Below are 56,745 nucleotides of genomic sequence, written 5' to 3' on the forward strand. Positions count from 1 at the left end.
GAATTCCATGAACTGCGTCGCGCGGACGATCGAGTAGGGGATCGGTCCGGCCGCGAGGATGTCCTCCTGGAGCGCCTTGGCCCGGTAGTAGTCCAGCTCAGGCACCTGGTCCACGCCGACGATCGAGGGGGCTGGAGCGCGCGGCGGCCGGGGATGCGGAGTACCTGGCAGTCTGCACCCCGGCCGGTCTTCCGGTGGCGATCGGCGGCGTCGACTACCGGGTCGTGGTCGATGCGGGAACGCTGTGGCAACTCGGGGTGCTTCCGGCCCTGCAGTCGTGTGGTCTGGGCACCGTGCTCATCCGGGCCGCGGAGGACCGCATCAGGTCACGCGGCCTTGGTCGGGCCGAGCTTGCAGTGGAGGAGAACAACCCGCGGGCCCGAGCCCTGTATGAGCGCCTCGGGTACGTGGCCTATGGCCGTCGGTCGGATGCCTGGGATGTGGAGGCGCCGGACGGCTCGCTCCGCCGGTACGACACCAGGTGCACGCTGATGCGCAAGAACGTGTCGTGAGGGGGCAGCGCCGTGGCGTTGGAAGTGTGGGCATCGGTCTTTTCCCTCGCGGGTGTCGCGCTCGGCGGCGGTCTGACGGCCCTCTCCCAGCGCGCCACCCAGCGGTCCGCTGAACGGGCGGAGGAACGACGGCAGGCAGTGGCCACCTCTGAGGTGCGCCGAGCCGAACAGTTGCAGGCGATCAAGGATTTCATCGCGTGTGCCCAGGACGCCGAACGGGCGGCCTACAGCCGTCCTGAGTCGTGGGGCGATGACGCGCTGGCTGGAGCGGGTCGGCTGCGGCCACAATGACCCGGCTCTGGGTCGCTGAACGGCATCTTGTGCTGCTCTGCGACACCGTTCTGCACGGCCCTGTTCATGCGTATGGCCGCGCGCTCAACCAGGCGGTATGGCGGGAGATCGGCGACACCGAGGTCAACGAGCACCTTGAGGAGCACAAGACCGCATTCATGACCGCAGCCCGCAGAGCCCTCAGCTCCCATTGAAGCCAAGCGACCTGTGTGAGATCTCGCGGTTCAGCAGTTGCGAATCGGTTCACCTGGTACGAGCCGCCGTATCCACCGGCGCCTTCCGGGCACCTGCGGCGCAGCAGCGGAATCACGGCCTCGGCCATCGCCATGCACCGCGGGTCTGTCGCGTACGAAGGCATAGGGGCAGCGTAGAGGCGCGGCCGGTCGCGCCCGTCTGAAGGGCTTGGAGCGCTGCGTCCTGGTCCTCCCACAGGGACTGGGCGGTCTGCATGGTGGTGTCCGGGTTCCTGCCGAGCAGGTAGCCCCCTTCGGTAGGCCGTGTCTTGGATGTCGACGCCGTGCGGCTGGTCGGATATCTCTTCGTTCGGGCGTGGTCGATGAGTAGTGTCGCGGTGTGATGAATACCGAGCTGCGTGGCGATTTGCGGCCGCCGAGCCTCAACGCCGATGAGAAGACGACGCTCCTGTCCTTCCTCAACTACCTGAGGGATGCAGTCGCGGCCAAGGCGTCGGGGGTATCCGACAAGGCAGTCCGCACCGCCGGGGTGCCGTCAGGGACCAGCATCCTTAGCCTGATCAAGCATCTGACCGCGGTTGAGCTCAACTGGTTTGCTTGGTCCTACGCTGGCGCTGACCTCGCGCGCTGGGACGACGAGTCTCAACCTGCTGACGACGAGACGGCCGAGAGCTTGCTCGCTGCCTACTACCAGGCGATCGGACGGAGCAACGAGATCATCGACACCTGCAAGGACTTGGATCGACCAGGCGCTCGTTCGCTCCGCGAGACACCTCCGCCATCAATGCGATGGGTCTTGGTGCACATGATTGAGGAGACCGCCCGGCACGCTGGCCATGCTGACATTCTCCGTGAGCAGATCGACGGATCCGTCGGCCGATGAGCCGACGCGACAGGCAGGCCGGACCACACGGCAAGGTCACAGCCATTCGTTGATCGCAGCTATCAGGACGGTGGCCTCGAACCGGACCGCGAGCTTGTCGAACCAGGTGGCCACCGCCCGGTTCCGCTTCAACCGGTTGATGCTGCACTCGACCGCGTGGCGGGCCTTGTAGTCCTGCCGGTCGAAGACCGGCGGCCGGCCACCGGAGCGGCCACGGCGCTTGCGGTTGCGGACCTGGTCGGCCGGCTCGGCAATGGTGCACCGGGGATCCCCGCGTCCCTGGTCACCAAGTAGCGCAACGGCGTCTACCTGGCTCGCACCGGCCGCCGTTTCTCCTGGTGGGCGGGGCCTGCCTCGACACCACCGGACCTCACCGCCCGCCTGGCGGCGGCCGGTCTGCCGGCGTCCGAACGTGAGACGGCCATGTGGGCCGAGCTGGACGACACCCTGCCACTGCCCGCCGCCCAAGGACTGGACATCCAGACGGTGGCCACGCCCGAACAGCTCGCCGATTACGCCGCGGTTCTCGCCGCGAACTGGGCCCCGCCCGCTGACACCGTCCGCCGCTTCTTCGCCCAGGCCGTCCCGCAGGCGCTGGCCGCGCACTGCCCGGCCCGTTACCTGGTCGGCTACGTGGAGGGCCGTCCGGTCTGTTCGGCCGAAGTGTTTCCTCACGCGGGGGTTGCCGGGATCTACAACATCTGCACCCTGGCCGCCCACCGCCGACGCGGCTACGGCGGCACCATCACGCTCGCCGCACTCCGCACCGCCCGCGAGCATGACCACCGCATCGCGGTCTTGCAGGCGTCCGCCGACGGCGAGCCCGTCTACCGCCGCCTGGGTTTCCGCTCCTGCGGCCAGTTCACCGAACACGCCATCAACCCCTGAACCGCCCGAACTTCACAAGCCCTCTGCCCAGGCTTACAACGGCGCTGGTCACAGCCACTCGTTGATGGCCGCGAGGAGGACGGTCGCCTCGTAGCGGACCGCGAGCTTGTCGTAGCGAGTTGCGACGGCTCGGTGGCGCTTGAGGCGATTGATGCCGCATTCGACCGCGTGCCGGGCCTTGTAGGGCATCGAACCTGGGCGGTCGGCCGCCGCGAGAGCCGCGTTTCCTGCGGTTGCGGGTCTGGTCGGCCTTGTCCGGGATGGTGCAGCGGATGCCGCGGCGGCGCAGGTAGGCGCGGTTCTTGCGGGAGGCGTACGCCTTGTCGGCGCGGACCCGGTCGGGCCGGGTCCGCAGCCGTCCGGAACCCCGGCGGGCCACGCGGACCTTCTTCAGGACGGGCTCGAACTGTGGGGAGTCGCCGCGCTGCCCGGCCGTGATCACGATGGACATGAGCTTTGCCCCTGCTCAACGGCCAGGCGTCTTCCTCGATCCCGTCGGGCAGACGGTCCAGCAGCGGTGGGCGGACGCGCCCCTGGCGGTGGCCTTCGAGGACCTGCCGCCCGTCTCCGCGTTCCCGGCAGTGCCGGGGCGGCGGTGGGGGCCGGGCCTGTGGTGGTCGGCCACGACCGGACGACACATATCTGCCGGCTCCAACGCGATGCGCATCCAGCTGATGGCCCCGGACCGCGACCCGGACGTGACCGGGCTGGCCGGACGGCCCGTACGGCTGCTGTGGCGCAACCACCGCGGACAGGTCCGCTCCTGGGTGCCGCAGCTCTTCACCCGCTACACCGACGGCAACGCCCTGCTGGCCGACTGCCCCAGCCACCCCGACGCCGGCGGCGAACGCGCCCTCAACGCCGCCCAGGCAGTAGCCGCGGCGTGCACGCACATCGGCTGGACCTACCGGCGCCTCCCCCCGCTCGACGACGTCCTGGCCGCCCACCTGAAATGGCTGCCCGGCTACCGCCACCCCCGCAACGCCGACCGCCCCGGCCTGACGCACGCAATCCTCGAGGCATTCGCGCGGCCGCGACCGCTGAGCGAGGGCGCCGAAGCAGTAGGCGACCCAATCGAGGTCCTCCCGGCCGTCTTCCACGCCCTGTGGCACAGACAGGTGACGACAGACCTGGATACGCCGCTGCACGAACGCGTCCTCGTCGGCCCGCGGAGCTGGAGCGGCTCCGGCAAGACGGGAGGTGCCGGGTGACCGCGCGGCGCAATGCCCGGCCGGCCGTGAAGGTCGGGGCGCACGTCCGCTTCCGCGGCGTGAAGTGGCACGTGGTCGCCCTGTCCGGGCAGGACATCCACCTCGTCGGCCCGGACGGCGGCGGTGAGGCCGTGCTCGCCGGGCACCTCTTCGCCGACCCCGGCTTCACCGTCATCGGGGCCGACGTGCCCCAGGCAGCCCCGCAGTGGGGCTGTTCGAGACCGCCCCCGCCGCGGCGCGCGAGAAGGCACTGGCCTGGCAGCGGCACGTAAGGGAAGTCGCATGCGGACTGCCCGGCGGGCCCGGCAGCGAAGGAGTTGTACGGCCGCAGTACGACGCCGAGCGCTTCACTCTGGCTGAGCGGGAGCAGGCCAAGGCCCAGGAGCTGACCGCGCTCGGCTTCGGCCGCGTCTCGCGCACCACGGTGCAGCGCATGCGCCTGGCCTACCGCAAACAGGGCCTGTGGGGGCTTCTCGACCACCGCACCACCCGCGCCTCCACCCCCACCGGGCGGGCCGACGAACGGGTCGTCGCCGCCGTCCGCGAGGCGCTGCGCCGCCGGCGCGGCCGCTCCAAGGGCACCATCAACGGCCTGTTCCCGTTGATCAACCAGATCCTTCAGGACCGGCACGGCCCCGGGGCCGTGCCCGCGCCGTCCCAGGCCACGCTGTACCGGCTCGTCACCACGCTGGCCCGCCCCGGCGAACTGCCCAGTGGCCCCGTCCGGCAGACGCCCGCGAGCTTCGACGGGCGGGCCTTCACCCCCACCACGGCGTTGCGGCCCGGCGAGCAGGTCCAGGTCGACACGACCCGCCTGGATGTCCTCGCGCTCTTCGACGACGGCGCCCTCGCCCGCCCCGAACTCACCATCGCCGTCGACGTCGCCACCCGCGCCATCCTCGCCGCCGTCCTGTGCCCGCACGCCACCAAAGCCGTCGACGCGGCCCTGCTCCTGGCGGAGATGGCTGTCCCGCACCCCGCCCGCCCCACCTGGCCCGACATCTGGCGCATGGACCACGCCCCCGCGCTCCCCCATCAGCGGCTGACCACACTTGACGAGCGCCTGGCCGGTGCGGCGGCCCGGCCGGTCGTCCTGCCCGAGACGATCGTCGTCGACCGGGGCAAGGTCTTCGTCTCCCGGGCGTTCACCGCCGCCTGCGAGACCCTCGGCATCAGCGTCCAGCCCGCCCCGCCCTTTGCTCCCACCGCCAAGGGCATCGTGGAGCGTGCCTTCGGCACCATCAACGCGTTGTTCTGCCAGCACCTGCCCGGCTACACCGGATCCGACGTCACCCGCCGCGGCCCCGACGCCGAAACAAGAGGCCTGCTACAGCGTCACCTAGCTGCAGGACCTCCTGGACGAATGGCTCGTGCACTACCACCACCGCCCCCACGAAGGCCTGCGCCATCCGATGATGCCCCGCAAAGCGCTCACGCCGAACCAGATGTGGGCCGCGCTGGTTGCCGTCGCCGGATACGTCCCCGTCCCCCTCACCCGAAGCGACTACCTGGAGCTGCTGCCCGTGCGCTGGCAGGCCATCACCGCCTCCGGCATCCGCATCCACCACCGCACCTACGACCACGACCTGCTCGCCCCCTACCGCGGCCAGCCCTCCCCCCACGCGGCGGGAAGTGGAAGATCCACTACAACCCCCACGACGTCCGCCAGATCTGGGTGCGTCTGCCCGACGGCGAACTGCCCGAGATCCCGTGGATCCACCGCGACCACGTCCACCAGCCGTTCAACGACCGCACCTGGCAGCACATCAGGCCCTCGCCCTGCACGGCCACAGCGGCGACGCCGAGCAGTACGAAGCCGACCTCGCCGACGCCCTCGACCAGCTCATGCGCCGCGTCCACAGCGGCCACGCCACCAAGGCCGAGCAGGCACTGGTGGCCCGCACCGCAGCAGTCCCCCTCCCCGCAGCCCGCCGCCCAGAACACGACACCGGCCAGAGCGCCGACGACCCAGCGCAGTGGGACGAGGACGACAGCATCGACGACCTCGACGACCTCCCCGACGACGGCACCAGCCCCGCCGCGGCCACCGGATTCGGGCTCTACGACGCATATGAGGAAGCCGACAAGTGGTGAGCCCACGCCCGCAGAGCGCGAGCAGCGCAGCAGCCACCGTCGGCGGCGCGGCCGAGCCGTCCTGGCCCCTGACCACCTGGCAGGGCTGGCACCGCTTCGCCACCACCGACCCCGTCACCCCGCCCCAGCCCGACGACCCGCCCCGCAGCACAGAAGAACGCCTCGCCTACCACCCACACCCCGCCCCGCACAAACAGCCCTGACCAGCGCAAACACACACCGGACCTTTTCGCCCTACCGCTACCCACAACAAGCCCCACCCCCTCAACACACCCCCCACAACCCCAGCTCACACCCTTGATCCCCCTCTCGAAGCCACTCCGCCCAGCCTCTCAGCGAACCAGCAACACACCAGGCCAGCCACCACCGCGCACACCAACAAGCCCCCCTCCGAGCGTCACCAAGTCTTGGGATCCGGTGCAGCCGGAGACCAATCCGGCCAAGGTGGCCCGCCGCGAGCGGTGCTTATCCCTCCGGGCGTCGGCCATGTGGAGAAGTGGCAGCTGGCCCTGGACATGGTGGACGAGACTCGGTCCTGGGGCATCGACGTCCCGTTCGCCGTCCCGGATGCCGGGTACGGGGACGCAGCCGCCTCCCGGATCGGCCTGGAAGAACGTGGGCCCATCAGACTGGTCTGTCAGCGAATCGCCGCACAGCACACAAGGGCCTTCAGGACCGTCGCGACGCCGAGCCCCGCAGCGCCGCGACAACGGCCGCCGCCAGGCCGAGTACCAGGATGCCGACCGCAGCGGACCGCAGCGCGTCACTCGCTCCGAAGCCCGCGACCAGCGGGCCGCCCAAGGCGGTGCCGAGCGGCACGGACAGCACTCGGACCGCGGAACTTGCCGCGAGGACTTGTGGAAGCAGCGCGCTGAGCGTCGAGCGCTGGAACAACGCGGTGGACAGTGACGAATACGGCGGCCAGAGCAGCCCGGCGGCCGCGAATGAGGCCAGCGCGACGGGCTTGGGGACCTCCAGGCCGATCGGCAACATGACGGCGCCGAAGGCGATGACGATGCCGATCGTGGTCGGCCAAAGCCGCCAGCGGCTGAGATATCCGGTCAGCATCCCTCCGAGCACCGCACCGATGCCAAAGGCGGTGTAGAAGGCAGCGAGCAGACCGGCCGACCCCCCCAGCTCCTCCGACACATGTAGGGGCAACGCCACATACACCGGTCCGAAGAGGAAGAAGAAACCGAAGCTCAGGACCAGTAGGCCGAGAAGCGTGGGGTTGCGCCGGATCACCGTGAAACCGGTGGAGCGCGATGCGGTGCTGGAGTCCTGCGCCTGCGCGAGCTCTGGCACCGTTTTCGCACGGATCGCGAAAAGAAAGGTGGCGGCGAGCACCGCGAAGGTCGCCGCGTCGGCGGCTACGACGGTCGCCGCACCGCCCCATGCGATGAGCGGGGCAGCGAGGATCGGCCCGACCACGGTGCAGAACGAGCCAATGGTCGAGAGCACGGCATTGCCCGCCAGATGGTCGCCTTCCGGTAGCACCCGGGCGAGCAGCGTGTAGACCCCGGCCTGCCCCCAGGAATGCAGTACGGAGGAAACCGCCAGCAGGGCGATGTAGAGTCCGATGCCGAGCAGGCCTAGCGCATAGGCGATCGGAATGGTCCCCAGCGCGCAGGCGCGCAGCGCCGCGTCCCAGCCCGCGAGCCGAGTGGGAGCGCGATGGCCCAGAAGACGACCGAGTACGAGCGCTCCCACTGCTCCAGGCAGTGTGTAGGCCGCCGCCGCCACCGCCACCCATATCCCGCGGTCGGCGGTCGGCGCCAGCTCGATCGCGAACCAGCTCACCGCGACCACGGCCATTCCATCGCCCAGCGAGGACAGTGCGAATCCGGGCAGGAGGCGCCGCATGGTTCTATGACTGACCACCGGCCAGTAGGGGGAGGACCGCATCATGCCGTTCAGGGTGAAGGCCATTCAGTTTCTCCGGTCATCGATGACTGTCCGGCCCACTGTTCCTACGAAAGGCCGTGGGCTCGGGCGGTTTTCGCTCTCGGCATAGATCGGGTTCCGTCGCGAGCCGGAGAGAAGGGGGAGCAACCGTGAGGCCCCGACTGCATCGGGTAGCCGTGACGTTGTTCAGTGGCCCCGGCATATTGGCTTCCAGCGGACCCGGTTGACGGGTCGCGCGGGCGCATTGAGGGGTAGTGACGGGGCGAAGTGGCCCCACCTCAGCTCTTGCGGTGAGACGGTTCCTGTGGTCTCCGGCAGGGGCGGTGCTGTGGATGTCTTTGTCCAAGCAGGAGCTGTTCGACCGGATCCGGCGGGACAGCTGCCAGCGGCAGTTGTCGATCCGGGCTCTGTCGCGGAAGTACGGCGTTCACCGCCGGCTGGTCCGCGAGGCGCTGTCCTCGCCGGTGCCCACCCCGCGCCGTCGGCCGGTGCGGACGTCACCTCGGATGGAGCCGTACAAGAAGACGGTCGACGCCTGGCTGCGGGCTGGTCTGGATGCTCCGCGCAAGCAGCGGCACACCGTGCGGCGGATCGTCACGCGGATCGAGGAGGATTTCGGCGAAGCGATCCCCTACCCGACGGTCCGGGACTTCGTCGCGGCCCGGCGGAGGAGATCGCAGCCCAGGCGGGGGCCTCCCGTTGAGTCGTTCGGGAGGAGATCGCCTCGGACAGCGATCCCTTCCACCGCTGCGTCCTCGCCCACTACATGGCCGATCTCCAGCAGAATCCGCAGGACGAACTGGCATGGGATCTGCGTGCCCTGGAAGCCGCAGGGTCGGTGACCGACGACCGAGCCAAGCAGCACCACTCGTCCTTGGCAATCGCGGGTTCTATCCGTCTCTGCATCCTCAATCTCGCGGCGGATTACCACAGGCTCGGAGACACCGCGCAGGCCCGCGCCCACCTAGCCCAGGCCCAGCAGCACCTCGACATGCTCAAGGACGACAACTACGGCCAGGGCATCCGATCGGCAATACAACCGCTCGCCATCGAGCTCGCAGAGGAAGATCCCACGACGCTGAAGAGCGACGAAACGCAGTAATTCATCACGCCACAGTGCCTCACGTGGTCCCAGCGCAAACCAATCCCCGGGGGCCTTCCCCCGTGATGGTGGACACGCTTCCTTGATCACGCGGCGAGCGTGAGCTTAGCCGCTTGGTGTCGGTGTTCGTATTCGTTGGGGCTGAGGTGGCCGTTGGCGGAGTGCCGGCGGCGGGTGTTGTAGCGGGCCAGCCAGGCAGATACCGCCTTTCTGCAGGTGCCGGCGTCGCCGTAGTCGCGGGCGCCCTGAAGGGTCTCGCGTTTCAGGGACGCGTGGAAACTCTCGCAGGCTGCGTTGTCCGCGCTGGTGCCGACCGCACCCATCGACCGGGTCACGCCGAACTGGTCGCAGAGGTCGGCGAAGGACCGGGAGCCGTATTGGGCTCCGTGGTCGGAGTGGAACACAGCGCCGTCCAGGCCGCCGCGGGTCGAGGCCGCCATCTGCAGTGCGTCGGCGACCAGGCTGGTGCGCATGTGGTCGGCGATGGACCAGCCGACGACCTTGCGGCTGAAGCAGTCCAGCACGGTCGCGAGATAGAGGAACTCCCCGCCTGTGAGCGGGAGATACGTGATGTCGCCCATGTATTTCCGACCCGCCTCGATGGCGGTGAAGTCCCGCTGGAACAGGTCCGAAATCTGTGAGGCTGTCGGGTCCGGGACGGTGGTGCGGACGCGTCTGCGCAGGCGGATGCCGGTGATGGAGAACGTCCGCATGCCGCGGGCGACCCGCTTTTCGTTGATCCGCAGGCCCTTCGCGCGGAGCTCGGCGGTCACCCGTGGGGAGCCGTAGGCGCCGCCGGCCTCGCCGTGGACCTCTCGGATCCGCTCGGCCAGAAGCCGGTCCTCGCTCTGCCGTGACGCCCTCGCGTTCCTGCCGGAGAGCCACTTGTAGTAACTGGACCGGTTCAGGTCCAAGACCTCGCAAAGCCGCTTCACGCCGTAGGCGTCCCGGTGGTCGGCGACGAACTGGAAGTGACTCACCAGTTGGTCTCCCCGGCGAAATACTTGGCCGCCTTGCGGAGTAAGTCCCGCTCGGTCGCCAGCTTCCGCTCACTCGCCTCGAGCTCGGCCACCCGGGCCTCCAGCTGCCGGATCCGCTCGTCGGGATCGGCGGAGGATGCCGTCTGCCCGGCCCTGGCCGCCGGCGCCCCGCCCGCAGACGGGGCAGCGGCGGCCGCGCCGCGGCGTTCGCGGTCCTGCAGCACCCACTCACGCAGGGTGGCCCGGTTGATGCCCAGGTCAGCGGCGATGCTCTTGTACGTCGCCCACGGCCAGCATCGGGCCCCGCACAGCGAATCGCACGGATGTGAGGATCGTCAGGCCTGCTCGCCTGGCAGGTAGGTGAATTCGAATTCAACACCGTTGACGTCGAAGGCGTAAAAGCTCTCCACGCCATCACTGTCGACGACGATGTCGGTGGCCGGTTCGTCCCGCACGAAGGTGTACGCCGCCGACTCGCGGACGGAATGCCATCTGGCATGCCAGGAACGCAGCTCCTCGGACGTACGCACCTCGATGCAGACGTGCTGGAACTGGTTGTTGTCCGTCGGCGGCGGATACCCGTGCTCGGCCCCGCGGGTGAAGATGTGAAAACGCAACCCGCCCGCGGTGAGTTCCGCCAGACCGGAGAGCCCTGGCAGCCGCTCCATGCTGAGATCCGAGAAAGTGTTCAGAGTCCAAGCGACCTCGGCCCCGAAGAACGCCTGGTACCAGGCGATGCTGGCTTCGAGATCGCCGGTCTGCACGGCGACGTGGTGGAACGCAAGTCCCGCAGCGTTGGCCTGAACTCCCGTCAGTTGCGTCGGAAGCAGGCCCACGGGTGCGTCGGTCATGGTGAATCCCTTCTGTGATCGGATCAGCGGCACATGGCATAAGGCTGACGGCCGCGGGGACTCGCCGCGGCCCGGAGCAGGCCCCTCTCGTGGTCCAAACCGACGGCGCAGACCTTGCCCAGGGAGAACTCCGCGGCCAGTTCCACGTCGTGCCCCCGGCCACGCAGCTCTTCGATGACGTCCGGGTCGCAGTTACGCTCCACAACCAGTGCCTTCGGGCGCGACTCGTGTGGGGTGAACGAGGCGGCGAAGTGGTCCGTGTGGAAAGCGAGCGACTCGGTTGCGGACTGCAGGTCCAGGCCGAAGTCAGCGACGGCGAGGAAAAACTCGAGGGTCCACTGGTCCTGACGGTCGCCACCGGGCGTACCGAAGGCCAGGGACGGCTTGCCGTCCTTCAGGGCCAGGCTCGGGCTGAGCGTCGTACGCGGGCGGCGGCCCGGGCCGAAGGAGTTGGGGTGCCCCTCCGCGAGGGTCATGGTTTGCGCCCGTGTCCCCAGCGAGAGACCCAGGCCGGGGACGACCGGGGAGCTCTTGAGCCAGCCGCCGCTAGGTACCGCCACCACCATGTTGCCGAACCGGTCGGCGACGACGATGGTGCACGTGTCGTTGCGAGCCGCAGTGGCCTTCACAACTGTGGGCAGGCCGTTGTGGATCTGGGCCAGCCAGTGGCTGGCCGTCGGCGGAAGCTCCTCGGGATCCTGCTTCGGCAGATGGGGTCGGCGCCCGCTCGGGGAGCCCGGCCGCAGCGTGTCGGAGGCCTTCGCGTCCACCAGGCTCCGGCGCTCCGCCGAGTACTCGAGGCCAAGCAGGACGTCCAGCGGGATATCGCTGTGGTCAGGATCGCCGTACCACGCCTCCCGGTCGGCGAAGGCGAGCTTGGCGCACTCGGCCACGGTGTGGATGTAGTCCGCGCTGCCCAGCCTCATACCGCGAAGGTCGAAGCCGTCCAGGAGCGCGAGCTGCTGAAGGAAGACAGGGCTCTGTGACCACGGCCCCGGCTTGTGCACGGTGTAGTCCCCGTACTGGAGCTGTACGGAGCTCTCCACGCCCGCCCGCCAGTCCGCCATGTCCTGACCATTCAGCAACCCCTTGTGACGGCGTCCGGTGGAATCCAGGACTTCCGTCGCGGAGACGAAGGAGTCGATGGCCTCGGCGACGAACCCCTGGTAGAACGCCTTCTCGGCGGCAGCAAGTTGGGCTTCGCGCCCACCGGACGCGGCGGCGGCCTCACGCAGGAGCCGCTTGTACGTGTCGGCCAGAGCCGGATTGCGGAAGCGTGAACCTGCGGCCGGCGGCCGGCCATTCGGGAGATAGACGCGTCCGGACTCCATCCACTCCGTCGTGAACAGCGGCGCCAGCACCTCAATGGCATCAGCGGTGCCGGCCAGTAGGGGGAACCCGTCCTCCGCGTAGCCGATCGCGTAGTCGAGGATGTCGGACAGCGGCAGGGTGCCGTGCTCTGACAGCATCCGCATCCAGGCACCGAACGCCCCCGGGACCACGGCCGGCAGCAGGCCCGATCCCGGTATCTGCCGCAGCCCGAGCGACTCGATGTGGTTTATGGTGGCGGCCTGGGGTGTTGGCCCCTGGCCGCACACCACCTGCACGCTGTCCGTCGCCGCCGAGTAGGAGACGATCGGCACGTCGCCCCCCAGCCCGTTGAAATGCGGTTCCACGACCTGCAGAACAAAACCGGCAGCCGCTGCGGCGTCGAAGGCGTTTCCACCCTTTTCCAACACCGACATGGCAGCCGCCGAAGGCAGCCAGTGAGTCGAGGAGACGGCGCCAAAAGTACCGACCATCTCCGGCCTTCCTGGGTTCAATTCAATGCACCTTCCTGGTATGGGCCGCCGCCACGAGACTCTTGGGGCGCATATCTGTCCAATTCTCTTCAATGTAGTCGAGGCAGGCCTGTCGGCTGTCCTTGTGATGGGCGATCTTCCAACCTGGCGGAACCTCGGCAAAGGCAGGCCACAAGGAGTGCTGACCCTCGTCGTTCGTCAGCACCACGTACACGCCTTCTGCATCTTCAAAGGGGTTGCTCATCGCTGTCCTCCATGCTCGCTTCCCGTCTCGCCGGCGGGACACGACGGTAACCTGGCCACTGTCGCCAACGAGCCGATATTTGGGGTGAATTACGTGACCAGTGCCACGCCGATCCATTTCGAGCGGAACCTCTTGGAATCTCGGATGTCCGACGCGGAACGCGCTTCACGGGTCGCCGCGCCCGTATTCGGGACGGTCTTCACCGAGCACATGGCAACGGTCAGGTTCACTGAGCGGAAAGGCTGGCACAGCGCGCGCATCGATCCATTCGGCCCGATCCCGATGTCGCCCGCGGCGTCTGTACTGCATTACGGGCAGGAAATTTTCGAGGGTCTCAAGGTGTATCGGGTGCCCGACGGCGGTATGCAGCTCTTCAGGCCCGAGGCCAATGCCCGCCGGTTCCGTGCTTCGGCCCGGCGTCTGGCCATGCCCGAGGTGCCTGAGGAAATCTTCCTCACTGCCCTGGGCGAGCTGGCCGGAGCAGACAGGAAGTGGCTTCCGAGTGCGCCGGGAACCAGTCTCTATCTGCGGCCGTTCCTCATAGCCAGCGAGGAGTTCATCGGTGTGCGCCCCGCAATGGAGTATCTCTTCGGTGTGATCGCCTGCCCGGTCGGGGCCGCGTTCGCCGGTGGCGCCGCCGCCCTCACGGTGCTGATCTCCGACGATTACACACGTGCGGCGCCCGGTGGCACCGGCACGGCCAAGTGCGGTGGGAACTACGCCGCTTCGATGCCGGCCCAGACCCGCGCGGCGGCAGCCGGATGCGACCAGGTCGTCTTTCTCGACGCCGCCCAGCACCGGTACGTGGAGGAATTGGGCGGCATGAATATCTTCTTCGTGTTCGATGACGGAACGCTCGTCACACCTCCGCTCACCGGCACCATTCTCCCCGGCGTCACGCGGGATTCGGTCATGACCCTGGCAGCGGCCGACAGCCACCGGGTGGTCGAGCGACCGTACTCGGTGGAGGAGTGGCGTGCCGACGCCGCCTCCGGCCGACTGCGTGAGGTCTTCGCCTGCGGCACTGCGGCGGTGATCACTGCGATCGGCACGGTTCGCTCCGCCCAGGGAGAGTTCCGTGTCGCGGACGGTATGGCCGGCCCCGTCACAGAGCGATTGCACTCCACCCTGACAGATATCCAGTACGGGCTCCTCGCCGACGCGTTCAGCTGGACCCGGCGGCTCCCCTGACCGGTCACGCAGGTCACTGCCGGGGCTTCCGCACGAGATCGCGCGGAAGCCCCGCCCGCACGGGTACGACTCACTCCACTGCGACCGACTTGTCACCGGTGAAAAGAATGCCCAGACAGTAACTTCCCGGCTCGGCCTTCTTCGTGACGAAGTGATGCACCGTTCCTGTGGGGATGAGCATCGTCGCGGGTGAGGTGAGCTCATAGTGCTCCCCGTCGGCGACGACCTCGATCACGGCCCCACCGGGTTCGGGCGACAGCAGCAGGTAGATCTCCGGGACCTCGTGGGTGTGCGGAGCCGCCACCGGCTTGCCGACCTTGTCACTGATCTCGCCGCCGGCGATCTCGATGTCCTGACCGCCCAGCATCGACTTGGTCAGGAAGAACGGCGTCTCCCCGAAGTGGCCGGGGATCTGCTGGAAGACGGGAAGCCCCTGCTCCACAAGAGGGGTACTGGTGGACGCCGCGGCGCTCTGATCTGTAGTCATGTCGTCCCTCCGGACTCACGCCGGGGTGAGTCGGTAGATAAAACTGAACGCCGGAAGGTCAATCAGCTGTCGGTCTGCGATGTGCCACCCGCTCTCGTCGAGAACTGACTCCCACTCGTCCAGCGTGGGCAGATAATGGTCCATTACGGTGTGCACCGTTTCGAAGCCGAGAGTGAACATGGGGTGCTCGGGTCCGTCGACACCAGTCGAGCGGCAGGTGTCACCGAGGACCAGGTTCCTCAGGTTAGGGAAGGTCTCGCGCAGTCGACGCAGGGTCTTCACACAGCTCTCGCGCGGCCAGAAGTCGTGCCCCATGAGAAAGCACGTCACCATGTCGACGTCCTCGTATTCGGCACGCGGCGTCAGGTTCAGCACGTCGTCCTGCACCAAGGTGATGCGGTCCTCGAGACCGGCTTCGCCGACCGCTTCCTTGGCCACCGAGATCGCGCCCTCGGCCACATCGATGCCGATGGCGCGCAAACCGGGCCGGCGCTCGGCCAGCATCACAATGCGGTCCGCGCTTCCGCATCCCAGATCCGCGACGGTTCCGAAGTCGATGTGGTCGATCAGTTCCCGGAACGGCGGATCGAAGAAAGTGCGGGCGATGTTCCGGCAGGCCACGCTGATCGACCGGGCATCCCGCCGCACATACTCACCCAGACGGTCGTCGTTCCTGACCATGGTCGGCAGCGTGGTGAACAACTCACCGCAGCCACGGGTCAACCAGTAGAAGAACCCCTTGGTGCTGAAAGCACTCTCGAAGCCGATATCGGTGGTCGCTTCCAACCTGGCTGCGTCGAGGGTGACGATCCGCCTGCTGGAGAGGGCGACCAGGATGGCACGCACCACAGCGGGGGCCGCTTCCCGGCTCTTGGCAAATGTGGATATCTCCACCCGCCCGGTCGACGCCAATGCATCGAGCAGGCCGATCTCCCAGGCCGCGCTGATTGCGGCCGAAGCGATGGCACCGTTGAACGTGTCCGCGCAATACCGTGCCTCGAGAGACAACGTTGCGTCAGATGCGACTTGCGACGTGGTCATGGAAACCTATCCGTTCGAATGTCGGAGCTCAGGGGGTGGAGAACTCGTACTCGGGCTCGGCCCCCGGCATGACGGTGAGTTCTGCCAGATCGCGCAGCGTCTGGGCGAACGAGTTCTTGAGGGCCAGGACATCGCTGCTCAGCAGCTCGGCCGGCTCAGCCTCGGTTTGGGGTGCGCACGTGGGATACAGGCCGTTTGCGGATACGTCGAGGTGGATCGCGTGAATTCTACGGATGAATTGCCGCATCACGACGTCGTAGGTGACAGGTATCCTGGTCGTGAGGAATATGCCGTCGTAGAGCCACAACAGTGTCTCTCGATGCAGACGGCGGACGCCTTCGTGGCGTATGCCCGGAGTCAGCAGAAGTGATACGCCCGAGGGGACGACTCGGGCCGCGATTCCTTCGTGAACGCGTTCGTTCAGTTCGCATTCGAGCGCGAGGGCCGTGGCCTCCGCCTCGCCGCCCAGGGAGGCCTTTCCTCTGATGAGAGGACGCACATCGGCGTAGTCACGGGCCCAGGACCCGCTAAGATTCGGGTGCTGGCGCGCCATGGGGTCCCTGATGATGCGCTCGTACATCTCCCGGGGAGGGGAACTGGTGTAGAGCAGCATCAGCGAGTAGCCGCGGACCAGACGCCGTGCGCTGCGGGCGAGTTCGTCCGGGTCCGCGTCCGGACACCTCGCCTCGTCCACCGTGGCGGCCAGGAGCTGCCACAGAATGAAAGTCGCCTGGTGTCCGGTAATCCAGCGGAACCAGAACAGTCGGTCCACCTCGCTGTCGTCGACGGGCACGAGGTCGGAGACGGCACCCTCGTGTGGGGTAGCCAGCCAATCGTCCGGCATCAACTGCTCGGGCGATACGGCACGGTGGATATCTCGCCTGCAATTTCGGGGAAGCCATGTGGTGGGAAGTGCCAATGGTTCCAGTCCGTAAATATGGCCGCCGAACTCCCAGCTCCCTGACGTCGGAAGCGCGGATGACAAAGCTTTGTTGTCAGACAGGTTCATCAATGCTTTCCGGTGTGTAGGTGACGTCGGACTAGGGGGAGACTATTCAGAACTGATTCTGCAGGTCTGGGCCGGGCCCATGGTCGGCAAGATCCTTGTCCCGTCCCGCTGCCTGCCGCGCCTCCAGGGAACATCCTGGAGGAGCTGGCCACACTCGGTCGGGGCCAGTGACCACGAACTCCCCATGGCTGACGGAGTTCTGAATAAACATCCGGACCTCGGGGTGCCGGTGCGACCTGCCGGATTCCGACCGTCAATTTACGTCACCCGGCTCCGCGGGAGTCAGCACGCGCCGACAAAATTCCAACGAGTGTCGACGGCCGTCTCGCCGGCGAGACGACCGGCCCCACACATGTGAACGGTCGGCTACGTTCTTCGCCGTACCCGTTCACCTCAGGATGCCCGCCCTGGTGACAAGGAAAGAGACAGAGACATTGCAAGAGCGCACGCTTGTAGCCGCCGGAACTCACTTCGAGAAGATATTTGGATACTCTCGTGCGGTTCGCGTCGGTCCCTTGGTGGCCGTCGCTGGCTGCACAGCCGCAGCCCCCGAAGGGCCCATCGGGGGCGCGGACATTGCCACCCAGACCGTCGAGTGCTTGCGCCGTGTCCAGGGAGCGCTTGAAGACGTCGGCGCCTCGCTGCGGGATGTGCTGCGTACGCGCTTCTACGTCACGGACATCAGCGCTCTCGAGGCAATCGGTCAAGTCCACCTCGACTTCTTCGCGGACATCCGCCCCGCCAGCACCATCGTCGAGGTGTCGGCGCTTGCTCATCCCTCACTTCTGGTGGAAGTCGAAGCCGACGCAGTCGTCGGCAACTGAAGTCTGGAGTTCAGATGCGTACAGGCGTTTTGATCCTGCCGGAAAAGCGATGGCCGAATGCCGTGCACCAATGGCGCACGGTCGACGAGCTTGGCTTCGACTCGGCATGGACCTACGACCATCTGTCCTGGCGCGGTCTGCAGGACGGGGCATGGTTCTCCACGTTCCCCGTGCTGACCGCTGCCGCATGTTCCACACGTCGGGTGACTCTTGGTACCCTCGTGACCTCCCCCAATTTTCGGCACCCGGTGACGGCGGCGAAGGATGCCATCGCGGTCGACGACATCTCCGGCGGACGATTTGTACTCGGTATCGGCGCGGGTTCCGTCGGATCCGGCGATTCGAACGTCACCACCAAGCAGTCTTTCTCACGGCGCGAGCGGACCGACCGCTTCGAGGAATTCGTGGAACTGACGGACAAACTCCTCCGGGAACCGGTGACGACGCACCACGGTGCTCACTTCTCCGCGCACGAAGCGCGCATGATCCCCGGCTGCGTCCAGCGCCCCCGGCTGCCCTTGGCCATCGCCGCCACCGGTCCGAAGGGCCTGACCCTGGCGGCTCGCCATGGCCAGGCATGGGTCACCGTCGGCCCCACCGACTGGGCCAGGGGCTTCACTCCGGAGGAATGCCTGGAATCGGTAACCGCCCAGGTCACCGCGCTTCGTGAGGCCTGCGCCCGGGTTGGCCGTGATGACGCCGACCTCGACCGCATATTCGTTGTGACGGACATGGCTGGGGACTTTCTGAAGTCACCCAAATCCTTCCTCCACCTGGCGGAGCTCTATGCCCTCGCCGGCATCACCCACCTCGTCGTGCACTGGCCTCGCGGGGAGGGCATATACGCCGCCGACCCCGAGATCCTTCATCGCATTGCCGATGAGGCCCTTCCTGCCGCCCGCGAGCTATGAGGATTGAGTATGGGCAATTCCTGCCGTCTCGCCAGCGAGGCGGTGGCTTGATACTCATGCCAATCTTTCGGACAAGAGAAGCGAGCAGACTGTTAATATCCCAGTGATTCCCGGGCTTGTGGAATTCAGGCCGGCCCCGACGTAAGGTTCATATAAGCGCGCCCTTGTCATTTCCCTGCCGGTGTGCCCGGCTGATGGAGCGTAGAGGATGTACGAATCAATCTATGATTCTGGCAGAAGCCTGCTGGACCAGTTCGAGGCGCGGGTCGCTTCGGGGCCGGACGCGGTGGCCCTGGAATGCGGCGGGAAACGGCTCTCCTACAGAGAGCTGGAGGCGCGGGCGAATCAGCTCGCCCATCATCTGGGGTCATTGGGCGTAGGGCCCGAGGATGTGGTTGGTGTCTGTCTCGGCCGTGGCTTCGATGCGGTCGTCGGCCTGCTGGGGGTGCTGAAGACGGGGGGTGCGTATCTGCCGCTGGATCCGGGGCTTCCGGGCAAGCGGCTGGCGCACATGACCGAGGACGTGAACGCCCGAGTGATCATCACCACCTCGGCGTATGCATCCCGGCTGCTGACCGGTGGGCGTCACATCCTGCTGTACGACCAGGAGTCAGCCGCGATCGCCGAGCGCCCGGCAACCCATCCCGAGAGCGTCCGAGACAACCGCGCCCTGATGTACGTGATCTATACGTCCGGGTCAACCGGCATGCCCAAGGGGATCTCCCTGACGTGGCAAACGCTGCGAAACATCGTCCGCTTTGATCTGCACCGGGACCACTATTTGGGCGATGACCCGGTCACCTGTCTCCAGTTCGCGTCTGTCGGCTTCGACGTGTCGTTTCTGGAAATCTTCGCGACGCTGATCCGCGGCGGCCGGCTTGTGCTGGTGGAGGACGCGGCGTGGCAGGACCCCGAACGGCTGCTGGATCTGCTGGCCAGTGAGCAGGTCGAGCGAATGTATCTCTCCCCCGCAATGCTCGGCCAGTTGGTGACGTCCTGGGCAGAACGGCCAGTGGACCTCCCCCTTTCGCACATATTCGTCTCCGGGGATGTCCTCGCCCTCACTCCGCAGATACGGTCATTCCTGTCGGGCTTGGACGGGGTGGTGGTCGAGAACCAGTACGGTCCCTCGGAGACACACCACGCGACATCGGCGTTCCTGACCGGTGATCCACGGACATGGCCCGACTCACCATCCATCGGACGGGCGATACCAGGCGTGCGGACCTACCTCCTCGACGACCGCCTCAACCTCGTACCCCCCGGAGTGCGGGGCGAGTTGTACATCGCCGGCGAAGGCCTGGCCCGGGGATATGTCAACAAGCCAGGCCTCACAGCGGAACGCTTCGTCGCCAACCCGTTCGGGTCCGGAGAACGGATGTACCGCACCGGCGACATGGCACGTTGGACCGCCGACGGCATGCTGGAATTCCTCGGACGCACCGACGACCAAGTCAAAATCCGGGGATTCCGCATCGAACCCAGCGAAATCGAGAACGCCCTCACCGCCCACACCTCAGTATCCCGGGCAGCCGTAGTCGTACGCGAAGACCGGCCGAGCGAACGGCGACTCACGGCGTATATCGTTCCCACCGTGCCGGACGGCCAAATCGACGCGGCCGCCTTGCGTGACTTTCTCCGCCCGCGGCTGCCCGCCTATATGCTCCCGGCCGCGTTCATGACGATGGCGTCGCTGCCGCTGACCCGTAACGGCAAGATCGACCGGCGGCTCCTCCCCACCCCGACTGGATCGCGCCAGCTGTCCGGCGCGTATGCGCCGCCGTCCAACAGGATCGAGCAGGCGATCGCCGAGATCTGGGAGGCCATGCTCAAGCTCGACAGTGCGGGCATCGACGACGACTTCTTCGAGCTCGGCGGACACTCCCTCCTCGCGACGCAGGTCGTATCGCGCATGCGCACCACTCTCGACTCCGCCGTCTCCGTACGCGATCTCTTTGAGCACCCGACCATCAGAAGGCTTGCGGCGAAGATCAAGATTGCGCAGATGCCACCCGACGAGGCCATGATCCTGCCCAGGTGGAACGAGGGAAAAGCCGAGCTGTCCTTCGCCCAGCGCCGACTGTGGTTCTTCGACCAGCTGGTGCCCGGTTCCCCGGCCTACAACGTCAGCATCATGTGGCATGTCCGCGGACAGGTCGACCCGGACGTGCTGACACGAGCGCTGCGCGCAGTCTGCGATCGGCACGAGGTGCTGCGTACGGCGTTCGCGAGCTCGGAGGGACACCCGTATCAGGTGGTCAGCCCGTGGGCCGCGGTCGTGCTGGAAACAAACGATATGTCGGGCCTGGAACGAAGGGAGGCCGAGGACGAGGTCACACGCCGAGTGCAGCAGTTGGGCCTACGGGAGTTCGACCTCACGGCCGGTCCGCTCATGCGCGCACAGCTCTTCCGGATCGCAGACGACCAATACCGCTTTGCACTCCACCTCCACCACATCGTCGTAGACAGCTGGTCAATGCGCGTCATATGGAAGGAGCTCTCAGCCCTCTACGACGCGTACGCCGCCGACCAACCCACTCGGCTGCCTCCACTGGCTATCCAGTATGCGGACTACGCAGTCTGGCAGCACTCCTGGCTGGACAGCGACCGCGCCGCCGGCCAACTGCACTTCTGGACCGACCTGCTCAAGGGGGCCCCCGAGTCGCTGGACCTGCCGACGGACCACCCCAGGCCCAAGGCGCTGAGCGGGCAGGGCCATACCATTGACTTCGTCATCCCGGCAGAGACCGCCGAAGCAGTGCGCCGCGTCGGGCAGGCGCACAGCGCGACGCCGTTCATGACCTTTCTCACCGCCTTTCACACCCTCCTCGCGCGATACACCGGCGTCAGCGACATCGTCACCGGTTCCCCGGTATCCGGGCGTGTCCGACCCGAGACCGAGGACCTCATCGGGTTCTTCGTCAACACCATGGCGCTGCGGTCGACGTGGACTGGAGACCCGAAATTCTCCGAGCTCTTGGACCGGATGCGCGGCATCACACTGGACGCGCAACGGAACCAGGACATCCCCTTCGAGCGGGTGGTGGAGGAACTGGCGCCGGAGCGGGACATTAGTCGCAACCCAGTCTTTCAGATCGTATTCGCGTACAGCGGCGACGACGACTACGCATCCCCGTCGGGCTGGGAAGTCGAATACATCAACACGGACTTCGGGCATGCCCTCTTCGACCTGGAGCTACAGCTCGAGGAGAGCGGCGACGACCTGGTTGGCACGGTCTGCTACAGCACTGATCTCTTCGAATCGGCGACCATGCACCGTTTGATCGACCACTTTGTCACCTTGTGTGCCGGAATCGCGGCGGATCCACAGCAGACCGTTTCCCGGCTGCCGCTGCTCGAGTGCCCGGAGCGCGACCGGATCCTGCTCGACTGGAACGACAATGGGGTGGAGAGCCAGCTCGAAACGCATCTGCTGGACCAGTTCGAGGCGCGGGTCGCTTCGGGGCCGGACGCGGTGGCCCTGGAATGCGGCGGGAAACGGCTCTCCTACAGAGAGCTGGAGGCGCGGGCGAATCAGCTCGCCCATCATCTGGGGTCATTGGGCGTAGGGCCCGAGGATGTGGTTGGTGTCTGTCTCGGCCGTGGCTTCGATGCGGTCGTCGGCCTGCTGGGGGTGCTGAAGACGGGGGGTGCGTATCTGCCGCTGGATCCGGGGCTTCCGGGCAAGCGGCTGGCGCACATGACCGAGGACGTGAACGCCCGAGTGATCATCACCACCTCGGCGTATGCATCCCGGCTGCTGACCGGTGGGCGTCACATCCTGCTGTACGACCAGGAGTCAGCCGCGATCGCCGAGCGCCCGGCAACCCATCCCGAGAGCGTCCGAGACAACCGCGCCCTGATGTACGTGATCTATACGTCCGGGTCAACCGGCATGCCCAAGGGCATCGGCGTGAGCTGGCGCACCATGCACAACGTCGTGCGCTTCGATCTGCACCGCCAGCGCACATGGGAAGTGGCACCACAGTCCTGTCTGCAGCTCGCCTCGCAGGGCTTCGACGTGTCGCTTCAAGAAATCTTCGTCACTCTCCTGAATGGCGGTCGGCTTGTCTTGGTCGAGGAGGACGCACGGCACGACACCGACCGGTTGCTGGAATTGCTGGCAGGGAAGCATGCCGAGCGTATGTATCTCTCCCCCACGCAGCTCGACCAGTTGGCGATCTCATGGAGCGACCAGCGGACAGAGATGGCCTTGTCGCATGTCAGCGTCGGCGGTGAGCCTCTGCGTCTCGGGACGGAGACCGTCGAGCTGCTGTCGGGCTTGGACGGGGTGGTGGTCGAGAACCAGTACGGTCCCTCGGAGACACACCACGCGACATCGGCGTTCCTGACCGGTGATCCACGGACATGGCCCGTCTCACCATCCATCGGACGGGCGATACCAGGCGTGCGGACCTACCTCCTCGACGACCGCCTCAACCTCGTACCCCCCGGAGTGCGGGGCGAGTTGTACATCGCCGGCGAAGGCGTGGCCCGGGGATATGTCAACAAGCCAGGCCTCACAGCGGAACGCTTCGTCGCCAACCCGTTCGGGTCCGGAGAACGGATGTACCGCACCGGCGACATGGCACGCTGGACCGCCGACGGCATGCTGGAATTCCTCGGACGCACCGACGACCAAGTCAAAATCCGGGGATTCCGCATCGAACCCAGCGAAATCGAGAACGCCCTCACCGCCCACACCTCAGTATCCCGGGCAGCCGTAGTCGTACGCGAAGACCGGCCGAGGGAACGGCGGCTGGTCGCCTACGTCGTCCCCGCGACCCAGGACGGCATTGACCTGGCCGTACTGCGCGGCCACCTGAGCCGGCTTCTGCCCGACTACATGGTCCCCACCACTTGTGTCCTGATCGACAAGCTGCCGATCAACGCAAACGGCAAGGTGGATGTGCGCGCGTTGCCACGCCCACGTCCGGACGAGACGGGACAACAGCTTCCGCGGACGCTGCGTGAGAGCCTGCTGTGCGAGATGTTCGCCGAGGTGCTCGACGTCTCTGAAGTGGGCGTCCACCACAGCTTCTTCGACCTGGGCGGGCACTCGCTCCTCGCTCCGAGGCTGATCAGCCGGATCCGGTCCGCGCTCGGCGTGGAGCTGCCGATCCGGCGGCTGTTCGACGCCCCCACGGTCGCGGGCCTTGCCGCCGCGCTGGCTGAGCACGGAAAGGGGCAGAGCGCCACGAGCGGCTTGGGAACGCTGTTTCCGCTGCGCACTGCCGGAACCGGCGAACCGCTCTTCTGCATCCACCCCGCAGCTGGCATCAGCTGGTGCTACGCCGGGTTGCCGCGGTTGATCGGTCGGGGCACCCCCGTATACGGGCTGCAGGACCCCGGACTCTTCGATGCCGCTCAACTGCCCGCCTGTATCGAGGACATGGCGGCGCATTACATTGGTCGGATCCGCGAGGTGCAGCCGCACGGGCCTTACTACCTGCTCGGCTGGTCTTTCGGCGGGCTTGTTGCCCATGAGGCCGCGGTGCAGTTGCAGCGGCAGGGTGAGGACATCGGGCTGCTGTGCGTCCTCGACGGCTATCCGGCGGAAGGAACGCCGAACAGCGGACGATTCGCGCTGAACTCCTCCGGGAACCCGGACGACCGGACTGGTGAACTGCGGCGATACGCCGGGGTTTCGGTGGAACTCGACAAGGAGGAGACCGCTGCCGTCCACCGATCCATGGTCAACAACGTCCGCCTCATGGAGAAGTTCGAGCCGAAGCTGTTCCAGGGCAACCTTACCTTCGTCACCGCGACACAGGGGCGCGACGAGGATGCACCTGTGTGGGAGAGCTGGCTGCCCTTTGTGACCGGCACGGTTACGGACCACCCGGTGGATTGCGCGCACCTCGGCATGATGCGCCCGGAGCCCCTAGCCGCCATCGCATCGATCCTCCTGAAAGACGCCCGACTCCGCGACAGGAAGTAGGAGACACCATGATTCCTCTGTCGTACGCCCAACGAAGGCTGTGGTTTCTCTACCAGCTGGAGGGCCCCCGGCCCAGCTACAACGCTCCACTGGTGCTCCGGCTCGCTGGAACCCTGGACTGTGCGGCGCTGGCCTCGGCCATCTCGGACGTCGTCGCGCGACATGAGAGTCTGCGGACGGTTTTTCCCGACACGGATGGGGAACCCTGTCAGCACATTCTCGGCATTGACGAGGCGCGGCCCGAGCTGCGTTTTCGCGACGTTGTGTCAGCGGACGTCGAGGCGGTGCTCGAGCAGGAAGTGCTGTACGCCTTCGACCTGGCCCATGAGGCCCCCATAAGGGCAACGCTCTTGCGACACGGGCCGCAGGAACACGTCCTGCTGCTGCTGATGCACCACATCGCCACTGACGGCTGGTCCAACATCCCACTCGCCAGGGACCTGTCCCAGGCGTATACGGCCCGTCTCGATGGGGCCGCTCCGGAGTGGGAAGCTCTGCCTGTGCAGTACGCCGACTACGCGCTCTGGCAACGGGAAGCCCTGGGCGACGAGGCCAACCCGGAAAGCGAGATGTCCGCTCATCTCGCATACTGGTGCGAGGAGTTGGAAGGCGCCCCCGAGTTGTTGACACTGCCCACCGACCGCCCGAGGCCGACGGTGCCGTCTGGCGACGGGCACCGCATCCCGTTCGGCTGGGACGAGGAGACACAGGCCGGCCTCGCCGCCCTTGCGCAGAACACGGGCACAACGGTCTTCATGGCGATACAGGCCGCGGTCGCCGCCTTGCTGACGAGGCTGGGATCGGGAACCGACATTCCCCTGGGTGCGGCGTTCGCCGGACGCACGGAGGAAGCCCTCCATCACCTCATCGGCTTCTTCACCAACACGGTGGTGCTGCGTACCGACACGTCAGGGAACCCGACTTTCCGGGAACTGGTGCTCAGAGTTCGAGAGACAAATCTGGCAGCGCACGCCCACCAGGAAATGCCGTTCGAACGGCTGGTCGAGGTCCTCAAGCCAGCTCGTTCCCTGAGTTATCACCCGCTGTTCCAGGTTCTGCTGACCTACCAGAACGATGCGGACCTAGAACTGACGTTTCCACGCATCGACGCCTCTGTACTCGAAATTGATCCCGGAGTTGCCCAGTTCGATCTGGCCCTCGACTTTTCGGGACAGCCGACGGCTGACGGAGGGACATCGCGGATGGAAGCGGGGCTGCACTACTCCAGCGACCTCTTCGACCGGAGGTCGGCCGAGGCCATGACGGATCGGCTGGTCCAGCTCCTTCGCTCCGCAGTCACCGACCCCGACCAGTCCATAGGGTCTATCGAGGTGCTCTCCCAGGAGGAACGGAACCGAATTCTATTCGAGTGGAATACCAACCAGCCGCAGCTGGACACACTGTGGAGCGGCCGGTGACAGCCGCCATCCGACCCCAGTGGCATAATTCCTCTTCCGCATCTGGTGAAGGCTCAGACATGGCCAGTCGCTGTTGGAATTTGACAGCCGGACAGCTCGGGTTCTGGTATGCCCAGAAACTTGATCCGGAGAGCCCGATCTACAACACCGGTATTTATCTGGAGATTCTCGGCGCCGTGGACGCTGATCTGTTCGAACGGGCACTGCGTCAGGCCATCGGCGAAGCGGAGGCATGTCATCTCCGCTTCGTTGAGTCGGACGACACTGTGATACAGCACGTTGCCGTCTCCAACGACTGGTCGCTTAATGTGCTAGATGTCAGCTCCGAAGCGGATCCAAGGGAATCCGCCGAATCCTGGATGTGGCAGGACATGCGGAGCCCGGTCGCGCCGCAGGAAGGCAGGCTCTTCACCCAGGCGTTGTTCAAGGTGGCCGCCGACCGCTATTTCTGGTACCAGCGGGCTCATCACGTCGCCGTGGACGGATACAGCAGCTTCATCATCGCCAAGCGGGTCGCCGAGATCTACACAGCGCTGCTGTGTGGAGAGCCCGGAGGGGAAGGTGCCCTGGGCCCGGTCGAGTCGCTGTTCGCCGCGGACTCCGCCTACCGGGACTCACCCGAGCGACGTGAGGACCGAAAGTTTTGGCTCGCAGCCCTCGCCGACCGAGCGGTCGGCGTGAGTCCAAGTGGACTGCGCCCCAGGAAAACACCACATACGTTCATTCGGCACACAGAAAACTGCGGGGATCTGGACGTCACGCAACTGCACGCGGCCGCCCGGCGTCTTCGGACGGACTTCTCCGAACTCGTGATCGCTGCCGTCGGCGTCTACGTCTACCGCGCTACCGGGGCGGAAGAGATCGCTTTGGGCCTCCGCGTCGACGGGCGGTCCGGAAGCCTGGAACGAGGTACACCGGGCATGCTGGCGAATATTCTCCCCGTTCGCCTATCCATCCGCCCCGAGATGTCGCTCGGAACATTGGCGGAGCAGGTGTCCCGTACCGTGCGCGCGGCGCTGCGCCACGGGCAGTATCGGTATGAGGACATGCGTCTGGATCAGAAACTGGCCGGCGGCGATCCGCTGTTCGGCCCGCTGATAGATCTGACGCCATTCGAGCGCGGTATACGCTTCGGCGGACTGGACACCATCGCCCATAATCTGGCAAACGGACCCTTCAACGATGTGTCGATTTCCGTGTACGACAGGTCTGCCGCCGACCGTCTGCAGATCGATTTCGATGCTAACCCTGATGTATACGACACGGAGTCCGCGGGGAAGCAGGCGAATCGCTTCCGGCGTGTGCTGGAGAGCATTGCCCGTGCGGAGCCGGACCAGCTCGTCGGGCATACGGACATCCTCAGCGAGGACGAGCGGCGGCAGTTGCTGGTCACATGGAACGACACCAGCCGCGAACTGCCGGAACCACTTTTGCCGGAACTCTTCGAAGCCCAGGCGGCCCGCACACCGGACGCCACCGCGGTCATCTTTGAAGATACCGAGATGACGTATTCCGAGCTGAACGCACGGGCGAACCAGCTGGCGCGGTACCTGATCGAGCGGGGGGTCGGCCCTGAGCAGTTCGTAGCCCTGGCCGTACCCCGATCGGCGGAGATGGTCACGGCTCTGGTCGCGGTCCTCAAATCAGGCGCCGCCTACCTTCCCATCGACCCTGCGTACCCAGCCGACCGCATCAGCTACATGCTCCACGACGCACGGCCGATAATGATTCTGACCGCCAGCCGCGTTTCCGCTGTGCTGGCCGACCCGGCTCCGAAGATCGCTCTGGATGAGCCGTCTGTCATCCACGCTCTGGCCGCATACCCCACCGCAGATCTGAACGACAGCGACCGTACCCAACGGTTGCTGCCCTCGCATTCGGCCTATGTCATCTACACATCCGGCTCCACGGGGCGCCCCAAAGGCGTCGTCATCCCGCACGAGGGGCTGCCGGACATGGCTGAGTCGACGAACGTTTGGTACAACGTCAAAAGAGACAGCCGCATGCTGCAGTTCTCGTCACTTAGCTTTGACAGCCATGTATCCGACCTGGCCTGTGCTCTGCTCTACGGGGCAACCGTCGTCGTCGCACCTCGAGAACGAGTCCTTCCGGGAGCACCGCTGGCCGAGCTGATCGCAGAGAAGAGGATCACCCACGTCGACCTACCACCTGCCTGCCTTGCCGTGATGCCGGAAGGCTCTCTGCCCGAGGGCGGCACCCTGGTCGTCGGAGGCGAGGCATGCTCTCCCCACCTCGTGGAGCGCTGGTCCCCAGGCCGACAGATGATCAACTGTTACGGGCCGACCGAAGCCACCGTGTGCGCAACCATGAGTGATCCGCTCTCCGGCTCCGGCGTTCCCCCGATCGGACGCCCGATCTTCAACAAGCGGGTCTACGTGCTGGACGGCAGCCTGCGCCTGGTACCGCCAGGAGCGATCGGCGAACTCTACATCTCGGGTACCGGATTGGCTCGCGGCTACCTAGGTCGGCCGAGTCTGACGGCGGAGCGGTTCGTCGCCGATCCCTTCGGCCGGGGGGGAGCGCGGATGTACCGGACAGGCGACCTGGTCCGCTGGCAGGCCGATGGTCAACTCGAGTACCTGGGCCGCACGGACGACCAGGTGAAAATTCGTGGATTCCGCATCGAACTGGGCGAGATCGAAGCGGTCCTGACCCGACACGCGGACATCGCGCAAGCCGCGGTGGTGGTGCGGGAGGACCGGCCGGGCGACAAGCGCCTGGCTGCCTACCTCGTCGCCGCAGCGGGCGCGGCACCGCAAGCAACCGATGTGCGTGCCCACCTGTCCGCAACCCTGCCCGATTACATGGTTCCGTCGGCGCTTGTGGTGATGGACGAGCTGCCGCTGATGCCTAACGGGAAGCTCGACCGGCGTGCTTTGCCAGCCCCGGACCTCACCGCCACGGCCGGGCGCGGGCCGCGCACCACGCAGGAGGAGATCCTGTGCGGCCTCTTCGCCGAGGTCCTGGGCGTCGAGCGGGTCGGGATCGACGACAGCTTCTTCGACCTGGGGGGGCATTCCCTCTTGGCGACACGTCTGGTCAGCCGGATCCGATCCTCTCTGGGTTCGGAGCTGGGAATGCGCGCCCTGTTCGAGGCGCCCAGTGTCGCAACTCTCGTGGGACGGCTGGGCAACGCCGGAAACAGGACTCGCCCGCCGCTTCGGCCCATGCCCCGGGCGAAAGAGACTCGGTGACCGAGTCGAGCGGCATCCGCACAGAAACGTCACATTCTTATTGCCGTCCCGGAAGGTATCTACACACCAAATTCAGCACGCGCCTTCGGCACAAGGCGGGTCGCGCGGAGCCTGTCAATGTGATCAAGGCAGGTAGATCGTTCTAACCTGTGCCGAAATCGTTTGATCGTCGGGTCTGGGATCGTCGGGTCTGTTGATTCCAAGCGTCCTCAGTGCGTTTCGGCGGCTCGGGGCCCGCGGAAATCTGGACCCACACCTCGGCATCCATAACATCGCCGCCCGCGCCTACTTCCCAACCTTCAGCATCAACTGTCCCGTACTGCACCGTCTTCGAAACCCCGTCATTCCACTAACTCGCCCTAGTGGCAGAGACTCTGGTCATCTCCGATGTCACGGGGTTGCCGATGAACGACGTGCGGGCCATGCTTGCCGCCCTAGACTCCGGGCCGGTACGCCTACTTGATCCCATTCGGAAATCCAGAGGGGAATCACCCATGCAGAAATCGCGCACCCCCGCACGGCGGACCGCCGGCGCGCTGACGGAGGCGCAAGACGTGCGCCAAGACCCTGGCGTCCAACCTCGCCCCTCCGGGCGGTGAGCTGGGGTGCGCCCTGCCCGGTCAGGGTATTGCTGAAGCAGTCCGCCTGGGGCAGAAGACTCGTCTTCGTGCGCGGGAACGGGGCACGGATCATCTCGGCCGACCTCGGCAACCCTGGTCGCCGGCATCCGCCGGTCACGCCGCCCGATCCCGTCGCAGCCACCGATCGCGTGCTGCCCCCGGAGGTTGTACGGACCATGGTATGGCTGCGGCTGCGTGCCCTGGCGTGGGACCTTCCGCAGCCCGCGGCCGAAACCTGGCACGCCTTCGCCCGGCAGTGGAACGGGGGCTACACCCCTGTCGTGCCCCTGCTGGTTGGCCGGAACGCCACGCCCCTGGTCCACGCCGCCTGGAGCTGTGCTGGCCACGGGCTGGCTTGGCGGCGGATGCCGGGCGGCTGGCAGCGGATGCCGGCCGCCCAGGCACTGCGCCGGCTGCGACTCGATCCAGTGCCCTGGGACAACGGGTTCGTCCGCGAGTTCGTGCGTGGTGACGAGGCGGCACTCGCCTTCGCCCTTCATCTCCATCTGAGCCTGCGGTCCCTGACTGATGTGGTGGCGGCCTGCGCCGTGCGGCTGCGGCCGCTACTGACGCGAGCCCCGGGCCCGGGGTCCCGGGAGATGTCCGCCGAGGACCGGCTGCGGGAGCCGTACGTGCTGTGGGCCGCGCACCGGGAGTTGTGTGCGCTGAGGGACGAGGTGGCCAGGCAGGGCGACCTGGTGGCGGGCGAGGCAGAGCGCCGTACGGGACGCCCCCTGGGCACTGAGGGCGCCGCCGGGCCGGCGCGGGTGGCCCTGTGGGCGTCTGAGCAGCAGGTGCGCGGGGCGCGAATGCTGGCGTTCTTCGCCCAGGAGCAACTGCGACTCGCCCTGCGTGCGGAGGATCGCGACGACGGCGCCGCCCGCGGGCGACCGGGCAGGGACCGGAGGGCGGACGAGGCGGTGGTCGCCGAGCTGGCCGTCCGACTGACCGCCCTCCAGCCGACGTGGCGGGGGTCTGTGGGAGAGTGCGCCGCCGCCCCCCAGCGCGCCATGGAGGCGCTCGACGACGCCTGGCGGATCGCAAGGGGCGTGTGCGCGGTGCTCACCGGGGAGGCGGACGGCGGGCGGGAGCGGGAACGGGGCCTGTTCGTGGAACCTGGCGAGCCGGAGGGCTGACGCCCGGCCCCGGCTCTGGTTAAACAGGGAAACCCCCCCGGGGAAAGGGACTACCACCCGCGCGCCGGAGCGACTTCGTCGGTCCGCGCGCGGCGGTCACACTACCTCGACATGCCAGTTGCGCATGTTCAGTTCGGCAACGAGCACGGGTGCGCCCGTGGCGGAGACGGTGAGGGACATCCGCGCTGTGCCCCGGTGGGCGGAGCGTTCGATGGCGACGTCATCGACAGCGACGCCGGCCGCCGCGAGGTCACCGAAGAGCTGGGCGTACTGCTTGGGTTCGTCATCCACCACCACCTCCACGGTAGCGAGGGCGGCGGCGGGCACGCCGTACTTGCCGGGTACGGTGACCTGCCCCTCGGCGCCCTTGCGCAGCAGTGCGAGCAGCGGGGCCGTCGTGGGGGCGTCCCGTGCGCGGAGTACGGCGGCGGCGCCGATGGCGTCCTCGGCAAACGCCTCCAGCACGTCCGCCACCGCCGGGGCGTTGGTGGACAGCAGGTCCGTCCAGAGTTCGGGGCTGGCCGCGGCGCCTCTGGTGACGTCCCGGAGTTCCTGGCCAGCCAGCCGGAGGACGGAGGCGCCGGTGTCGCGCAGCCGCCCGGCCAGCAGGCTGGCGAGGAAGTGGGGGGCATGGGAGACGAGGGCCATGGCGCGGTCGTGCCGCTGCGCGTCTAGGAAGACGGGGGTCGCGCCGCACAGCGCCACCATGGCGAGCACGGTGTTGAGGGCCGTTGTGGCGGTGTGCTCGGTGGGCACCAGCACCCAGGGACGGCCCTCGAAGAGGTCGGCCTTGGCGGCGAGCGGCCCTTGGCGGCCGTCGCCCGCCAAGGGGTGGCCACCCACGACCGAGGTCGGTTCGCAGCCGAGCGCCTCGCACTCGCGTTCCACAAGCGCTTTCACCCCGGCGACATCGGTGTAGCACTGGGCAGCGTCCTCCCGCTGGAGGGCCACCAGTGCGGTGGCCACCGTGGCGGGCGGCACCGCCAGGACCGCGAGGTCGACGGGTCCCGGCGGCGCGGCCGTGGTGCCCGCGCCTACCCGTTCGGCTGTCCGTGCCGCGCCGTGGTCGGTGTCCCGCAGATACGTGGCGACCCCGCGGGCGCGCAGGGCCATCGCGATCGACGTTCCGATGGCGCCGGTGCCCACTATGAGCGCGGAGCGCATGGACTCTCCCCGTCGTACTGGGTCACGGCTAGCCCCGCGGGACCAGGTCGTAGAAGCACATGCGAGGGCCGGCGGTGGCCCGGGTCAGTACGCGGCGGCAGGTGAGCTTGGACCGCTCGAAGACGTCGGCCCAGTCCGACCTGTCGACGGGGAACCCCTGGTCGGTGAGGACGTGCATGAGGAAGAAGTCGGAGTCGTTCTCCCGGTCGTCGTAGTACGGCTCGGGCTCGCCGATCAGCAGCATCTTCTTGCCAGTGAGGACTTCGGCGTAGGCGTCGAGGATTTCCACGACGGCCTGGTCGCCGTCCCGGAAGTGCTCGTGCAGGACGCCGATGCCGCTGATGACCTCGACACCGCCGCACACGTCCGGCCAGTCGGTGGGGGCGAACGCGTCGCCGACCACGAACTGGAGTCGGTCCTCCAGCCCGTGCCGGCGCGCTTGTTCCCGGGCGACCTCGACCGCAGCGGGCGCAATGTCCAGACCGACGCCGGTGACGTCGGGGTCGTTGAGGCAGACATCGATCAGCAGCTGGCCCGCCCCGCATCCGAGGTCCAGGATGCGCTTGGCCCCGCGACCGGCCATGGCCTCCTGGATGATGGGGGTGTAGTACTTCGCGAAGACGGTGCCGCAGTGCCGGCTGAGTGGGCCGTTGCTGCGCTGCACATCGGTGCCGTACACCGCCTTGCTGGTGATCAGGTCGCCCATCCGTTGGGTGACCGGGCCGTAGGCCTCCACGTAGAAGCCGAGCCGGGCGAGGGAGATCTCCGAGGTGAGCAGCTCGCCCTTGTAGGTGAGGGTGTACGCGCCCTGCCACTCCTCCAGCAGTCCACGCGCTACCAGATAGCGCAGTACATTGGCTGCTATGCGCTCGTTCATGCCGTCCAACAGGCCGGTTGCGGCGCTGTTGCGGCCGTCGCGCAGCCGTTCGAGGAGTCCAGTGTCGGCCAGGGCGTGGATGGCATGGCACAGATGCATGGCGCTGATGAGGTCGGGCATGGTGGACATCTGGAACTGCTGCCAGGTGTGGATCAGTTCCTCGTCCCGCAGCTGCGCCACCTCTGCCCGCGCAGACTGCGAGTAGCCTGTGAGGATTTCCATGAAGTACGTCTCTCCATCGTCAGGCGGCGCTGTCGAGCACCGCTGCGATCCAGTCGGTCAGACTCTTGTTGCTCTGCTGCGCGGCTCTTTCCCACCGCCTGATGCGGTTCTCCGCCAACCGGAGGCTGAGCTGTATCTCGCCCGTCGAGCTGGTGATCTCGTCGGGGGCGGTGCTCGCCTTGATCTGCCTGCGCAGCTCGTTGCGCGACCATGCGAACCGCACCGCGAAGTCCAGCCAGTGGTGCTGCTGGTCCTCGGGCAGGCCGGCGACCTCCATGTGGTGCTGGAAGGTCAGCTTCTCTCGTCGGCGGGCGGGGGCGAACTTGCGTGCCACCCACGCGTAGTTGCGCAGTGTCTGATAGTCGAGCAGTGTCTCGTTCATAGCCCGCTTGTACCGGTCGTGATACTGCTGCTGACCGAATACGAGCCAGTCTCCGATCCACCACGCGGAGGAGTCGGATATCGAGAGAATACGTTCTCCGATACGGCGCCACTCATCCAAGGGCAGATCGTCCGGAAGTCGCAGACGAGTTCGCTCCATCGATATCGAGGAATCGACGGTGAGGGTTTCGGAGGGGATCCCCGCAGGAATCTGCGGGCCACGGCGGCGCGATTCCTTGGAGGGAATTTTCAGGAGATCGTTGGCCATGAATTCAACTCCCTTGGACTCTCTGGCAGAAGCATAGCCCGATCCTCGGCCGCCGCGCGGGCGAGGACGACCGACAGCTTATTAAGCGAGGTTTGGGGGCACCGGTTCACGGCCCCCAGCCCGAGTCCGTGACATCGAATTCCGCGGGCTCGCTAATCGTGGTGACCGACGCCGTCGCGTACGACGGCGATATGGGCACAAGATTTGCCGAGATGGCCCCGACCGTCGCGAGCAGCGCTTTTCCGAAAAGTTTCAAGATGAAGCTCTTTCGTTCGGGTTCGATTCCTTTCTCCGACGCCCATGCTGCCCTCCGTCGGTATCCGCTCGCGAGAGCCGTACCGCTGCACGAAGGTAAGGTGCAACATTGTGAACGACTATCAACTATGCCCGAATCCGAACACATGCGATATGTCCCTTGGTTCGCCGATATGCTCGACGGCACTGCGTCACTACGAAAGAGTGCTGCAGGAGGGTGAGATTCCGGCCGAGTCCGTCCCCCCCTGCCTGACGACGCTCGGCCTCGTACGCACCGGTCATGACGATCCCGCCACCGTGGAACCGGTTCCCCCGCATGCCGCGGCCTTCGCAGTGTTCCAGCCCCTCCAGGAGGAGCTGGCTGCCCAGCGCAGAAGGCAGAGAGTCCTCATGGCGGCCTTCTCCTTGGTGGAGGAGGTCTACCTGGACGCACGACGCGACGAGCAGCCGCAGTTAACGCTGCTGCGCGGCGCGGCCGACATCAACAACGCGCTCGAGGCCGCGGTGGACGCGTGTCAGGAGGAACTGCTCACCGCGCAACCCGGAGGCGGCCGGAGCACCGACGACCTTGCCCTCGCGCTGGAGCGCGACATGCGGCGGCTCGCCCGTGGCCGGCGGCAGCAGACGCTGTATCAACACACGGTGCGCCACCATCAGCCGACACTGGCCTACATCAGCCAGATCGCCCGGGCCGGCGCCGAAGTGCGCACGCTGGCCGAGGTGTTCGACCGGCTCATCATCTGCGACCGCACGGTGGCGTTCATCCCGGTGTCCGACGACCGCGGTACCGCCGCGCTCGAGGTACGGCATCCGGCCGTGGTCCGCTTCCTGGCCCGCTCCTTCGACCGAGACTGGACGCGCAGCATCCCGGTGGAGGACCCCGACTCGGGGCTGCGACCGCGAGTCGTGGTGTCGGACATCCAGCGCACGATCCTCCACGCCGTCGTCTCCGGGGAGACCGACGAGTCCATCGCACGGCGGCTCGGGATGAGCCGCCGCAGCGTCGCGGAGCATGTACGCAAGGTGTCGGAGCAGCTCGGCAGCGGCAGCCGTGCGCAGCTCGGGTACCTGCTGGCAACCTCGGATTTTCCCCTCGACGCCCCCGGCGGTGGTATGGCTGCCTCCTGAGGGGTGCCGACGGCCCAGGTCCGGTGGCGAGTGGGTGCCTGTTGAGTCGGCGCGGAGCGCGGTGCCGGTGTGGAAGTGCAGGTCGAAACGGGGGTGCGCGAGCAGCCACTCGTGCACCACCGGTGCCTTGTGCGCGGAGAGGTTGTCGCAGATCACGTGGACCGCCAGGCCGGGCCCGGTCTGGCGGTCGATCTCGTCGAGGAAGTCCCGGAAACAGCAGACCGCAGACCACCTGTGACTGTCACCGGCGGAGCCGTGATCTGAAACAGAACACGACTCACGTGGCGAGACCAGACCTCAAGACCAGCTCACTAGGTGTATTGCCCGGTGAGGTTCACCACGACACGCTGGCCCAGGATTGGGGAGGCTACCGAGGAGCCCGCTGGGTGTTCTCGACAGGCGAGTCGATCAGCTCTCGTGACTATCTCCGTGCTCAGCGGGTTCGTGACGCCCTCGCCCTTGAGATCCAGTCGCTGTTGAGCGGGTCGACCTACTGATCACTCCAACCTGTCACCTCGGCGCACCGCCCCTCGACGGATGCACCCGCTGGACCCGTCGACGTACCTGGGTTCGCACACCACAGCCTGGAGTGTCACTGGCCACCCTGTAGCCGTAGCGGGCCGGGCAGTGCAGGAGCGGGCGGAGGTTCCGAAACCCCCGGCGGACTCGGGCCGGGGTGAGTCGGCCGGGCTCGGCGGGCTTCTCCCACGGCCGCCGCAAGTCGGCGGCGCTTCGAGCAGAAGGCGGATCTGGGTATGGGCGGCGATGATCAGCCAGGTCCAGCGCTCGCCGGCCTTGGGGGTTCGCAGCTTCGGGCGGGTCCGCCCGAGAGTCTGTTTCATCAGCCGGAAGGTGTGCTCCAGGTCGAAGCGCCTCAGGAATGCCTGCCAGCGCACGTCGACGTCCTCGCAGTTCAGGCCGGTGGCGGACGACCACAGCCAGAGCGGCAGCGGGTCTCCTCCACCGGGTAGCCGGTCGACCTGGAGGTGGATCAGTGTGCCCTCGATGATGGGGAGTTCGCCGGTGTGGTCGATCCAGGCGGAGCGGGTGGTCAGACGCGGGTGGATACGGTCCCAGGCCATCGCGCGGGTGGTGCCGTATCGGTCGGTGACCTGCGTCGTGGCCGCGTCCGGCTCGCCCCAGGTGTCCGGCTTGGCGAAGCGGAACTCCTTGCCGTGCTTCGGCGGTCGCCCGCCCTGGGGGTAGGCCAGGGCGTACTCCTTGAGCGAGGGCGTCGGCCGTCGCATGACGCGGTCGGAGCGCATCCGTCCCAGCACCTCGACCGGGAGGCCGTCGAGGAGGTGGGCTATGCGTGGGGCTTCGTAGCCGGCGTCGAAGACGATGAGGATGTCGCGGTCACCGACGTGCCAGCGGCCCATCGCGATCAGGTCGGTGACCACCCGGCGGAGCTGGGAGGCAGTGGCCTCGGCGACGTCGCCCTCGGGTCCGAGGCGGACGGCATACAGGAGCTGGCACCAGGACGTCCGGCCCGATTCGAGGGCGGCGACGAACGAGTACGGCCAGCCGGGGATGAACTGGTCCGAGGACCGTCCGCTGCGGCCGTAGACGTGGCAGAACAGGCGATCCGCGCTGGTCGGCGCGTCGGGGCGGAGCCAGTTGCTGACGTCGACGGCCAGGACCAGGCGCCGTCGGCGGCCCGCGGCATCGGCAGACCGGCCAGCACCTGCCGCAACCGGGGTACGTCCACGTTCCCGTGGTTCAGCGCCTCGTACATCGCGCCGTGCCCACGCCGGTGCTCGGCCACCAGCGTCAGTTCCACCGGCGAGGTCACCGGGCCGTCCGCGCACAGCAACGCGTCCACGAGCTCGAACAGCTCGTCCCCGCGCACGGTCAGGCAGTCGAATAGTTCCTCCCGGAAGCGTGATGCTTGCGCGAACGCTTCCCCGGGGACCGGCGTCAGGCAGCAGACTCACCTTCACGGCCTTCGTCTCGATCGGTGCACCTTGGTCGGAGCACATGATCAGACGAAGGCCGCCCCAGTGCCGCGAATGCCCAGCTGGGCTACCCAGTTCGATACGCCGTTCGAAGTCAGTCAGGCAGCGCCACGGTGAGATCCACCTCGACGAGCTGTCCCGGAAAGCCCAGCTGGGCGACGCCCAAGAGCGTGCTGGCGGTGGTGAACGCCGGACCCAGGGCAGACTCGGTGAGCCGAAGCCATGCGGCTCCGAGAATGTCCCTCTCATCGCTCCGCACGTAGATCACTGACCGCACCACATGTTCAGGCTGGGCACTCACCGCTGCCAGGGCAGTGAGCGCGTTCGCGACAACCTGGTCGACCTGCGTCTCGAGGGAACCGGAACCGACGAGGCCACCATTCCGACCAAGCGGGCACTGCCCCGCCAGATAGGCGGTACGGCCTGCCTCCACCACGGTGATGTGGTGGTAGCCGGGTGTCTCATGCAGCTGCTCGGGGTTGATGCGGGTGATCTTCTCAGTCATGTCAGCGAGTCTGACCAGCGTGGTGCCAGCACGCACCGCAATTTCCCCACCGGCAAGTACTCCGCAGCGACGTGAGGTTAAAGAACAAGCTTAGACGGTGTCCTATGTGGTGATCGGTCGTTGGGCTGTTCATGGGGCAGGGGACGTGGGGTTGGATTGTTCCGGACGGCTTGTGGGAGCTCGCCAGGCCGTTGATTCCGGAGGACCGGGTGCGGCCACAGGGCGGTGGGACACCGAACACGCCTGATGAGACGCTGTTCGCGGCGATCATCTACGTGCTGGTCAGCGGCTGCGCCTGGCGGGCCCTTCCGCCGTGCTTTGGTATATCGAAGTCGACGGCCCACCGCCGGTCCATGATCTGGTCGCGGGCAGGGGTCTGGGGCCGGCTCCACGAAGCCGGCCTGCACCAACTCGACGACGCGGGCCTCATCGACGTCTCCCGCGTCGTCCTCGACTCCGCTCACGTACGCGCTGAAAAGGGGGCGAACACACAGGTCCGAGCCCCGTGGACCGGGGTAAGCCGGGATCCAAGATGCACGTCCTGTCGGACGCGAACGGACTGCCCCTGGTCGTCGGTGTCTCCGCCGCCAACGTCCACGACAGCGAAGGCCTGAAGCCCATGGTGGAGGGTCACCAAACGAGACACGACCCCCATCGAGGCCGTCACTTCAAGCCGCAGCGGCTGCATGCAGACAAGGCCTACGACATCCCTCACCTGCGGAAATGGTTACGAGGCAAGCGCATTGGCGTGCGCATCGCCCGCAAAGGCATCGAGTCCAGCGAACGGTTAGGGCGTCGTAGGTGGGTGATCGAGCGCACGATCTCGTGGCTGTCCGGCTCCCGCCGGCTCAGCCCCCCTACGAACGTCATCCTCGTAACTACCTGGCCTTCTCGGCCTCGCCGCCGCTCTGTGCTGCTACAAGCGACTCGTCCGCCTCACCACATAGGACACCGTCTAAGGACCCGCCCCAGCGCGCCCCGTCGGCCCCATATCCCGCGTTCGGTCTTGAGCAACTTAGGTCACGCCGTGGTATGTCAGCAGGGCGGTGTAGGCGCCTTCTGCGGCGCGACCGGAGACGGTGCCGGCAGGGGTATGGGAGAGGAAGGAGTGTGTAGTGCCGTCGTGTAGAACGCGTCCGCTGTGGAGGACGGTGACGTGGTCGGCTTCCTCGGCGAGGTCTGCGACGTCATGGGTGGACAGCAGTACCTGCACCTCTTCTGTGATGAGGTTGTTCAGGATGTCTCGGAAGACTCGGCGCTGGTGGGGGTCCATTCCTGCCGTTGGTTCGTCGAGCAGGAGTACGCGGGTGTCATGCACGAGAGCCGCAGCGACGCCGACTCGGCGCAGTTGGCCGCCGGAGAGCTGGTTGGTCCTGACGTCGGCCTTGTCCGCGAGCTTCACGCGGCTGAGGGCTCGGCGTGCTTGGTGCCAGGCCTCGTTGCGATTCATCCCCTTGAGCCAGCCGACGTAGGCGACGTACTCGCGTGCGGACAGGGATGGCATGGGGACGATGTCCTGTGGCATCCATGCCACGGCCTTGCGGAAGGCTTTGGTGCCTGCGGTTATGTCGTCAAGGGTGACAGTGCCCGAGCGGGGACGGATGACTGTCGCTGCGAGCTTGAGCATCGTTGACTTGCCCGCGCCGTTCGGACCGAGCAGAACCGTCAGTCCCTCGGGGAGGCGGTAGCTGAAGTCCTGGAGGATGGGAGGTTGTCGCCGCCGGTAGCCGTAGGTGCAGGAGACCATTTCCAAAGTCATGACATTTTCCTTGAGGTGTACAGCTGTACGAGGGTGCCGGTGAGCAACATCAGGACCGCGCCGGCGGCTGCGTGGAGGGCACCGACAGGCTCGGGGACGATGGTCCAGGCGTAGGGGTCGCCTGAGGGACGGAATCCGAGGAAGACCACCAGGATCAGCCACGCCACGGGGATCATCACCGCCTGCTGGCCCACGACGGCGCGGCCGCAGAGCATGAGGCCGGTGAGGAAGAGGGTGTTTCGGCCTGCGGTGCCGGCTTGTGGCGCATCGAGGACCAAGCCGGCTGCCACACTGGTGGCCACGGCTGCGCCCATGGTCGCGGTGACCAGGGTGGCGTCCAGGAGGGGCACGGGGCGCACTCCCGAGTTCTCAGCAGCAGCGCTCCGTGACTCAAGACAGAGCGTCAGTCCCGCGACCAAGGGGATGGGGGCGAAAAGGGAAAGGGCCACTTGGCTTCTGCCGGTGAACGACGGCAGGATGACGAACGCATTCTGAACGAGAAGTACAAGAAGTGCAAAAGACACAAGAGCGGCGGCCAAGACGGTGGGGACGCGGCGCGCCTTGAGCCACCACATCAGGGTTTCCCGGGATGGCACGCGCTGCTGAGGCTCTGCCGGAACCAGACCCCCTGTTTCTTCACGGGGAGCTCCAGCACACCTTGAACGATGTCACGCACCTGCTTCTCCGCGCGCGCTGTTTCTGGCGTCTGCATTTCCTGCGCCATGCGCTCGTTATAGGGCTTCACCTGGTCCGTGACTGTGGCTGCCCAGAGTAGCGCCGCGTGCCCGGTGACGGCGTCGGCCCGCTTACAGGGGAAGCGAACAGCGGCGGTGACCACCTGAAAACGCACATCGTCGCGCTGAGCTGCCGATGTCAGGCCGATGCGCCAAGTGTCCTTGGTGGACGGTCGGGCGAAGCGCCCGTCTGCGAGCCGGTCGGTAATGACCGAGGGCGTTTCCTTCACGCCGCTGCTGCGCAAGGCATCCAGAACGGATACCACTTCTTTCCGCACGGCGGCAAGATTGCTGGACGTGGCTTTCGGCATACATACCTTCGGCGCATTCCCCTGGCATTCCATCGGCGCCTGCCCGGTGGCCAAGGGCGGATTGTGGTCCCATTCGTGAGCGACGTTGTAGGCACTGACAGTGCAAATCCCTGAGACGGCGCAGGCCAACACCGCTCTGGCGGCCAAGCCTCTGAGAGGAAGCCACAACAAGGCGACGCCGATCGCAATACCGCCGCCGAAGAGGAGGGGCGCTACGAGCGAGGCCACGGCTGGCACCTCGCCGAAATCCAAATCCGCATACTGGCCGGAAACGTGGCGGAGCCAATAAGGCTGAGTCGCGCGAGAAAAGGCGACCAGTACCCACACAGTAATGGCCATGAGTGGCGCTGTGATCATCCGGGGAGCCCGGATACCGATACCAAAGCCGATAACTGCGTGTGCCACACACAAAACGAGCGCCATCACCGGAAGCCGCAAGCTGCCTGCTGTAGGCAAGGTTCCAGTCCGAACCAGCGAAAGGCTGGGGGGCAGCAGCAGCACCAGCCAGGAAAGCAGGATCACAGGCAGTAGGACATTGGCCGCCACGCGGAAACGCGAGCGCGCCGGGGCGAGCGCCCACACCCCGCTACTTGTGAGCCGCCCGCTCTCCCAGGAGGCCAGAGCGGCGGCTACGGCGTACGCGAGCGCATACAGGGTCATCAGCGGGGCAGCGACGAGCGCGGGAGCATAGCCGTGGAAGACCGCGAGCGGCGCGCTCTCACCTGCGAAGTAGTAGAACAGCGTCAGCAGCAACACAAATGGGGCCGCCCACCGCACACTACCGGAACGCAGGCTGGTGCTAAATCTCATCAGGACTCTTAAAGGTTCGGTGGAAAACCGCAGCGAGGGGCGGACCGTTCGGAACGCCCCTCACCAGTCAACCAAGAGGAAATACTAGTCGGCCTGGGTAGTGTCGACGTAAACCTTGCCGACATCAACGGTTGTGAATCCGGCCGAACTCTGTCCGCCGACCTTCATGAGCTGGAAGTAGACGCTGACGGTACTCGAAGGGAGCTCCGTCCACTCGCCATTACTCGTGCCGCCGTCGAAGCAAGCGGTGAATGACTTATTGTCGTAGGAATCGTCAGGCTGAAACGAGATATCCCGCCACATCTGAACATCGACACTCTCCGGAGCCGCGATGGTAGAACCAAGGTGGCAGTTCGTGAACTGCACCTGCGAGTAACTCTGGTCGTCCCAGCGTCGGGACTCGAATCCGGGAGCACCTCGACTAATACTGCTTGTCCAGTTCGCTTGAGCCGCAGGAGCGAGGGCAGCATCACGGCGGATGATATAGCGGCAATGATAGCGATCCGGGCTCTAGCCTTCACGGGATTTCTCTTTCCTGTTCCGGTCACGCATGGTGATACACGAAGAAGACAGGAAAGGTGTATGCGTTTATCAAGAGATTCAAGCATCAGGCCCCCCTGGGCGCATTTCGAAGACGCGGATGGTGTTCCTTCCCGACGCCTCGCCGGGAAGGAACATACAGGTGAACTTATCGTTAAGCAACGCCTGGAATGCTATCTGTCCCCGAGTAAGCAGTTTTGCCTATATATACAACTGGTATGCCGGAAAAGAGACGACTTCGACCTGAGCAGGAGGCCCGGGGCGCCCACTGGGGCGTACACCAAGGCCCGGTCGGACGGGAACCTCTCGCTCAGGTGACTTCACTGAGTGAGCGTTTGATTCTTCGTTGTCCGTTTCATTTGGGTCAGGTGTCACGCCACTTCGGGGCGCTTTCGCGGGTGAGGCGACGGGTTTCCTCACCCGCCTCCTCGCATCCCAACAGGACCCGAACAGAGCAAACTCCTGCATCCGTATACGATCTGGCACCTTGTCAGTCGACTCCGCCGACGCAACAACGGCCGCCCCATTACCCCGCAGCAGTTCGTCTTCGCACGTCAACGCACCCACGCGGCCGTCGCCTTCCTGACGTGGCTGACGGCACACGACCTCCCTCTGGAGACCTGTCAGCAGGCACGACCTCGACCGGTGGCTCACCGACGACTCCCCTCTCCTACCGCCAGACGGCCGGGCACTTCATCCGCTGGGCCCGCACCAACAAGCTCACCACCGTCCACGTCCCCCGCCGTCCGCTGGAGTGGCCCCCACTCAGCCACTCGACGACGAGCACCGCTGGAACGTCGCACGCCGGCTCCTGCACGACGACGCCCTCGAGTCCGAAGACCGCCTCGCAGGGCTGCTTCTCCTCCTCTATGCCCAAGGGGCCTCGGCGATTAGCCGCCTGACTATCGAGGACGTTGAGGTCGGCGCCCAGGAAGTACGTCTCCACCTCGGCGATGCCCAGGTTCAGTTGTCCGAGCCCGTCGCCGCACTGGCCCGCACCGTCGCCGCGAAACGCAAGTGCCACGCGACCATCGGCGCCCTGACCCAGTCTCCATGGCCCTTCCCAGGCGGCCAGCCGGACGCCCGACCAGCACCACACAGCTGACCCAGCGGCTGAACCAGCTCGGAATCCGACCCAACCAGGCCCGCAGCACCGCACTCTTCCAACTCGCCACCGAGATCCTCGCCCGCACCCTGGGCATCCACACCGACGTCGCACCGTCGCCTGGCAACGTCTCTCCGCAGGCGACTGGGCCCACTACGCCGCCGAAGTCAGCCGCCGAACCAAAGAAGCCTGATCACAGCGAACATGTCACACCCCCCTGACATGCTCCCTCTCATGCCGCACGAACGCGCCCTCGACCTTGTCCAGATCACCGACCCGCACGACGTCACCCCCGAACTCCGGCGAGCGCTGATCGACTGCTGGATTGCTGTCACCAACGCGGGCGGCGCCGCCGGATTCCCCTTCCCACCTGTCGATGATCACGACGTCGAGCCTGTCGCGGACAAGGTCGTCGGCCGACTCAACCCGCAGCAGAGTCGACTCCTCGTTGCCAAGGCTGGCGGTGCCCTCGCCGGATGGGTCATCCTCAACCGCGACCCCTACCGGCTGGTCGGGCACTGGGGCTCCGTTCACCACCTCCAGACCCACCCCGACTGGCGCGGACGAGGCATCGGCGCCACCCTCGTCCATGAGCTCCGGAAGATTGCCCGAGATGAGCTGGGGCTGGAACAGCTGCATCTCGCCGCCAGGGGAGGCGAAGGGCTGGAGGACTTCTACGGACGGCTCGGATGGCGCGAGATCGGTCGCTGGCCCGGGGCCCTCAGGCTCGCACCCGACGACACCCGCGACGAGGTCCTCATGATCCTCGCCCCACTCTGATCACAGAGGCATTCAGAACAGTTCCAATACCCGATGTCACACACCTGACCGTCGAGGACGCCCGCCGCACCCTGGAGGACGCGGGCTGGTTCACAGGGCGGGAGGTGCGACTGTGACCGTCACCGGCACAGCCCTGGTCCCGGACGTGCCAGGCTGCTGGAGAAGCTGCTGGCGGCCGTCCGGGGCGAATTTCGCACCGAGATCTACCACCCGGATCCCGATGACCCGGTCTTCGCCTCTCCTCAGAGCGCGGTCGCCGACTGCGATCGCGTGACCTGGCAGCAGGGGCTGTGCAACGGGCACGGCATCCGGTGGTGCTTCCGCGGCCGACCGCCCATGGAGGACTTCCTCGCCGCCCCTGGACGGCCCGTTCGCGACCGCGGCGAACTCGCTGCCTGCGCGGCTGACGGCTGCCGCTTCGGCGTCACCGCCCACAACAGCCTGGAGGCGGTGGCCTGCTTCAGCCGCTTCCTTGCACATGCCGGCATCGACCGGCTCGTTGATGTCGACCGTCCCCTGCTGGAGCGCCACCTGGCCTAGGTTGCGTCCCAGCCTGGCGAATGGGGCCTGAAGAAGACCCGTATTCAGGGGCTGTACCTGTCTTCCAGGCCATTCGGCAGCACCGCTGGGACGACACTCTGCCCGGCACCGCCGCCTACTTCCCCGCTGCCTCCGCCTCAGGTCTCACTTTGCCTGGCCGAGCACGTCATGACCCAAATCGAGTCCGCGGATATCTCGACCGCTGGACGGACCCAGCCAGCCGGCTGATCACGCTGATCCTGGTCCGGTACGGACTGCAGATCTCCAGCGCGCTCACGCTGGGCTTCGGCTGCCTCCTCCACGACGCCCAGGCGCCCCCTACCTGCGCTACTTCAACACCAAGTTGATCTCCGGAAAACCGCGCAGCCGCGCAAGCTCGTCATCCGCGAAACACACGGGTCGCCACCGAGAACCCCCCACCACAAACAGTCACATGCGGCGGCCTTTGTCGTATCGACGGCTTACCGCATTACATGGTGGACGACCCGGCCAATCCTCAAGACACTGCGCCAAGGGGGCATCCCGCCGTTGAGCGGCTCGGCGTCCGGCGCCGGTACGAGCGGCCGGACAACGGCGCTCCCGAGCGACATCGTCCTAGGTCCAGCGATATCCGTTGTTTTTGCGGTCAGTACTACGGCGACCCCGTCACTGGGGCTGGGTCAGGCGGCTGCGACGGCGCCGGTCAGCGTACTGATGGCCTTACTGAGGGTGTGCTGTTCGCCTTCTGGCAGCCATCGGGCGGCGTGGACCATGTGCAAGGCCGTGGTAACCCGCACTCGGTCGTCTTCTGTCCCGAGATCTGCGAGGTAGGCGGGCAGTATCAGGCTCAAGGCCTTGAAGTCACCTCGTTCGCAGAACTTGGTGAACAGAGCTGTCAGGAGACCGTCGGCGGGGCGTGGCTCGGCTGCCCCGGTGGAGCGCAGTCCTTCGGCGATTGCCAGGCGTGTCCAGTCGGCGTACTGCCCTGGCGGCACGTCATCGATGTGTGCGGCGGCCAGCTTGTAGTGCTCACGTGCCTTGCCAGGCTCGTCAAGACTCGCGTATGCCTTGGCCATGTTCACGTGCAGGGAGGCGTAGAAGCCCTTGACCCGGTCGTCGCCCACCAGGTCCGCACGGTTGAGGCACTCCTGATTCCAGTGCAGGGTCTGCTCGGGTGTCGGCTGGCGCCGCGCGAGGTAGTGGGCGGCGACACACGCCTCGTAGTCATCACCAGCGGTCTCCCACGCCTGCTCGAAGAGGCTGCGGGCGTCGGTGTCCCGGCATTCGGCCTCGGCCCGCATGCCCTGGGAGCACAGCCTGACAACGGGGTTGTTGGGGTCCATAATCTCGCTCTCTCAATCGATTGGGTGAAGCGTCATGCGTCAGTCGAGGTGTCGCGGACCGGCATGACCAAGGTGGTGAAACTGCCCTGGTCGGCGGAGCGGACGACCACGGGTTGCGCTGCCGACGAGATCTCAAGCAGGACGTCGGGGCCAACGCCGGAGTCGAGCGCCGGAACGAGCACTTCTGGGTCGAAGGCGATGCGCACAGGCACCCCTGTGCAGACGGCGGAAAGTCTGGATGTGACCGGTCCGCGGGACGCGAGGGTGAGCTGCTGCCCGTCGGTTTGCAGGGTGAGTGGCCCGTCGTTTCCGGCATCGGCGATGGCCGCGCGAAGAGCGGTCCGGTCAGTGATGATCCGGTGCCGAGCGGCCGGCAGGCTGTCCAGGATCATCCGGTAGTCGGGAAACGTCTCGTCGACGGTTGGGAGGTCACGTTCCGCACCATCGCTGTGAAACCGCACGGTCTGTTGCTCCACCTCGATGCTGATGTCCGGCAGGCGCATGGCCCAGGACGCGATGTCCTTCAGCTCCGTAACACCGACCAGGACGCGACACGGGGCGCCCTCGCAGGAGGAGGGCCGCAGCGCGCGGACCGCCAACCGGTAGCGGTCCGTGGCCACCAGCCGCACCTCCTGGCATTCGAGTTCGATCAGTACGCAGCCGAGTACGGGGAACTCCTCCCGCAGAGGAGCGGACGCCACTGCCGGGGTGACTTGGCGTACGGCGCTGGCCAGCTCTGCGCCGCCGAGCCGCACCGAGGTCCGGTGCGAACCCGAGAGATCGCGGAGGATCTCCTCGATTGCCGACTGGGCCGACGCCGCGGTCTCGCGCGCCCTTCTGGCGTGTCCTTCCAGAATGGTCCGGGCCTCCTCCTGGGTACCGTCGAGTACCACTGAGGCATCAGTCAGTGGCATCCCGGCTTCGCGGAGCCGCCGGACCAGGACCGCGCGAGGTTCCTGGCCCTGCGCGTAGTAGCGATACCCCGTCGCATCGTCTACGTAGGTAGGACGCAGCACGTCGCAGTCGTCGTAGAACCGCAGGGCGCTCGGCGCCAGTCCCACCCGGCGTGCAAAAGCGCCGATGCTCATCAGCGCGTCGGTGTCGTCCATGCATGCGATTGTCGGCTTTCAAGCAGCTTAGGTCAGAACGAGCCTCGGGCTCCGCCAGGCCAACGGCGCGGGTGTGGGTTGATGGTGCTGCGACCCCTCAGAAATGAGTAGTTCTGAGACTGTGTGGCGCCGCGGCCGACCGTGAAACGCCGGGTATGGCCACCCTCCCTGAATTCGAACGCGAATACTTGAGCCGCGGCGCGTTGCTGTACCGCACGGTGATCGAGATAAGGGACGGGCAGTGCGAGCTGCGGCAGTACCTCGACCCCGACGTCGCGGCGAAGGCCGAGCAAGGCGCCACCCAGGCCGGACTGGATCCGGAGGCACCCCGGGCCGTTGTGGACGCTGCCGTGCTCACGGCCGCGATCAAGGCCAGGCGCCTGGATGCTCCCGTCAGCGGGTCTGAGACGGTGGAGCTGTCCACGACGATCGGAGAACTCGACGAGGAGATCGCCTCACTCGCCGCAGTCGGCCGTGCGTTCGCCGCCTCGCCTCTGGCGGCAGCGGCGGCCGCCCCCGACCCCCTACCAGTCGACGACCCAGTCCGCCTAGACGTACGGAGCCCCACATGCCGACGCCGCAGGAACCACACGCCCTCGACGAGGAGTTCTTCGCAGATCCTCATGCCTCATACGCCAGCCTGCGCCAAGCGGGTTCCGTCCATCGGGCCGTGTCGCCCGACGGTGCCCCGCTGGTGCTGGTCACCGGCTACAGCGATGTGCGCGAGGCCGTCATGGATCCCCGGCTCTCGCTCTGCAAGCAGCACGCGAGCACCACGGGTCGGCACGGTGCATCCATGCCCCCCGAGCTGGATCGCCACCTGTTGAACACCGACCCGGCCGACCACGCGCGGCTGCGGCGCCTTGCCGCCACGGCGTTCACCGCGCGCCGCACCGAGCTGCTGCGCGAGGGCGTGCAGAGGACGACCGATCGCCTCCTGGACCAGATGGCGCAGCGCGGCCGCGGCGATGTCGTAGCCGATCTGGCCATGCCTTTGTCCATGGAGGTGATCAGCAATCTGCTGGGCGTCCCTGAGGATGACCGGCCCGACTTCCGCGCATGGACCAACACCCTCCAGAGCCCCAAGCCGGACAACGCACAGCAGTCGCAGCGGGCCATGCGGGAGATGCACGGGTTCCTCATCGCGCTCATCGCCGGCAAGCGGGCCGCGCCGACCGATGACCTGCTGTCAGCTCTGATCGCCGCACATGAGGACGAGGACCGGCTCAGTGCGGAGGAACTGGTCGCGATGGCCTTCCTGTTGCTCTTCGGCGGCTACCACAACACCGCCAGCCTCATCTCCACCACCGCGATGGCCCTGCTCACCCACCCGGACCACCTGACCGCGTTCCGGGACGGCGAGCTGCCCATCCGCGCGGTGACCGAGGAGGTATTGCGCTGGAACTCCCCCACCATGCTCGCCTGCCGCCGCTTCCCCACAGAGGGCATGGAGATAGGCGACGCGGCTCTGACCCCCGGCGAGCGGGTCTGGATGTCCTGGATCTCCGCGAACCGCGACCCGGAACGCTTCGCGCAGCCGGAGGTGTTCGACCCCCACCGCGAAGACAACGCGCATCTGGCCTTCGGCCACGGCGCCCACTACTGCCCCGGCGCCGCCCTTGCCCGCCTGGAGACCGATGTGGCCGTGACCTCGCTCGTACAGCGCTTCCCCGGCCTCTCGCTGAGCGGCGCTGCCCAAGACCTCCAATGGGTCGTCTCCCCGCGCACTCGCTGCCTGCAGGAACTACCAGTCTCCCTGTGACATCTGCTTCCAGTTCTCCTCGGGCTCGGTGGAACTGATGCGCCGTTGAACCTGGTGGCGCCGCGTGTAGTCGCCAAGAGTGCCAGCCGGCCGGCGACCAGTCGAGGCGAGCTGCCGATTGTGACTGAGCGTCGTAGTTGGCCGGTCCGGCCAAGTCCGCGCTCACCGCAAAGAGGACGTGGCGTCTGCTCACGTGGCGCGCAGCTATGGCGACGCGAGGCGAACCACGATGGCCGGCAGGTGACCTGCAGTTCTTCTTCGTTCGTGATGCACCTGAAGCGGCCGCTGCGGCAAGGCAGTGCGAGTTCCGTCCAAAGAGCAAGGGGCGTACTTGCGTTATGACTCCTCCTCGTCCGCCCGGCCCGTGCCCGCTTCCCCGGGCGTGTCCTGCTCTTCGGCGGGGAGGAGGAAGAGGTTCTTTGCCCTGAGCGAATCGGCCAGGAGCTGTGGGCCCGGCGGCGGGACGGGGACGGCGGCCATGCGGCGACGGCGCCGGTCTGCCTCAACGGCCGCGGTGGCCTGCCGGTGCAGAGCCCGGGCGTCTGCCGGTGACGGTCCTGGAGGCGGCGCCGGTGCGGGCCGGTCGAGGGCGGCGGCCTGGGCCCGGGCGAGTTCGCGGGCTCGGTCGGTCTTCTGCTGCCGGGTCATCTGGGTCGGCCAGGCGTCCACAGGCGTCTTGGCGGCCACTAAGCCGAGGAGCACTGGCAGCAGTTCGGCGTCGCTGCGGGGCTTGAGCCCGGCTTTGGCGGCCTGTCGCAGGACGTCTCCGACGTGGGCGTCGGAGAAGGCGGGCACCTCCTGGCCGGGCGGGAGCCCGTTCCACGGCAGGTCGTGCCAGGCTCCGTTCATCTCGATGAAGACCTGGCGGCAGTCCCGGGGGTCGCGGTGCACGGCCCACTTCCCCGGGTGCCGCCCACCCCGGCCCGACAGGCGGCCCCGGTGGGATTCGAGGACGGGGCTGTGGGCGCCGTACCAGAGGCCGCCGATCTTCACTCCGCGCCGGGTGTCGATCCGTACGAAGTGCACGGGCAGCAGCTCGTAGTAGAGCTCCGGCGGCGGGATCTCCAGGCAGATTCCGTCCCGCGCGGCTGCGGCGGCGAAGAGGGTGTTCGGGCTGTGCCGGCCGCCGGGATCCCAGGCGGGCGCGTACTGGTCGAGACGCCGGTTCTGCCAGACCTTCACGATCCACGTGGCCAGCAGGTGCTCCATCTCCGACAGCGTCCAGGTCGCGTCGCCCTCCGGGTCGGCGCCGCGGTCGGCGATGTCGATGCCGCGGTAGCCGAGGAGGAGCTCCAGCAGCAGCGACTGGATCCCGGCGAAGGCCCGCTCGCAGGCGGCCTTGTCCGGCGGCCGCATCGATCGGGCCGGCAGCAGATCGATCCCGAGTGTCGCTGCGGCCTGGACGAAGTGGTGGCTCTTGTAGACGGCGCCGTGGTCGCTGGTCACCGTCTCGGGAGCGAAGAACGGCAGCCCGGCGACCGGGCGCCCGGCCAGCTCGGCCACCAGCGCTGCTGGAGCGCCGGGGTAGGGCCATTCCGTCTCCGGGCCCCAGTCCGGACGCATCGGCAGCGGCAGCAGCACGTCCCGCAGCAGCATCGCCACCTCCACCGCCGACTCCGCCACCGGCGTGAGCCGGAACGCGACGATCGAGTGGGTGCAGGCGTCCAGCGCGATCGTCAGGTGCACCGTGATCGGCTCGGCGAAGACGTCGTCCAGCACCTTCACCGGCAGCGGCGTCGAATCGAGGACCACTACCTGCCCCGGCCTACTGACGTGCACCGTGGTCTCCGGCATCCAGGTCGCGGCGGCTGCGGCCGCCGAGCGGACGTAGCGCTGGCGGCCGCCGCCCGGCCCGAACCACTCCCGCCACACCTTGATCAAGGTCGTGTAGTGGGGAACGCGGACCTCCCGATCGGGAAAGCGCTCGCGTACGTACTGGTGGATCAGCCGTTCCTTCGACTTCATGCTCATCCGCGAGCGATGCAGCGATTCCGCGTGCACCGCCTCGATCGCCTCCTCCACCTCCGGCGTCACCGACGCGTGGCCGGACAGCCCACGTGTCCACCGGCCGTCAGCGAGGCCGGAAAGACCTTGCTCCGCGTGCTGCGCGGCCATGCGCCGAAGCGTTCGCTCGCTGATCGACTCCAGCCCCAGTTGCTTCGCCTCCTGCGGACCCAGCTCTCGAAGCTCCCGGACCTTCGCCAGGCGCCGTTCGGTCAACGTGGTCTGCGCGGGATCGAACGCGGGACGCGGCTCGTCCGGTCGGGCCCAGAACCGGCTGCCGCTCCTGTATCCGTCTCCATCTCCAGCAGGTGCTCCTCCCGGATCCGGGCCCGGGCGAGATCGTGCTCGGCGAGGTCCTCTGCCCGGCGCATCTGGCCGCCTTTTGCCATCCGCCTGTCCTCGGCAGGTAGATCCACGACTCGTCTCCCAGCGGCAGAGCAAGGTCCACGGTCAACCGCCGCGACCAGAGCAGGTGCAGCACGTAGGCCCGCGCGAGCGTCGGCCAGGAGGCGGCTGCCACGAGCTCGGCCAGTCGTCGCGGTTGTTCCGCGGTCAGCTCGAGGAGCTCCGGCAACAGTCCCAAGGGGTCGGACATCGCACGGCGCCGGGCGGCCAACGCTTCCAGCGCCGCCCAAGGCTGCGGCTGCCATCCCGCGCCACGGCGTACTGCCAACCGGCGGCACCCGCCGCCCGCTGGGCAGCGGCGAACTTCACGGCGTCGTCCGGCTTGATCAGATTCGCCGGCCGGACGTCGATCAGCAACGCAGTCCCCCGCGTCAGCGCCAGAAAGTCCGGCGTGTGCCGGCCGGGACGCCGGCACGTGGTGAACTGCAGGGTGAACGGCTGCGACAGCACTTCCGTCATGCCGCCCACGAAGTCGAGCGCCAGCAGCACACGCCGCTCGGCCAAACTCTCGAACCCGTGCAGTCACCCCGTTACCGACAAGTAGGCCAAACCTGGGCGATGCCGCTGGCCGGGCCGCCAGGCGAACGCGCGGGCAGGCCGCGAAGCCGACCACTCGAAGGCAGCGAGATCACGTACCGGGCTCACACCCGGGAAGCGGCGTTGTGGCCATTTGTGATCATGGTCGGTAGGAACTCCTCCTCCATGTTGCCGAAGACCTGGGCCTCCCCCGAGCCGTCGGGACAAAGATGGGCCACGACGCATGACTGCCCTACGGTTCCCTCCGCCCTGGAAGATGACTCCCGACTGGTCTTGGCGACCTCCTCCCGGAGCCGCGAAGGCTCCGGGACCGCTGCCAACAGACCCACGAGGGCCTCTCTTTGATCTTCGTGGACCGCAGGCGCCCACCCTGTCACGAGGCACCGAGGGTGGCGGACTCGCACACGGGTACAGATCAGCCTGTCGGCAGGAGTCGCCAGCGGAGATTCGTTCGGCTTCTCGAAGTTCGAGATCACATAGACGTAGGGCTTTGCGTCCTCGTACGTGATCATCGTGAACGTGTGATGCCTCATGCCCGGGGGGACTGCGCGCAACCAGGCGGATCCACCCTCGACCAGCCGGTCGGCAACCTCTTCCGGAGTGCGGTGACCGGGGCCATGGGTCAGCACCTCTGCCAGCCAGGCCGCTGTGTTGTGGTTATCGAACCTGGCCACACCGGTGTAGCAGACCAGCCCTGACCAGCCCATGTACTGCAGCACGACCTGTTTCTGGGAGGTCTTGCTCGCCGTTCCCCCCGGGCCGGTGAGACGGAAGTCGGAACTCTGCGCCATCAGCCAGCGGGATGCGACGGTGATGTTCAACGTCATTGCCCACGCCTCCGGATTCCAAGTTGCTGGTGAGGCCAGCGTGCACCCGTCGAAGTGGCTCAGCACGGCGGTGGCCCTTGTGACAGGGTGCGCGCCTCCGTGACACCTACCGCGCATCGGCACAGAGGCGCTCTCGCACCGAGGCGACTGCGGTGCCAGTCCCGGTGGCCAGGTTCCAACTATCGTGTCCCGGCTCACTTGCGGCCAAATTCGCCGCTAACACCGGCCAACTAGACCGCTAACCGGCCAACTACGGCGCTGAGTCACACCGATCGAGGTCACCGTGCCACGGCGTACCGACCGATGCGTGTTTGAATTCCGTTCGAGTACGGTGAGGGGGTGGGGAGGTGTCGACATGGATGAGCAGGACGAGCAGCCCTGGGCGCCGGTTCGCGGATCTTCCAACTGCGCTGCCCGGATGTGGATCCGGATCTGTACCGCCTGCTGCTGTACCTCGCGGGCGACGTCGCACCGGTAGTCCAGGCGCTGCCGCCCTCTGCCCTGATATCTGACCTCTCGGGCAGTGTGCGGTTCTTCGACCGTGATCCGGTGGAGCTTGCCCACATGATCCAGGCGAGGGCGCTGGCCTGTACGGCTTGCCCGTGATGATCGGAGTCGGTTCGAACTGGACGATCGCGGCGATAGAGTCCCAGGAGCCGCCGGGGTACGGGAAGGACCCGCTGGGCTTCAGCACCTAGCAGTACAACGCCTCACTCGCCCTGATCGAGGTCCCCGACGACAGCCCCTGATCCGCTGTTCGGCCAAGGGCTGATGACGCTCCTTGAAAGCGACCACCCCCTGCTCGGAGGTGACCCCACACCTGCTCAGTGGATCTCCCCACGCAACGGCACCTGATTTGCGGACGGGCGCCACAAGGGAGGAGCCGCCCGATTGCCAGCCAGGTCCAGGGAGGGGCGGACTGTCCAGGGTGGGCGAAGCTCAGCGCGTAGCGCCGCCGAAGGCGCCCTTGACCGGACGGCACGGCCCGCACACTCCACGAGCGGGCGGCCCCGGTCGACAACGCGCGGGGCGCTCGTTGAAGCTCCCCACTCCGTTGAGCGTCGGACCGAGTGGGGCGACGAGTAGCCCTGGCCGCTTTCAAAGATCCTCATCATGTTCACCGTCGCTCGGGACTTCCACCGCTTCGACCGGGAACTCCACGCCGACCTGGCCAATCCCTGGCTGATCCGGGCCCGGCAAGCCGCTCGGGCGCTGGGAGAAGCCCGCGGCTGGAGCCGCTGGATCACCAGCGACGTGAACCGAGCCCTGGTCATCGTGCTGTCCGGCTTCCGCGAGGGCGAGTCGATCCGATACTCCGAGCTCTTCCCGGCCCTACGAGTGCGTAGGCTTCCCGTGGTGCGGATCGCCGAAGTCCTGGAGCGCCTTGGCCTGTTCGTCGACGACCGCACCCTGCCGTCGACCGGTGGTTGGAACGAAAACTCGACGAAATGCCCCCGGGTACCCATCGCGCCGTCGAAGCCTGGGTTCGCACTCTCCTCGAGGGTGGCCCGCGGTCCGAGCCCCGTTCCCGGCATACGACATGGGTCTACCTCGGTGAGATCCAGTCGGTGCTGCTGGAGTGGTCCAGCCGCTACGACCACCTGCGAGAGGTCACCCGGGAGGACATCATCGCGGCCGGGGACGCTGTCACCGGCAAACAGCGCGAAAGCCGGATCGTCGCACTGCGGTCACTGTTCCGGCACACGAACCGACAGACCGGCGGCGTCCTCCAGACCCTCGTCCAGACGGACATCGACGAGGCCATCGCCACCGCCACCACCTCAGACCACCGGCTCATCATCGCCCTGGCCGCCGTCCACGCAGCAGGCGGAAGACGATCCGCACCATGCAGCTGAACGACGTCGACGTGGGCAACCGGCGCATCACCATCGGCGGCCACGTCCGCCCGCTCGACGACCTCACCCACCGAGCGGTCCTAGACTGGCTCGACCACCGCCGCAACCGTTGGCCGAACACGGCCAACCTCCACCTGCTGATCACCCAGAAGACCGCCGTCGAACTCGGCCCGGCCGGCAAGCTCTGGACCACCCGGGCCACCCGCAACCTCACCGCCACCCTCGAACGACACCGCGTCGACCGCCAACTCGAAGAGGCCCTCACCCACGGCGCCGACCCGCTCCACCTCGCTCTCGTCTTCGGCTTCGACGAAACGACCGCCATCCGGTACGCGGACTCCGCCCGGCAGCTTCTCCAAGCCGAGCTCGAAGCCGATCCGCGTGTTCGCCACGAACCCACGGGTCCACCCCCCGACAATGGCACCCGCAGACCCTCGGGTTCCCGCTGAAGAACCTTCAGTTTCCGCGAACTCGCGGGGATCACGGCCCTGTAGTCCTAGCTCGGACGCCCGGGAGCAAGTAACCCGCCAGTAGATTCAGTTCCGAACGGCGGGAATCCGGTCGCCCCGAGGAGCTCTCGGGGCCACCGGGTTCCCGGCCTACGCGATCTTCATCGCCATCGGTCAGTTCGACGGAGCGGCGGGCGCGACGTTCAGCGTCATCTCGCGCATCAACTCCTGTGCGCATCCGCACGGCTGTCGCAGGTAGACCGCGACGGTGTTGCCGAAGACATCCTCGTCGGAGGAGTCGACGTATCGGAAGCGGCGGCCTCCGCACGACTGGCAGGAGTGTGCCCAGTCGTCTACCGGGAGGAAGGGTTCGCCGGCGTGGACTCCGGCGGTGCAGCTGTCGTGTTCTGCGCGACCGCAGCCCCGGCAAAGTCCGCACACGATGTCTAGGAGGACGGGGCGGTCAAGTCGTTCGGCGCGCGCCATCGCCCGCTCACCCGACTTGCTGCCGCGACCGCCGCACACGGGGCACGGCTCGCTGTCGCCCAGGTCTAGTGCGGGGATGTCGAAGACATACATCTTCGGCTGCTGTTCTGAGGCGGACTTCGCGAGGGCTCGTACGGCGGCCTGGTGGCCCTCACCGGTCGTCTCGCGTTGCCGACGGGCTTCGCTCTTCCGAGCGTGATGCTTCACCACGGCTGTCCCAGCTTCCGGCGCACCTGTCCCGTGACCCTGCGCGCCTGTTCAGGGAAGCGCGTTAATGGAGGTCGCCTTGTTGATGCGGTGCACCTTCGGGCCGTTATAGCCGCACGGTCACGGGCCGTTCGACTGGGCCGCAGCCGCCGCAACGGAGCGGCTGGGAGGTCAATCATAGCGGCCGCCGGCCCCAGCTCCGTCGCTGGGAACATATGCCCGCCGGAAACGATCAGCACTTGCCGGTCGTCGTCTTCTTCGGCTGGCGGGGAACGGTCTTGGCCTTGTCGAGGTGCCCGTACACCGTGGAACGAGGCACGTTGCACATGTCGGCGATCTGCTGGACGGTCTTCTCCCGGGCGTCGTAGAGCTGCTGGGCGAGCTCGGCCTGGTGGGCATGAGCTTCGGCCGACGCCCGCCGACCCGGCCGCGGACCCGCGCGGAGGCGAGCCCGTCGTTCGTGTTCGCCACGATCAGCTCTCTCTGGAGCTCCGCGAGCACGCTGAGCGTCCCGAACATGGCCCGGCCCTCCATGGTGAAGGTGTCGATGCCCTGCTCGATGACGTGCAGCCCGATCCCGCGCACATTAGCTGCATGACGAGATCGAGCTTGGGGCGGGAGGCTTTCGCACCGCTGGCGACGTCGACGTGGATGTTGTCACGGTCGACGCCGTTGCGGAGAAGAGCGTCGATCTGATGATCGGGATTCTGGTCGGCCGTCGAAGTGCGGCAGTAGCACAGCCTGCCCTGCGGTCGGCTCCGGCGGTTCCTGCCGGTACCGCGTACTTCTCGGCACACGCCCGTCCCGGCGACTGCGCAGCGGGACGGGGATGGGAATGTCGTGGCGCGGGACCCGGTCAGCCAGGGGCGATACGGCTAAAGTGCTCCCAGGACCGGTACAGATCCGCTTGGGCCTGGTCCATCTCCAAGACGTGATCAAAGGACTGGCTGCCGACTATCAGCCGTCGGGGCGGGTCCGGCAGTGCGGCCAGCTCCATGATGACCGGGGCAGCGGTGTCCGGCTCCGGGGCGACGGAGTCGCCCCACATCGCCTCCATCTCGGTGCGCAGGGACTGATACTGCGCCAGGGGTTCGGTGGTCGTGGTGCCAGCGGTGAACAGGCCGGTGTTGTAGCCGCCCATCTGCACGATGGTGACCTTGACGCCGAACCCTTCGACCTCCATCGCCAGTGCCTCGCTGACCGAGTCCAGCGCGGCTTTGCCTGCGCCGTAGAAGCCGACGGTGGCCATGCCGCCGCCGCTGCCCATCGAGGTGACCTGGAGGAGCCGTCCCCCGCCTTGGGCGCGCAAGTGAGGAAGGACCGCCTGAGCCACCCACACAGCGCCGAAGAAGTTCACATCCATATGCGCGCGGATCTGTTCCTCCGTGGCTTCCTCCACCATGCCGTAGAGCATTCCGCCTGCGTTGCTGACGACAACGTCCAGTCTGCCGAACGCAGCTGCCGCCCGCTCCACCGCGTCGAACACGCCCTGACGGTCGGCGACATCCAACGAAAGCGGGACCAGGTGGCCGGGATACTTCTCGGTCAGTTCCTCCAGGGGCCCGACGTTGCGGGCAACAGCTACTACGCGGTCGCCGCCCGCCAAGGCGGTCTCGGCGAAAGCCCTGCCCAGGCCGCGGGATGCACCCGGTGATGAGCCAGACTCTTGCATTCGCCACGACGCCTCACCCTCAGTA

47 protein-coding genes and 10 pseudogenes are annotated in these 56,745 nt (G+C 66.9%); 26 read left to right on the forward strand and 31 right to left on the reverse strand.

Going from position 1 to position 56,745, the window contains the following annotated elements:
• Nucleotides 1-126, reverse strand: a pseudogene (locus ACTWQE_RS14170) (LysR family transcriptional regulator); the annotation flags it as partial.
• Between ACTWQE_RS14170 and ACTWQE_RS14175 the strand changes: the two are divergent.
• From ACTWQE_RS14175 to ACTWQE_RS14195, 5 genes and pseudogenes are all read left to right on the forward strand, one after another.
• A pseudogene (locus ACTWQE_RS14175) lies at nt 66-512 on the forward strand (GNAT family N-acetyltransferase); the annotation flags it as partial. The pseudogenes ACTWQE_RS14170 and ACTWQE_RS14175 sit on opposite strands and share 61 nt — an antisense overlap.
• 12 nt (nt 513-524) lie before the next feature.
• A pseudogene (locus tag ACTWQE_RS14180) lies at nt 525-997 on the forward strand (hypothetical protein).
• Nucleotides 998-1,379: 382 nt separating this feature from the next.
• A complete protein-coding gene (locus ACTWQE_RS14185) occupies nt 1,380-1,880 on the forward strand; it encodes a DinB family protein (protein WP_443329279.1) in 501 nt (166 codons plus the stop codon).
• A gap of 156 nt (nt 1,881-2,036) precedes the next feature.
• Nucleotides 2,037-2,174, forward strand: a complete 138-nt coding sequence (locus ACTWQE_RS14190) for a hypothetical protein (protein ID WP_443329280.1) — start codon at nt 2,037-2,039, stop codon at nt 2,172-2,174.
• Between the two features lie 15 nt (nt 2,175-2,189).
• Nucleotides 2,190-2,768 (forward strand): annotated as a pseudogene (locus ACTWQE_RS14195) (GNAT family N-acetyltransferase); the annotation flags it as partial.
• Between the two features lie 48 nt (nt 2,769-2,816).
• On the opposite strand, the gene ACTWQE_RS14200 reads toward ACTWQE_RS14195, so the two are convergent.
• A complete protein-coding gene (locus tag ACTWQE_RS14200) occupies nt 2,817-2,957 on the reverse strand; it encodes a hypothetical protein (protein ID WP_443329281.1) in 141 nt (46 codons plus the stop codon).
• Nucleotides 2,950-3,219: pseudogene (locus ACTWQE_RS14205) on the reverse strand (transposase); the annotation flags it as partial. The pseudogene ACTWQE_RS14205 and the gene ACTWQE_RS14200, both read right to left, overlap by 8 nt.
• Between ACTWQE_RS14205 and ACTWQE_RS14210 the strand changes: the two are divergent.
• From ACTWQE_RS14210 to ACTWQE_RS14225, 4 genes and pseudogenes are all read left to right on the forward strand, one after another.
• Nucleotides 3,218-3,979 carry a TnsA-like heteromeric transposase endonuclease subunit gene (locus ACTWQE_RS14210; protein ID WP_443329282.1) on the forward strand — a complete coding sequence of 254 codons (762 nt, stop codon included), beginning with the start codon at nt 3,218-3,220 and terminating at the stop codon, nt 3,977-3,979. The pseudogene ACTWQE_RS14205 and the gene ACTWQE_RS14210 sit on opposite strands and share 2 nt — an antisense overlap.
• Nucleotides 3,976-4,251, forward strand: a complete 276-nt coding sequence (locus ACTWQE_RS14215; protein ID WP_443329283.1) for a hypothetical protein — start codon at nt 3,976-3,978, stop codon at nt 4,249-4,251. The genes ACTWQE_RS14210 and ACTWQE_RS14215 overlap by 4 nt, the downstream gene beginning before the upstream one ends.
• Nucleotides 4,185-6,374, forward strand: a complete 2,190-nt coding sequence (locus ACTWQE_RS14220; RefSeq protein WP_443329284.1) for a transposase — start codon at nt 4,185-4,187, stop codon at nt 6,372-6,374. The genes ACTWQE_RS14215 and ACTWQE_RS14220 overlap by 67 nt, the downstream gene beginning before the upstream one ends.
• Before the next feature lie 214 nt (nt 6,375-6,588).
• A pseudogene (locus tag ACTWQE_RS14225) lies at nt 6,589-6,774 on the forward strand (hypothetical protein); the annotation flags it as partial.
• Here ACTWQE_RS14225 and ACTWQE_RS14230 read toward each other — a convergent pair.
• Nucleotides 6,743-8,002, reverse strand: a complete 1,260-nt coding sequence (locus ACTWQE_RS14230) for an MFS transporter (RefSeq protein ID WP_443329285.1) — start codon at nt 8,000-8,002, stop codon at nt 6,743-6,745. The pseudogene ACTWQE_RS14225 and the gene ACTWQE_RS14230 overlap by 32 nt on opposite strands.
• 742 nt (nt 8,003-8,744) lie before the next feature.
• On the opposite strand from ACTWQE_RS14230, the gene ACTWQE_RS14235 reads away from it, so the two are divergent.
• Entirely contained in the window at nt 8,745-9,080 is a 336-nt protein-coding gene (locus tag ACTWQE_RS14235) for a hypothetical protein (protein ID WP_443329286.1), read from the forward strand.
• Nucleotides 9,081-9,166: 86 nt separating this feature from the next.
• Here ACTWQE_RS14235 and ACTWQE_RS14240 read toward each other — a convergent pair whose 3' ends face one another.
• The 5 genes from ACTWQE_RS14240 to ACTWQE_RS14260 form a co-directional block, all read right to left on the reverse strand.
• Nucleotides 9,167-10,060, reverse strand: a complete 894-nt coding sequence (locus tag ACTWQE_RS14240) for an IS3 family transposase (protein ID WP_443329287.1) — start codon at nt 10,058-10,060, stop codon at nt 9,167-9,169.
• Entirely contained in the window at nt 10,057-10,284 is a 228-nt protein-coding gene (locus ACTWQE_RS14245; protein ID WP_443329288.1) for a hypothetical protein, read from the reverse strand. Before ACTWQE_RS14245 ends, ACTWQE_RS14240 begins: the two co-directional genes overlap by 4 nt.
• 111 nt (nt 10,285-10,395) lie before the next feature.
• Nucleotides 10,396-10,911, reverse strand: a complete 516-nt coding sequence (locus tag ACTWQE_RS14250) for a VOC family protein (protein WP_443329289.1) — start codon at nt 10,909-10,911, stop codon at nt 10,396-10,398.
• Between the two features lie 23 nt (nt 10,912-10,934).
• Entirely contained in the window at nt 10,935-12,713 is a 1,779-nt protein-coding gene (locus tag ACTWQE_RS14255) for a gamma-glutamyltransferase family protein (protein ID WP_443329290.1), read from the reverse strand.
• A gap of 22 nt (nt 12,714-12,735) precedes the next feature.
• Complete coding sequence (locus ACTWQE_RS14260) at nt 12,736-12,957, reverse strand: MbtH family protein (RefSeq protein ID WP_443329291.1); 222 nt, start codon at nt 12,955-12,957, stop codon at nt 12,736-12,738.
• 111 nt (nt 12,958-13,068) lie between these two features.
• On the opposite strand from ACTWQE_RS14260, the gene ACTWQE_RS14265 reads away from it, so the two are divergent.
• Complete coding sequence (locus tag ACTWQE_RS14265; RefSeq protein WP_443329335.1) at nt 13,069-14,148, forward strand: branched-chain amino acid aminotransferase; 1,080 nt, start codon at nt 13,069-13,071, stop codon at nt 14,146-14,148.
• A 70-nt stretch (nt 14,149-14,218) separates the two neighbouring features.
• On the opposite strand, the gene ACTWQE_RS14270 is transcribed toward ACTWQE_RS14265, so the two are convergent.
• The 3 genes from ACTWQE_RS14270 to ACTWQE_RS14280 are packed head-to-tail and all read right to left on the reverse strand — an operon-like array spanning nt 14,219 to nt 16,685.
• Nucleotides 14,219-14,635 (reverse strand): cupin domain-containing protein, encoded by a 417-nt coding sequence (locus ACTWQE_RS14270; RefSeq protein WP_443329292.1) that lies wholly within the window; start codon nt 14,633-14,635, stop codon nt 14,219-14,221.
• Nucleotides 14,636-14,650: 15 nt separating this feature from the next.
• Nucleotides 14,651-15,676, reverse strand: coding sequence for a class I SAM-dependent methyltransferase (locus ACTWQE_RS14275; RefSeq protein ID WP_443329293.1), 1,026 nt, complete (start codon nt 15,674-15,676; stop codon nt 14,651-14,653).
• Nucleotides 15,677-15,704: 28 nt separating this feature from the next.
• A complete protein-coding gene (locus tag ACTWQE_RS14280; RefSeq protein WP_443329294.1) occupies nt 15,705-16,685 on the reverse strand; it encodes an L-tyrosine 3-hydroxylase in 981 nt (326 codons plus the stop codon).
• 398 nt (nt 16,686-17,083) lie between these two features.
• Between ACTWQE_RS14280 and ACTWQE_RS14285 the strand changes: the two genes are divergently transcribed.
• The 6 genes from ACTWQE_RS14285 (at nt 17,084) to ACTWQE_RS14310 (ending at nt 30,750) form a co-directional block, all read left to right on the forward strand.
• Nucleotides 17,084-17,509, forward strand: coding sequence for a RidA family protein (locus tag ACTWQE_RS14285; RefSeq protein ID WP_443329295.1), 426 nt, complete (start codon nt 17,084-17,086; stop codon nt 17,507-17,509).
• 14 nt (nt 17,510-17,523) lie between these two features.
• On the forward strand, nt 17,524-18,420 hold the full coding sequence (locus tag ACTWQE_RS14290; RefSeq protein WP_443329296.1) for an LLM class flavin-dependent oxidoreductase: 897 nt from the start codon (nt 17,524-17,526) through the stop codon (nt 18,418-18,420).
• Between the two features lie 208 nt (nt 18,421-18,628).
• Nucleotides 18,629-24,361: an amino acid adenylation domain-containing protein gene (locus ACTWQE_RS14295; protein WP_443329297.1), complete on the forward strand. Its 5,733-nt coding sequence runs from the start codon at nt 18,629-18,631 to the stop codon at nt 24,359-24,361.
• Between the two features lie 8 nt (nt 24,362-24,369).
• Entirely contained in the window at nt 24,370-25,779 is a 1,410-nt protein-coding gene (locus ACTWQE_RS14300; RefSeq protein WP_443329298.1) for a condensation domain-containing protein, read from the forward strand.
• Complete coding sequence (locus ACTWQE_RS14305) at nt 25,776-28,994, forward strand: amino acid adenylation domain-containing protein (protein WP_443329299.1); 3,219 nt, start codon at nt 25,776-25,778, stop codon at nt 28,992-28,994. Before ACTWQE_RS14300 ends, ACTWQE_RS14305 begins: the two co-directional genes overlap by 4 nt.
• 628 nt (nt 28,995-29,622) lie before the next feature.
• Nucleotides 29,623-30,750 carry an aromatic amino acid lyase gene (locus tag ACTWQE_RS14310; protein ID WP_443329300.1) on the forward strand — a complete coding sequence of 376 codons (1,128 nt, stop codon included), beginning with the start codon at nt 29,623-29,625 and terminating at the stop codon, nt 30,748-30,750.
• Between the two features lie 96 nt (nt 30,751-30,846).
• Here the strand turns inward: ACTWQE_RS14310 and ACTWQE_RS14315 are convergent, their stop codons facing one another.
• The 3 genes from ACTWQE_RS14315 to ACTWQE_RS14325 are packed head-to-tail and all read right to left on the reverse strand — an operon-like array spanning nt 30,847 to nt 33,662.
• Nucleotides 30,847-31,914 carry a prephenate dehydrogenase gene (locus tag ACTWQE_RS14315; protein ID WP_443329301.1) on the reverse strand — a complete coding sequence of 356 codons (1,068 nt, stop codon included), beginning with the start codon at nt 31,912-31,914 and terminating at the stop codon, nt 30,847-30,849.
• A 28-nt stretch (nt 31,915-31,942) separates the two neighbouring features.
• The gene (locus ACTWQE_RS14320) at nt 31,943-33,013 is read right to left on the reverse strand and encodes a methyltransferase domain-containing protein (protein ID WP_443329302.1); all 1,071 of its coding nucleotides are present in this window, start codon (nt 33,011-33,013) and stop codon (nt 31,943-31,945) included.
• Between the two features lie 19 nt (nt 33,014-33,032).
• A complete protein-coding gene (locus ACTWQE_RS14325) occupies nt 33,033-33,662 on the reverse strand; it encodes an LmbU family transcriptional regulator (protein WP_443329303.1) in 630 nt (209 codons plus the stop codon).
• A 459-nt stretch (nt 33,663-34,121) separates the two neighbouring features.
• Between ACTWQE_RS14325 and ACTWQE_RS14330 the strand changes: the two genes are divergently transcribed.
• The gene (locus ACTWQE_RS14330; protein WP_443329304.1) at nt 34,122-35,045 is read left to right on the forward strand and encodes a LuxR C-terminal-related transcriptional regulator; all 924 of its coding nucleotides are present in this window, start codon (nt 34,122-34,124) and stop codon (nt 35,043-35,045) included.
• 510 nt (nt 35,046-35,555) lie between these two features.
• Here ACTWQE_RS14330 and ACTWQE_RS14335 read toward each other — a convergent pair.
• Nucleotides 35,556-36,966, reverse strand: a pseudogene (locus ACTWQE_RS14335) (NF041680 family putative transposase).
• A 128-nt stretch (nt 36,967-37,094) separates the two neighbouring features.
• Nucleotides 37,095-37,505: a RidA family protein gene (locus tag ACTWQE_RS14340; RefSeq protein ID WP_443329305.1), complete on the reverse strand. Its 411-nt coding sequence runs from the start codon at nt 37,503-37,505 to the stop codon at nt 37,095-37,097.
• A gap of 131 nt (nt 37,506-37,636) precedes the next feature.
• On the opposite strand from ACTWQE_RS14340, the pseudogene ACTWQE_RS14345 reads away from it, so the two are divergent.
• Nucleotides 37,637-38,452: pseudogene (locus ACTWQE_RS14345) on the forward strand (IS5 family transposase).
• Between the two features lie 68 nt (nt 38,453-38,520).
• Here the strand turns inward: ACTWQE_RS14345 and ACTWQE_RS14350 are convergent.
• From ACTWQE_RS14350 to ACTWQE_RS14370, 5 genes are all read right to left on the reverse strand, one after another.
• Nucleotides 38,521-39,264, reverse strand: a complete 744-nt coding sequence (locus ACTWQE_RS14350) for an ATP-binding cassette domain-containing protein (protein WP_443329306.1) — start codon at nt 39,262-39,264, stop codon at nt 38,521-38,523.
• A complete protein-coding gene (locus ACTWQE_RS14355; RefSeq protein WP_443329307.1) occupies nt 39,261-39,614 on the reverse strand; it encodes a hypothetical protein in 354 nt (117 codons plus the stop codon). The genes ACTWQE_RS14350 and ACTWQE_RS14355 overlap by 4 nt, the downstream gene beginning before the upstream one ends.
• A 224-nt stretch (nt 39,615-39,838) precedes the next feature.
• Nucleotides 39,839-41,065, reverse strand: coding sequence for a DUF7224 domain-containing protein (locus ACTWQE_RS14360; RefSeq protein WP_443329308.1), 1,227 nt, complete (start codon nt 41,063-41,065; stop codon nt 39,839-39,841).
• A gap of 138 nt (nt 41,066-41,203) precedes the next feature.
• Nucleotides 41,204-41,485 (reverse strand): hypothetical protein, encoded by a 282-nt coding sequence (locus tag ACTWQE_RS14365; RefSeq protein WP_443329309.1) that lies wholly within the window; start codon nt 41,483-41,485, stop codon nt 41,204-41,206.
• Between the two features lie 844 nt (nt 41,486-42,329).
• Nucleotides 42,330-42,683, reverse strand: coding sequence for a hypothetical protein (locus ACTWQE_RS14370; RefSeq protein WP_443329310.1), 354 nt, complete (start codon nt 42,681-42,683; stop codon nt 42,330-42,332).
• A gap of 315 nt (nt 42,684-42,998) precedes the next feature.
• On the opposite strand from ACTWQE_RS14370, the gene ACTWQE_RS14375 reads away from it, so the two are divergent.
• Both ACTWQE_RS14375 and ACTWQE_RS14380 read left to right on the forward strand, forming a co-directional pair.
• A complete protein-coding gene (locus tag ACTWQE_RS14375; protein ID WP_443329311.1) occupies nt 42,999-43,544 on the forward strand; it encodes a GNAT family N-acetyltransferase in 546 nt (181 codons plus the stop codon).
• Between the two features lie 270 nt (nt 43,545-43,814).
• The gene (locus ACTWQE_RS14380) at nt 43,815-44,084 is read left to right on the forward strand and encodes a hypothetical protein (RefSeq protein WP_443329312.1); all 270 of its coding nucleotides are present in this window, start codon (nt 43,815-43,817) and stop codon (nt 44,082-44,084) included.
• A 659-nt stretch (nt 44,085-44,743) separates the two neighbouring features.
• Here the strand turns inward: ACTWQE_RS14380 and ACTWQE_RS14385 are convergent.
• Both ACTWQE_RS14385 and ACTWQE_RS14390 read right to left on the reverse strand, forming a co-directional pair.
• Nucleotides 44,744-45,406, reverse strand: coding sequence for a hypothetical protein (locus tag ACTWQE_RS14385; protein WP_443329313.1), 663 nt, complete (start codon nt 45,404-45,406; stop codon nt 44,744-44,746).
• 32 nt (nt 45,407-45,438) lie between these two features.
• Complete coding sequence (locus ACTWQE_RS14390; RefSeq protein WP_443329314.1) at nt 45,439-46,515, reverse strand: DNA polymerase III subunit beta family protein; 1,077 nt, start codon at nt 46,513-46,515, stop codon at nt 45,439-45,441.
• A 155-nt stretch (nt 46,516-46,670) separates the two neighbouring features.
• On the opposite strand from ACTWQE_RS14390, the pseudogene ACTWQE_RS14395 reads away from it, so the two are divergent.
• Together ACTWQE_RS14395 and ACTWQE_RS14400 are read left to right on the forward strand one after the other, a co-directional pair.
• A pseudogene (locus tag ACTWQE_RS14395) lies at nt 46,671-46,988 on the forward strand (DUF6545 domain-containing protein); the annotation flags it as partial.
• A gap of 95 nt (nt 46,989-47,083) precedes the next feature.
• The gene (locus ACTWQE_RS14400; RefSeq protein ID WP_443329315.1) at nt 47,084-48,277 is read left to right on the forward strand and encodes a cytochrome P450 family protein; all 1,194 of its coding nucleotides are present in this window, start codon (nt 47,084-47,086) and stop codon (nt 48,275-48,277) included.
• Between the two features lie 336 nt (nt 48,278-48,613).
• On the opposite strand, the gene ACTWQE_RS14405 is transcribed toward ACTWQE_RS14400, so the two are convergent.
• The 4 genes from ACTWQE_RS14405 to ACTWQE_RS14420 form a co-directional block, all read right to left on the reverse strand.
• Nucleotides 48,614-50,392 (reverse strand): transposase, encoded by a 1,779-nt coding sequence (locus ACTWQE_RS14405; protein ID WP_443329316.1) that lies wholly within the window; start codon nt 50,390-50,392, stop codon nt 48,614-48,616.
• A gap of 101 nt (nt 50,393-50,493) precedes the next feature.
• Nucleotides 50,494-50,670, reverse strand: coding sequence for a hypothetical protein (locus ACTWQE_RS14410; RefSeq protein WP_443329317.1), 177 nt, complete (start codon nt 50,668-50,670; stop codon nt 50,494-50,496).
• Nucleotides 50,671-50,833: 163 nt separating this feature from the next.
• Entirely contained in the window at nt 50,834-51,175 is a 342-nt protein-coding gene (locus ACTWQE_RS14415) for a hypothetical protein (RefSeq protein WP_443329318.1), read from the reverse strand.
• 152 nt (nt 51,176-51,327) lie between these two features.
• Complete coding sequence (locus ACTWQE_RS14420; RefSeq protein WP_443329319.1) at nt 51,328-52,116, reverse strand: hypothetical protein; 789 nt, start codon at nt 52,114-52,116, stop codon at nt 51,328-51,330.
• A 354-nt stretch (nt 52,117-52,470) separates the two neighbouring features.
• Here ACTWQE_RS14420 and ACTWQE_RS14425 point away from each other — a divergent pair, with 354 nt between their 5' ends.
• From ACTWQE_RS14425 to ACTWQE_RS14435, 3 genes are all read left to right on the forward strand, one after another.
• Complete coding sequence (locus ACTWQE_RS14425; protein ID WP_443329320.1) at nt 52,471-52,656, forward strand: hypothetical protein; 186 nt, start codon at nt 52,471-52,473, stop codon at nt 52,654-52,656.
• A gap of 842 nt (nt 52,657-53,498) precedes the next feature.
• Nucleotides 53,499-53,906, forward strand: coding sequence for a hypothetical protein (locus tag ACTWQE_RS14430; protein ID WP_443329321.1), 408 nt, complete (start codon nt 53,499-53,501; stop codon nt 53,904-53,906).
• Nucleotides 53,897-54,355: a hypothetical protein gene (locus ACTWQE_RS14435; protein ID WP_443329322.1), complete on the forward strand. Its 459-nt coding sequence runs from the start codon at nt 53,897-53,899 to the stop codon at nt 54,353-54,355. The genes ACTWQE_RS14430 and ACTWQE_RS14435 overlap by 10 nt, the downstream gene beginning before the upstream one ends.
• A gap of 174 nt (nt 54,356-54,529) precedes the next feature.
• On the opposite strand, the gene ACTWQE_RS14440 is transcribed toward ACTWQE_RS14435, so the two are convergent.
• The 3 genes and pseudogenes from ACTWQE_RS14440 to ACTWQE_RS14450 form a co-directional block, all read right to left on the reverse strand.
• Entirely contained in the window at nt 54,530-55,048 is a 519-nt protein-coding gene (locus ACTWQE_RS14440) for a hypothetical protein (protein WP_443329323.1), read from the reverse strand.
• A gap of 483 nt (nt 55,049-55,531) precedes the next feature.
• Nucleotides 55,532-55,845: pseudogene (locus ACTWQE_RS14445) on the reverse strand (recombinase family protein); the annotation flags it as partial.
• Nucleotides 55,846-55,904: 59 nt separating this feature from the next.
• Nucleotides 55,905-56,720 carry an SDR family NAD(P)-dependent oxidoreductase gene (locus tag ACTWQE_RS14450; protein WP_443329324.1) on the reverse strand — a complete coding sequence of 272 codons (816 nt, stop codon included), beginning with the start codon at nt 56,718-56,720 and terminating at the stop codon, nt 55,905-55,907.
• Nucleotides 56,721-56,745: the final 25 nt, after the last annotated feature.

Source organism: Streptomyces sp. 8N706 (assembly GCF_052245415.1).
In the GTDB taxonomy this organism is placed as follows: Bacteria; Actinomycetota; Actinomycetes; order Streptomycetales; family Streptomycetaceae; genus Streptomyces.

Excerpts from the sequence above, each read along its gene's own strand:
- ACTWQE_RS14250 (WP_443329289.1), bottom strand. The coding sequence starts at position 10,911 with ATGACCGACGCACCCGTGGGCCTGCTTCCGACGCAACTGACGGGAGTT.
- ACTWQE_RS14450 (WP_443329324.1), bottom strand. The coding sequence starts at position 56,720 with ATGCAAGAGTCTGGCTCATCACCGGGTGCATCCCGCGGCCTGGGCAGG.
- ACTWQE_RS14435 (WP_443329322.1), top strand. The coding sequence starts at position 53,897 with ATGCAGCTGAACGACGTCGACGTGGGCAACCGGCGCATCACCATCGGC.
- ACTWQE_RS14295 (WP_443329297.1), top strand. The coding sequence starts at position 18,629 with ATGTACGAATCAATCTATGATTCTGGCAGAAGCCTGCTGGACCAGTTC.
- ACTWQE_RS14275 (WP_443329293.1), bottom strand. The coding sequence starts at position 15,676 with ATGACCACGTCGCAAGTCGCATCTGACGCAACGTTGTCTCTCGAGGCA.
- ACTWQE_RS14235 (WP_443329286.1), top strand. The coding sequence starts at position 8,745 with ATGGCCGATCTCCAGCAGAATCCGCAGGACGAACTGGCATGGGATCTG.
- ACTWQE_RS14230 (WP_443329285.1), bottom strand. The coding sequence starts at position 8,002 with ATGGCCTTCACCCTGAACGGCATGATGCGGTCCTCCCCCTACTGGCCG.
- ACTWQE_RS14400 (WP_443329315.1), top strand. The coding sequence starts at position 47,084 with ATGCCGACGCCGCAGGAACCACACGCCCTCGACGAGGAGTTCTTCGCA.
- ACTWQE_RS14285 (WP_443329295.1), top strand. The coding sequence starts at position 17,084 with ATGCCCGCCCTGGTGACAAGGAAAGAGACAGAGACATTGCAAGAGCGC.
- ACTWQE_RS14320 (WP_443329302.1), bottom strand. The coding sequence starts at position 33,013 with ATGGAAATCCTCACAGGCTACTCGCAGTCTGCGCGGGCAGAGGTGGCG.
- ACTWQE_RS14390 (WP_443329314.1), bottom strand. The coding sequence starts at position 46,515 with ATGGACGACACCGACGCGCTGATGAGCATCGGCGCTTTTGCACGCCGG.
- ACTWQE_RS14430 (WP_443329321.1), top strand. The coding sequence starts at position 53,499 with ATGCCCCCGGGTACCCATCGCGCCGTCGAAGCCTGGGTTCGCACTCTC.
- ACTWQE_RS14325 (WP_443329303.1), bottom strand. The coding sequence starts at position 33,662 with ATGGCCAACGATCTCCTGAAAATTCCCTCCAAGGAATCGCGCCGCCGT.
- ACTWQE_RS14290 (WP_443329296.1), top strand. The coding sequence starts at position 17,524 with ATGCGTACAGGCGTTTTGATCCTGCCGGAAAAGCGATGGCCGAATGCC.
- ACTWQE_RS14315 (WP_443329301.1), bottom strand. The coding sequence starts at position 31,914 with ATGCGCTCCGCGCTCATAGTGGGCACCGGCGCCATCGGAACGTCGATC.
- ACTWQE_RS14375 (WP_443329311.1), top strand. The coding sequence starts at position 42,999 with ATGCCGCACGAACGCGCCCTCGACCTTGTCCAGATCACCGACCCGCAC.
- ACTWQE_RS14255 (WP_443329290.1), bottom strand. The coding sequence starts at position 12,713 with ATGGTCGGTACTTTTGGCGCCGTCTCCTCGACTCACTGGCTGCCTTCG.
- ACTWQE_RS14280 (WP_443329294.1), bottom strand. The coding sequence starts at position 16,685 with ATGAACCTGTCTGACAACAAAGCTTTGTCATCCGCGCTTCCGACGTCA.
- ACTWQE_RS14340 (WP_443329305.1), bottom strand. The coding sequence starts at position 37,505 with ATGACTGAGAAGATCACCCGCATCAACCCCGAGCAGCTGCATGAGACA.
- ACTWQE_RS14270 (WP_443329292.1), bottom strand. The coding sequence starts at position 14,635 with ATGACTACAGATCAGAGCGCCGCGGCGTCCACCAGTACCCCTCTTGTG.
- ACTWQE_RS14405 (WP_443329316.1), bottom strand. The coding sequence starts at position 50,392 with ATGGCCGCGCAGCACGCGGAGCAAGGTCTTTCCGGCCTCGCTGACGGC.
- ACTWQE_RS14210 (WP_443329282.1), top strand. The coding sequence starts at position 3,218 with ATGAGCTTTGCCCCTGCTCAACGGCCAGGCGTCTTCCTCGATCCCGTC.
- ACTWQE_RS14350 (WP_443329306.1), bottom strand. The coding sequence starts at position 39,264 with ATGACTTTGGAAATGGTCTCCTGCACCTACGGCTACCGGCGGCGACAA.
- ACTWQE_RS14385 (WP_443329313.1), bottom strand. The coding sequence starts at position 45,406 with ATGGACCCCAACAACCCCGTTGTCAGGCTGTGCTCCCAGGGCATGCGG.
- ACTWQE_RS14260 (WP_443329291.1), bottom strand. The coding sequence starts at position 12,957 with ATGAGCAACCCCTTTGAAGATGCAGAAGGCGTGTACGTGGTGCTGACG.
- ACTWQE_RS14200 (WP_443329281.1), bottom strand. The coding sequence starts at position 2,957 with ATGCCCTACAAGGCCCGGCACGCGGTCGAATGCGGCATCAATCGCCTC.
- ACTWQE_RS14410 (WP_443329317.1), bottom strand. The coding sequence starts at position 50,670 with ATGGCAAAAGGCGGCCAGATGCGCCGGGCAGAGGACCTCGCCGAGCAC.
- ACTWQE_RS14300 (WP_443329298.1), top strand. The coding sequence starts at position 24,370 with ATGATTCCTCTGTCGTACGCCCAACGAAGGCTGTGGTTTCTCTACCAG.
- ACTWQE_RS14185 (WP_443329279.1), top strand. The coding sequence starts at position 1,380 with ATGAATACCGAGCTGCGTGGCGATTTGCGGCCGCCGAGCCTCAACGCC.